The sequence below is a fragment of the Pseudobutyrivibrio sp. genome (genome assembly GCF_017471675.1).
Taxonomy (GTDB): Bacteria; Bacillota; Clostridia; order Lachnospirales; family Lachnospiraceae; genus Pseudobutyrivibrio.
Window position 1 is genome coordinate 1 of sequence record NZ_JAFUSK010000014.1, and the last position, 57,671, is coordinate 57,671.

At 38.3% G+C, this 57,671-nt stretch carries 57 protein-coding genes and 1 riboswitch (1 of these 58 running past the window's edge); of the genes, 52 read left to right on the forward strand and 5 right to left on the reverse strand.

Features of this window, described 5'->3' with window-relative positions:
* Nucleotides 1-170, reverse strand: a 170-nt coding sequence (locus tag IJ535_RS14170) for a transposase (protein WP_294298391.1), incomplete at its 3' end; no start/stop codon positions are given.
* A 472-nt stretch (nucleotides 171-642) separates the two neighbouring features.
* Between IJ535_RS14170 and tnpA the strand changes: the two genes are divergently transcribed.
* From tnpA to IJ535_RS02195, 5 genes are all read left to right on the forward strand, one after another.
* On the forward strand, nucleotides 643-1,026 hold the full coding sequence (tnpA, locus tag IJ535_RS02175; protein ID WP_242942880.1) for an IS66 family insertion sequence element accessory protein TnpA: 384 nt from the start codon (nucleotides 643-645) through the stop codon (nucleotides 1,024-1,026).
* Entirely contained in the window at nucleotides 1,023-1,370 is a 348-nt protein-coding gene (gene tnpB / locus IJ535_RS02180; protein WP_015550389.1) for an IS66 family insertion sequence element accessory protein TnpB, read from the forward strand. Before tnpA ends, tnpB begins: the two co-directional genes overlap by 4 nt.
* Before the next feature lie 77 nt (nucleotides 1,371-1,447).
* Nucleotides 1,448-3,085 (forward strand): IS66 family transposase, encoded by a 1,638-nt coding sequence (gene tnpC, locus IJ535_RS02185; RefSeq protein WP_294298226.1) that lies wholly within the window; start codon nucleotides 1,448-1,450, stop codon nucleotides 3,083-3,085.
* Nucleotides 3,086-3,131: 46 nt separating this feature from the next.
* Complete coding sequence (locus tag IJ535_RS02190) at nucleotides 3,132-4,019, forward strand: hypothetical protein (protein WP_294298228.1); 888 nt, start codon at nucleotides 3,132-3,134, stop codon at nucleotides 4,017-4,019.
* Nucleotides 4,020-4,313: 294 nt separating this feature from the next.
* Nucleotides 4,314-4,976, forward strand: coding sequence for a DUF3800 domain-containing protein (locus IJ535_RS02195; RefSeq protein WP_294298231.1), 663 nt, complete (start codon nucleotides 4,314-4,316; stop codon nucleotides 4,974-4,976).
* 292 nt (nucleotides 4,977-5,268) lie between these two features.
* Here IJ535_RS02195 and IJ535_RS14215 read toward each other — a convergent pair whose 3' ends face one another.
* Entirely contained in the window at nucleotides 5,269-5,529 is a 261-nt protein-coding gene (locus IJ535_RS14215) for a transposase (RefSeq protein ID WP_442961359.1), read from the reverse strand.
* A gap of 128 nt (nucleotides 5,530-5,657) precedes the next feature.
* Here IJ535_RS14215 and IJ535_RS02200 point away from each other — a divergent pair, with 128 nt between their 5' ends.
* The 22 genes from IJ535_RS02200 to IJ535_RS02305 all read left to right on the forward strand — a co-directional run bounded on the left by IJ535_RS02200 (nucleotide 5,658) and on the right by IJ535_RS02305 (nucleotide 28,103).
* The gene (locus IJ535_RS02200; protein WP_294298234.1) at nucleotides 5,658-6,818 is read left to right on the forward strand and encodes a Fic family protein; all 1,161 of its coding nucleotides are present in this window, start codon (nucleotides 5,658-5,660) and stop codon (nucleotides 6,816-6,818) included.
* A 331-nt stretch (nucleotides 6,819-7,149) separates the two neighbouring features.
* A complete protein-coding gene (locus IJ535_RS02205; protein WP_294298236.1) occupies nucleotides 7,150-8,346 on the forward strand; it encodes a hypothetical protein in 1,197 nt (398 codons plus the stop codon).
* 58 nt (nucleotides 8,347-8,404) lie between these two features.
* Nucleotides 8,405-8,989 carry a hypothetical protein gene (locus IJ535_RS02210; protein WP_294298238.1) on the forward strand — a complete coding sequence of 195 codons (585 nt, stop codon included), beginning with the start codon at nucleotides 8,405-8,407 and terminating at the stop codon, nucleotides 8,987-8,989.
* A 54-nt stretch (nucleotides 8,990-9,043) separates the two neighbouring features.
* The gene (locus IJ535_RS02215) at nucleotides 9,044-9,379 is read left to right on the forward strand and encodes a hypothetical protein (RefSeq protein ID WP_330619486.1); all 336 of its coding nucleotides are present in this window, start codon (nucleotides 9,044-9,046) and stop codon (nucleotides 9,377-9,379) included.
* Between the two features lie 286 nt (nucleotides 9,380-9,665).
* Nucleotides 9,666-10,058, forward strand: a complete 393-nt coding sequence (locus IJ535_RS02220) for a hypothetical protein (RefSeq protein WP_294298241.1) — start codon at nucleotides 9,666-9,668, stop codon at nucleotides 10,056-10,058.
* An 86-nt stretch (nucleotides 10,059-10,144) separates the two neighbouring features.
* Nucleotides 10,145-11,155 carry a type II toxin-antitoxin system antitoxin SocA domain-containing protein gene (locus tag IJ535_RS02225; RefSeq protein WP_294298244.1) on the forward strand — a complete coding sequence of 337 codons (1,011 nt, stop codon included), beginning with the start codon at nucleotides 10,145-10,147 and terminating at the stop codon, nucleotides 11,153-11,155.
* Between the two features lie 193 nt (nucleotides 11,156-11,348).
* Complete coding sequence (locus IJ535_RS02230; RefSeq protein WP_294298246.1) at nucleotides 11,349-12,155, forward strand: hypothetical protein; 807 nt, start codon at nucleotides 11,349-11,351, stop codon at nucleotides 12,153-12,155.
* Nucleotides 12,156-12,170: 15 nt separating this feature from the next.
* Entirely contained in the window at nucleotides 12,171-13,145 is a 975-nt protein-coding gene (gene bsh, locus IJ535_RS02235) for a choloylglycine hydrolase (protein WP_294298249.1), read from the forward strand.
* A 138-nt stretch (nucleotides 13,146-13,283) separates the two neighbouring features.
* On the forward strand, nucleotides 13,284-13,616 hold the full coding sequence (locus IJ535_RS02240; protein ID WP_294298252.1) for a helix-turn-helix domain-containing protein: 333 nt from the start codon (nucleotides 13,284-13,286) through the stop codon (nucleotides 13,614-13,616).
* A 1-nt stretch (nucleotide 13,617) separates the two neighbouring features.
* Entirely contained in the window at nucleotides 13,618-14,373 is a 756-nt protein-coding gene (locus tag IJ535_RS02245; RefSeq protein ID WP_294298255.1) for an ImmA/IrrE family metallo-endopeptidase, read from the forward strand.
* Complete coding sequence (locus IJ535_RS02250; RefSeq protein ID WP_294298258.1) at nucleotides 14,366-14,929, forward strand: hypothetical protein; 564 nt, start codon at nucleotides 14,366-14,368, stop codon at nucleotides 14,927-14,929. Before IJ535_RS02245 ends, IJ535_RS02250 begins: the two co-directional genes overlap by 8 nt.
* A 159-nt stretch (nucleotides 14,930-15,088) precedes the next feature.
* The gene (locus IJ535_RS02255; protein ID WP_294298261.1) at nucleotides 15,089-15,217 is read left to right on the forward strand and encodes a hypothetical protein; all 129 of its coding nucleotides are present in this window, start codon (nucleotides 15,089-15,091) and stop codon (nucleotides 15,215-15,217) included.
* 240 nt (nucleotides 15,218-15,457) lie between these two features.
* On the forward strand, nucleotides 15,458-15,952 hold the full coding sequence (locus tag IJ535_RS02260) for a pyridoxamine 5'-phosphate oxidase family protein (RefSeq protein WP_294298263.1): 495 nt from the start codon (nucleotides 15,458-15,460) through the stop codon (nucleotides 15,950-15,952).
* A 198-nt stretch (nucleotides 15,953-16,150) separates the two neighbouring features.
* Entirely contained in the window at nucleotides 16,151-16,279 is a 129-nt protein-coding gene (locus IJ535_RS02265; RefSeq protein ID WP_294298266.1) for a hypothetical protein, read from the forward strand.
* Between the two features lie 31 nt (nucleotides 16,280-16,310).
* A complete protein-coding gene (locus tag IJ535_RS02270; protein WP_294298269.1) occupies nucleotides 16,311-18,464 on the forward strand; it encodes a P-loop NTPase fold protein in 2,154 nt (717 codons plus the stop codon).
* Between the two features lie 135 nt (nucleotides 18,465-18,599).
* The gene (locus IJ535_RS02275; RefSeq protein ID WP_294298272.1) at nucleotides 18,600-19,547 is read left to right on the forward strand and encodes a glycosyltransferase family 2 protein; all 948 of its coding nucleotides are present in this window, start codon (nucleotides 18,600-18,602) and stop codon (nucleotides 19,545-19,547) included.
* 31 nt (nucleotides 19,548-19,578) lie between these two features.
* A complete protein-coding gene (locus IJ535_RS02280; protein WP_294298275.1) occupies nucleotides 19,579-21,513 on the forward strand; it encodes a polysaccharide biosynthesis protein in 1,935 nt (644 codons plus the stop codon).
* A 15-nt stretch (nucleotides 21,514-21,528) separates the two neighbouring features.
* Nucleotides 21,529-22,767, forward strand: coding sequence for a DegT/DnrJ/EryC1/StrS family aminotransferase (locus tag IJ535_RS02285; RefSeq protein ID WP_294298278.1), 1,239 nt, complete (start codon nucleotides 21,529-21,531; stop codon nucleotides 22,765-22,767).
* Between the two features lie 13 nt (nucleotides 22,768-22,780).
* Nucleotides 22,781-23,476 carry a sugar transferase gene (locus IJ535_RS02290; protein WP_294298282.1) on the forward strand — a complete coding sequence of 232 codons (696 nt, stop codon included), beginning with the start codon at nucleotides 22,781-22,783 and terminating at the stop codon, nucleotides 23,474-23,476.
* Between the two features lie 18 nt (nucleotides 23,477-23,494).
* Complete coding sequence (locus IJ535_RS02295) at nucleotides 23,495-25,144, forward strand: hypothetical protein (RefSeq protein WP_294298285.1); 1,650 nt, start codon at nucleotides 23,495-23,497, stop codon at nucleotides 25,142-25,144.
* A 3-nt stretch (nucleotides 25,145-25,147) separates the two neighbouring features.
* Nucleotides 25,148-26,734, forward strand: a complete 1,587-nt coding sequence (locus tag IJ535_RS02300) for a glucosyltransferase domain-containing protein (protein WP_294298287.1) — start codon at nucleotides 25,148-25,150, stop codon at nucleotides 26,732-26,734.
* Between the two features lie 115 nt (nucleotides 26,735-26,849).
* Nucleotides 26,850-28,103 (forward strand): cation:proton antiporter, encoded by a 1,254-nt coding sequence (locus IJ535_RS02305; RefSeq protein ID WP_294298290.1) that lies wholly within the window; start codon nucleotides 26,850-26,852, stop codon nucleotides 28,101-28,103.
* Nucleotides 28,104-28,175: 72 nt separating this feature from the next.
* Here the strand turns inward: IJ535_RS02305 and IJ535_RS02310 are convergent, their stop codons facing one another.
* Both IJ535_RS02310 and murJ read right to left on the reverse strand, forming a co-directional pair.
* Nucleotides 28,176-28,676: a TspO/MBR family protein gene (locus tag IJ535_RS02310; RefSeq protein WP_294298293.1), complete on the reverse strand. Its 501-nt coding sequence runs from the start codon at nucleotides 28,674-28,676 to the stop codon at nucleotides 28,176-28,178.
* Between the two features lie 115 nt (nucleotides 28,677-28,791).
* The gene (gene murJ, locus IJ535_RS02315; RefSeq protein ID WP_294298296.1) at nucleotides 28,792-30,324 is read right to left on the reverse strand and encodes a murein biosynthesis integral membrane protein MurJ; all 1,533 of its coding nucleotides are present in this window, start codon (nucleotides 30,322-30,324) and stop codon (nucleotides 28,792-28,794) included.
* A 120-nt stretch (nucleotides 30,325-30,444) separates the two neighbouring features.
* Here murJ and IJ535_RS02320 point away from each other — a divergent pair, with 120 nt between their 5' ends.
* The 18 genes from IJ535_RS02320 (at nucleotide 30,445) to IJ535_RS02405 (ending at nucleotide 48,261) form a co-directional block, all read left to right on the forward strand.
* Nucleotides 30,445-31,620, forward strand: a complete 1,176-nt coding sequence (locus tag IJ535_RS02320) for a DegT/DnrJ/EryC1/StrS family aminotransferase (RefSeq protein WP_294298298.1) — start codon at nucleotides 30,445-30,447, stop codon at nucleotides 31,618-31,620.
* 24 nt (nucleotides 31,621-31,644) lie between these two features.
* Nucleotides 31,645-32,688, forward strand: coding sequence for a polysaccharide biosynthesis protein (locus tag IJ535_RS02325; protein WP_294298302.1), 1,044 nt, complete (start codon nucleotides 31,645-31,647; stop codon nucleotides 32,686-32,688).
* Between the two features lie 6 nt (nucleotides 32,689-32,694).
* Nucleotides 32,695-33,915: a polysaccharide biosynthesis C-terminal domain-containing protein gene (locus IJ535_RS02330; protein WP_294298304.1), complete on the forward strand. Its 1,221-nt coding sequence runs from the start codon at nucleotides 32,695-32,697 to the stop codon at nucleotides 33,913-33,915.
* A 54-nt stretch (nucleotides 33,916-33,969) separates the two neighbouring features.
* Entirely contained in the window at nucleotides 33,970-35,121 is a 1,152-nt protein-coding gene (gene wecB / locus IJ535_RS02335) for a non-hydrolyzing UDP-N-acetylglucosamine 2-epimerase (protein WP_294289918.1), read from the forward strand.
* 85 nt (nucleotides 35,122-35,206) lie between these two features.
* Complete coding sequence (locus IJ535_RS02340) at nucleotides 35,207-35,605, forward strand: hypothetical protein (protein WP_294298307.1); 399 nt, start codon at nucleotides 35,207-35,209, stop codon at nucleotides 35,603-35,605.
* A gap of 41 nt (nucleotides 35,606-35,646) precedes the next feature.
* Nucleotides 35,647-36,699: a glycosyltransferase gene (locus IJ535_RS02345; protein WP_294298308.1), complete on the forward strand. Its 1,053-nt coding sequence runs from the start codon at nucleotides 35,647-35,649 to the stop codon at nucleotides 36,697-36,699.
* A gap of 13 nt (nucleotides 36,700-36,712) precedes the next feature.
* On the forward strand, nucleotides 36,713-37,105 hold the full coding sequence (locus IJ535_RS02350) for a transporter (RefSeq protein WP_294298313.1): 393 nt from the start codon (nucleotides 36,713-36,715) through the stop codon (nucleotides 37,103-37,105).
* Nucleotides 37,098-37,439 carry an EamA family transporter gene (locus IJ535_RS02355; RefSeq protein WP_294298316.1) on the forward strand — a complete coding sequence of 114 codons (342 nt, stop codon included), beginning with the start codon at nucleotides 37,098-37,100 and terminating at the stop codon, nucleotides 37,437-37,439. Before IJ535_RS02350 ends, IJ535_RS02355 begins: the two co-directional genes overlap by 8 nt.
* Before the next feature lie 108 nt (nucleotides 37,440-37,547).
* A complete protein-coding gene (locus IJ535_RS02360) occupies nucleotides 37,548-39,131 on the forward strand; it encodes a DUF5722 domain-containing protein (RefSeq protein ID WP_294298319.1) in 1,584 nt (527 codons plus the stop codon).
* Nucleotides 39,132-39,294: 163 nt separating this feature from the next.
* Complete coding sequence (locus IJ535_RS02365; RefSeq protein ID WP_294298321.1) at nucleotides 39,295-40,257, forward strand: glycosyltransferase family 2 protein; 963 nt, start codon at nucleotides 39,295-39,297, stop codon at nucleotides 40,255-40,257.
* Nucleotides 40,257-40,874 carry an acetyltransferase gene (locus IJ535_RS02370; RefSeq protein WP_294298324.1) on the forward strand — a complete coding sequence of 206 codons (618 nt, stop codon included), beginning with the start codon at nucleotides 40,257-40,259 and terminating at the stop codon, nucleotides 40,872-40,874. Before IJ535_RS02365 ends, IJ535_RS02370 begins: the two co-directional genes overlap by 1 nt.
* Nucleotides 40,874-42,037 (forward strand): acyltransferase family protein, encoded by a 1,164-nt coding sequence (locus tag IJ535_RS02375; protein ID WP_294298327.1) that lies wholly within the window; start codon nucleotides 40,874-40,876, stop codon nucleotides 42,035-42,037. Before IJ535_RS02370 ends, IJ535_RS02375 begins: the two co-directional genes overlap by 1 nt.
* Nucleotides 42,038-42,160: 123 nt before the next feature.
* Nucleotides 42,161-42,778, forward strand: a complete 618-nt coding sequence (locus IJ535_RS02380) for a superoxide dismutase (protein ID WP_294298332.1) — start codon at nucleotides 42,161-42,163, stop codon at nucleotides 42,776-42,778.
* Between the two features lie 93 nt (nucleotides 42,779-42,871).
* Complete coding sequence (locus tag IJ535_RS02385) at nucleotides 42,872-44,149, forward strand: O-acetylhomoserine aminocarboxypropyltransferase/cysteine synthase family protein (protein WP_294298335.1); 1,278 nt, start codon at nucleotides 42,872-42,874, stop codon at nucleotides 44,147-44,149.
* A gap of 785 nt (nucleotides 44,150-44,934) precedes the next feature.
* Entirely contained in the window at nucleotides 44,935-45,969 is a 1,035-nt protein-coding gene (locus tag IJ535_RS02390) for a DUF4422 domain-containing protein (RefSeq protein WP_294298338.1), read from the forward strand.
* 8 nt (nucleotides 45,970-45,977) lie between these two features.
* Nucleotides 45,978-47,096, forward strand: coding sequence for a DUF4422 domain-containing protein (locus IJ535_RS02395; protein ID WP_294298342.1), 1,119 nt, complete (start codon nucleotides 45,978-45,980; stop codon nucleotides 47,094-47,096).
* An 8-nt stretch (nucleotides 47,097-47,104) separates the two neighbouring features.
* The gene (locus IJ535_RS02400) at nucleotides 47,105-47,770 is read left to right on the forward strand and encodes a ribulose-phosphate 3-epimerase (protein ID WP_294298345.1); all 666 of its coding nucleotides are present in this window, start codon (nucleotides 47,105-47,107) and stop codon (nucleotides 47,768-47,770) included.
* An 80-nt stretch (nucleotides 47,771-47,850) separates the two neighbouring features.
* Nucleotides 47,851-48,261 carry a hypothetical protein gene (locus IJ535_RS02405; protein WP_294298348.1) on the forward strand — a complete coding sequence of 137 codons (411 nt, stop codon included), beginning with the start codon at nucleotides 47,851-47,853 and terminating at the stop codon, nucleotides 48,259-48,261.
* 118 nt (nucleotides 48,262-48,379) lie between these two features.
* Here the strand turns inward: IJ535_RS02405 and IJ535_RS02410 are convergent, their stop codons facing one another.
* On the reverse strand, nucleotides 48,380-50,422 hold the full coding sequence (locus tag IJ535_RS02410; RefSeq protein WP_294298350.1) for a beta-galactosidase: 2,043 nt from the start codon (nucleotides 50,420-50,422) through the stop codon (nucleotides 48,380-48,382).
* 294 nt (nucleotides 50,423-50,716) lie between these two features.
* Here IJ535_RS02410 and IJ535_RS02415 point away from each other — a divergent pair, with 294 nt between their 5' ends.
* The 7 genes from IJ535_RS02415 to dapA all read left to right on the forward strand — a co-directional run.
* Entirely contained in the window at nucleotides 50,717-51,667 is a 951-nt protein-coding gene (locus IJ535_RS02415) for a 3'-5' exoribonuclease YhaM family protein (protein ID WP_294298353.1), read from the forward strand.
* Nucleotides 51,667-53,049 (forward strand): 23S rRNA (uracil(1939)-C(5))-methyltransferase RlmD, encoded by a 1,383-nt coding sequence (gene rlmD, locus IJ535_RS02420; RefSeq protein WP_294298356.1) that lies wholly within the window; start codon nucleotides 51,667-51,669, stop codon nucleotides 53,047-53,049. The genes IJ535_RS02415 and rlmD overlap by 1 nt, the downstream gene beginning before the upstream one ends.
* Before the next feature lie 81 nt (nucleotides 53,050-53,130).
* The gene (locus tag IJ535_RS14220) at nucleotides 53,131-53,469 is read left to right on the forward strand and encodes a hypothetical protein (protein WP_442961358.1); all 339 of its coding nucleotides are present in this window, start codon (nucleotides 53,131-53,133) and stop codon (nucleotides 53,467-53,469) included.
* Nucleotides 53,470-53,665: 196 nt separating this feature from the next.
* A complete protein-coding gene (locus tag IJ535_RS02430) occupies nucleotides 53,666-55,198 on the forward strand; it encodes an NAD(P)H-hydrate dehydratase (RefSeq protein WP_294298358.1) in 1,533 nt (510 codons plus the stop codon).
* Between the two features lie 22 nt (nucleotides 55,199-55,220).
* A complete protein-coding gene (locus tag IJ535_RS02435; RefSeq protein ID WP_294298361.1) occupies nucleotides 55,221-56,021 on the forward strand; it encodes an N-acetylmuramoyl-L-alanine amidase in 801 nt (266 codons plus the stop codon).
* Nucleotides 56,022-56,055: 34 nt separating this feature from the next.
* Nucleotides 56,056-57,018: an ion transporter gene (locus IJ535_RS02440; protein ID WP_294298363.1), complete on the forward strand. Its 963-nt coding sequence runs from the start codon at nucleotides 56,056-56,058 to the stop codon at nucleotides 57,016-57,018.
* A gap of 51 nt (nucleotides 57,019-57,069) precedes the next feature.
* Nucleotides 57,070-57,254: riboswitch (Lysine riboswitch) on the forward strand.
* Nucleotides 57,255-57,502: 248 nt separating this feature from the next.
* Nucleotides 57,503-57,671, forward strand: the 5' portion of a protein-coding gene (gene dapA, locus IJ535_RS02445) for a 4-hydroxy-tetrahydrodipicolinate synthase (protein WP_294298366.1). It continues 716 nt past the right edge of the window; the window shows 169 of its 885 coding nt (coding positions 1-169); its start codon is at nucleotides 57,503-57,505; its stop codon lies off the right edge, out of view.

Below are 57,671 nucleotides of genomic sequence, written 5' to 3' on the forward strand. Positions count from 1 at the left end.
AGGTTTTCCTCACGAGAATCGTCAAAAACTACAGATGCTTTATCTAAGGACTCCTTTTTCCAGTTCCTTAAGAGATTTGGCTGTATATCATTTTCGGTAGCGATGACATTGAGTTCCTTTTCTCCCTTGAGAACCTTAAGGACTAATTTTGCTTTGAATTCTGTGAAAATGTTCTTTTTGTGCGAGACATAATAATGATTCCTTTCTGTGCTAAATTGAGTGTATCAGATTCATTATAAAATGTCTCAAAAAGTGTCTTAAATTACGCTACCATTATAAGAAACAGGATTAACATAAAAAACTAGATTATAAGTACGGATTATTGATGGAATAATTAATTCTTAAATGAAAGGATAGAATCAACTATAAATGGATTATACTGAACAAACTCAACAAGATTTAATAGACAAGCTTTGTGAAAATAATCTTTATATTAATCTTTCTGAAGATGAAAAGTAAGCGCTTAGTATTCCACTGTCGTGACTGACAGCGGCACTTTTGAAATAATAATAACAACTAAATATATGGAGCATTTCACTCCAATTACTATTCGTTATAGTTCGTTCACATATGGAGCGTTTTACTCCATATCGAATAGGATATTCAAAGTGGAGTGCTTCACTACACATGGAGGTTGTTATTATGCGAAGCAAATTTACTAAGCAACAAAAGTTTGACATGGTAATGGAATGTCGCAACAGCGGCTTATCCGATTACATGTGGTGCAAGAAGCACGATATCCAAAGCAGCACCTTTTATAGTTGGGTGAAACAGTTAAAACGAGATGGAGCTAATGTTCCTGAAAGAACATATGCCGAAGATTACCATCTTGATTCAAAACCAGATATCGTGAAACTTGAAATTGTCGATGAACTTCCTGCTGAAAAGCCACCAGTGGTTCAGCAGCTTCCATCAAACAATTGTGCCATCGAAATAACTATAGGACAGGCATCGATAAAAGTTTTCAATGATGTTAATCCAAAGTTATTATCTCAGGTTATGACCTGCCTGGGAGGTTGCGTATGATTGGTGATATCTCCATGGCAGATAACATATATATCATCTGTGGTTACACAGATATGCGCAAGTCCATAGATGGACTGTGTGCCGTAATTAAGGATCTGCTCGAACTCGATGCAGAAAATACCACATCGCTTTACCTCTTCTGCGGTAAGCGTAATGACAGGATAAAAGCACTGTATCATGAAAAAGATGGTTTTGTGCTTTTATATAAAAGGCTCGATTACAAGCTTGGTAAATACAAATGGCCACGTAATAAAAACGAGGTCAAAACCATTACCTGGAGACAGTTTGACTGGCTAATGTCAGGGCTGGATATCGAGCAACCAAAGGCAATAAAAAGTGCCTAAAAGCCTTGATTTTACTGGGTTTTTACCCCTAAATCTGTTATAATAAATGTATCAGAAAAAGGAGTTTTAACAGGTAAATGTCAGGTGCAAATGATATCCAACTCAGGGATCTGAGGGATACAATTTTACAACTGAATAATACAATCAACACTCAGACATCGCTTATTATGTCGCTTCAAAAGTCTATCGATGAGCGTAATGCCAGGATTGATGAAAAGGACCAGGTCATAGCAAATCTTCAGGCACAGCTTGATTATCTTAAGAATAAGCTGTTTGGTTCTACCAGTGAGATTCGTAAAAACGATATCCCTGGTCAGCTTAGTCTCTTTGATGCAGCTGATGAAGATGATAAGCCTGCCATTCCAATCGAGCCTGAGATTATCGAGGTTAAAGCTCACATTCGTGAACGTAAGCCAAAGGCTACCTATGATGAAATCTTTGAAAATATCAAGACCACACAGGTTCCTGTTGATGAACTTCCAGAGGAAGAACGTAAATGCCCTGAATGCGGTAGTGTAATGGTCCCTATTGGAACAAAGGTAGTTCGCACTGAGGTAATCTATCACAAGCCTAGCTTGGAGAGAATTGAGTACGTGGCTAGGACGTATTGTTGTCCTAACGCTGAAAAGGAAGCAGAAACTTACTTTGCCTATGATAAATGTAAAGCTGCATTGATTGAAGGTAGTTATGTTTCTTCAGGCCTTGCAGCACATGTGATGTATTACAAGTATGTCATGGCCTGTCCATTGTATAGGCAGGAACAAGATTTCATGCATCTCGGTGCCAAGATTAGTAGAGCTACCATGGCGAACTGGATTATTACCTGCTCACAGGATTACATGGTTCACATGTATGATTATCTTCATCGAAAGCTATGCGAGAGGATGTTCCTCATGGCTGATGAAACTCCTATCCAGGTTTTAAAAGAACCTGAACGAAGACCACAGTCGAAATCCTATGTATGGGTATTTCGAACTGGCGAAGACCGAAGAGTTCCAATAATCCTTTTCAACTACGCACCAACAAGAAAAGGTGCCAATGCGGCAGACTTCTTGAAGGATGCACCCGAAGGATATTTCCTTATGACTGATGGCTACAAAGGATACAATAAAGTACCTGACGCCAATCGATGTGCCTGCTGGGCACACATCAGAAGGTATTGGCTTAGAGCCATTCCTAAAGGTCATGAAACGGATTACACTCATCCAGCGGTACAAGGACTTCTATACTGCGATAAGCTGTTTAGTTATGAAAGAACCTATAAAGAGAAGGGACTTTCAATTAAACAGATTTATAAGCGTCGTCTCAAGGATCAAGAGCCTGTGATAGATGCTTTCTTGGCGTGGCTTGATGAACTTACACCTAAGACTGGCGATAGTATAATCAAAGCGATTAACTATACCAACGGATGCCGACCATACCTGAAGAACTATCTTAAGGATGGAGCTTGTAGCCTTAGCAATAATCTAAGTGAAAATGCAATCCGTCCTGTTGTAATGGGCAGGAAGAATTGGTTATTTAGTGATAGCCAGGATGGTGCTAATGCCAGCATGGTAATCTACTCACTGATTGAAACCGCAAAGTCTAACGACATAGATCCTGAAAAATATCTTGAGTATCTTCTCGAGTGTCGTCCGAGTGCTGATTGGTCAGACGAGGAACTAGAGCAGTTAGCTCCATGGAGCAAAGCTACTCGAGAAGCATGCGCTATATAAAATGGAGTAAAATGCTCCATATGTTGAATGTCTGGCATCCGAAAGGATGCCTTTATTCATATCCTACGGGGTAATACTAAGCGCTTACGATGAAAAGAGAAACTATGATAAAATTCTTGATGAATATGTACAGCAAGTTAGTGGATATTTTGAGAAGGAAATAAACTCTAGTATTGATGGTGTCGAGTTCCTAATCGTGGATGAGAAGAGTTTTTCGGTAAAAGCATCTCTAGGGGAGGAAAAACATAGAGGAAAAATAGTTTTCAGTCGACTAATAATTGTTGCAATGTATGAGATGTTCTATTCAATGGATTATAAAGGAATTGTGGTTGATGGAAAAAATATAGAAATAATTAAAGAGATGCTTTTTAAATTTGCGTTATTTAGCGTCTTATTACATGAAATGGCACATATTTACAGAGGACATGTTGGCTTATATGGTTATTGGGAAAAACATAATTTAATTGAATCGCATATTCTTGATATACAGACATTAGAATGGGATGCCGATTGTATGTCTGCTACTAATATAGCGAAAGTAATAAATTTGAGGAAAAAAGAAATATTACCGGATGTTACCATAGACTTTATTACAAAGATTATGTGCGGTGCTATATGTGGAGCGATGTATTGGCAAAGGTTTATTACAGATTTTGACGGGATTAGAAGTAAGATGCATCCGATACCAATATATAGAGCGATAATAATGATAGACTGTATAGGAGATTTAGTAGGTAATAAAGAGCAAATTTATGACTATTTTAATGGATATGAGAATGAGTTTAATAAAGTATTTGCTATATCTGAAGAAGCAATCGTCAAAGAGTGGAAATTAGCAGCTAAAGAAGTGGATATCATAGCTGAGTATTATGATAGATGGGATATTCTAAAAGATGAATTAGAAGAGTATTCTGTAATTCCCTTAGATGAATAAGAGGTATTCCTTGCATAATGAGCATGGGAATGTTAGTGGTTCAGTTGAAGCGCTTTTGGTAGCTATATACGTGATGTAAATAGAAAACTCAATACATAACTCAAGTAGATAGTTAGATAAAACCTGTATTGGCCACACTATTATGCTATAATGAATATAACATAAGAGTTTAAACGACAATATGATAAATATATCCACCCGTAATATATGTCTAATATCAAACTCCAAGCAAGATTGTAATTAAATTATTTTTTTGATAATATTTATACAAACGAATGTTTATTGGAGCTATTTATGGGTATGAATAAATACTTTATTTTTGATGAATCAGGAAATCTCGGCTCTACAGGAAGATATTTTGTTATAGCCTGTATTGAAACCAGCAATTACAAATCCTTAAATAATTACATGAAAAACAAACTTGGAAAAGCAAAACGTCTCTTTATTGAACTGGCATGTCTTCATTCACATGAAATAAAAGCCAAGGATGCTTATCCTTGCATAAAGTATCATATTGCAGAGACTTTAGTTACAAAAGATGTTCGTGTGTCTTATATTGTTGCTGATTTGAAGCATATAAAGCCATCGCTTTTGAAAGAAAAAAATATCTTCTACAATTATTTGATGAAATTGTTACTTGATAAACTCATTTCAGCTAATGATGATGGCTCTACAATTAATATAATTTATGATAATCACACAACTAAAGTTGGATCTGTCAATTCTTTATCTGAATACCTACAGTTGTATTTTATTTATGATAAAGGATATGATATTAATTTCAATTTTAAAAGCATGGATTCTGATGCCGCTAACGCATACTCTGTTCAAGTTGCGGATTACTTTGCAAATGCTGTATATTCATATTACGAATTTGGTATAGATATGTATTATCAGCTATATACGCCTATTGTTAATAAAGCCATTCATTTCCCTTCAAAAAAATTTGCCAAATAATTAACTTTTCCTTGCTTTTGAACGATATAAATAGTAGAATAAAGTTCCAATAATGATTATAAAGGCGTGTAAGCCTATATAGATGTGCGTTTATTTTCTGCATAAGTTGCCTATGTGGTAACCATCTTTATAGCTGCGCCTTTTTATTATTGTTATAATAATAAGGATGATCAAAGTTTTTGAGGGTTTGCCAAACTTGTTGAGGTTCTAACTTGAGGGGCTAGTTTGAGGGGCAAACTTGAGGGTACAAGTTGAGGGTCTGGCGAAAGCCAGACCCTTTAATAATACATTTCTAAAAATCATCATCTTCAAAATAGGTTACAGGATTGTAATCAGAAACTCCATTTAATACAGGGGTCTTTCTTGTGGCGTATAGAAAGCGGTTTCTGAAGTGTTCGAAGTTGCGAAAAACTCTTCCAGAACGACGAAGATCCTTTACTTTTCTATTTATTGATTCAATAGGACCATTAGAAAGTCTGCTATCGTATAGACAATTGAAAACAAGAGAGAGTAGGTTTGTAAATTCTGAACTATTATTTTCATTTATACAAATTTAACTAAAGTATATTTTCCTTAGAAGAAGCAACTGGTTTTTAAGCAAAAAAATCGGTTGTTTTTTTTGCTTAAAAGAAATATTATAAATATAAGCAAAAATTGTTTAAGTTAGAGTGAGGTATTGAAATGCAAGTAACGAGCAATCGAACTGGATATATAATAAAACAACCGACTGGTTACGATTCGTTTATTCCAAATGATTTGCCGCCAAATCCGCCGGTAATTATTGATGATGAAATGCAGGATTTACTTTCTCAGGCAGACAGAAAGCTGGGACGGTTGGATGGGATAACCGAAATACTACCAAATCCGGAGTTGTTTGTGGCGATGTATGTGAAAAAAGAGGCCGTATTAAGTTCTCAAATTGAAGGTACACAAGCATCAATGATTGATATCTTGAATACTCAAGATGAGAAGGGACCAGATTATGAGCCTGATAATATAAAGGAAGTAGTAAATTACGTAAATGCAATAACGTATGGTCTTGATCGACTCGAATCATTGCCATTCAGCTTGCGTTTGATAAGAGAAATACATCAGATACTGTTGACAAATGTTAGAGGTTCAACTAAGAATCCAGGTGAATTTCGCAAAAGTCAAAATTGGATAGGGCCTGCTGGATGCACGCTTGAAAACGCATCGTTCATTCCACCTTCACCAACTGAGATGCTTAAGTCCATGAGTGCACTGGAAAACTTTTTTTATGAAGATGATCATATTCCTGCATTGATAAAGATAGCCTTGATTCATGCTCAGTTCGAAACTATTCATCCTTTCTTAGATGGTAATGGTAGAATGGGAAGATTATTAATTACGTTTTGGCTTTGCAAAAAGAGAATACTTACTCAACCATTGCTTTATATAAGTTATTATTTTAAACAAAATCGTAGCGAGTATTATGAATGTTTAAATAAGGTGAGATTCGACGGTGATTGGGAAAGTTGGATTAAGTTTTTTCTTCAAGGGGTAGCAGTGACTTCAGATGAAGCAACAAGTTCAGCAAAGGCTATTTTGTCATTAAAGAAAAAATACTCAGAAGTTTTATATAAGGTAGACAATGGAAATAGTAGTTATCAAAGGTTGTTAGATTTGTTATTTGAATACCCGATTGTTTCTAAAAAGCAAGTTTCTGAGTTATTAAATGTATCTGAACCTACGGGAGCTACCGTTTGTAATGAGTTTGTCAAATTAGGAATATTGGTTGATGATACTCCGGAGAAAAAAAGATATAAAAAATATAGGTTTGCAGAGTATGTTGGAATTCTGCAAAAGGGTACAGAATTGTAGGAGAATTAAAAATCAACAGTAGAAAGGGAAACTTATGCAAGAAAAATATTGGAAATATATGGTCAGATAAAAGCGTGGATTTTCTAATTAGATATTTATGCGGAAAAATCATATAGGTGGGATCGGTTAATTAAGTCATTTTTGGCGATAATTTCCTCTCCGAGTATTGCAGCATGGACAATAAGGAGCATAATGAGTATTGTCTGAGGTTGTTGGAAGAAAATGGGGTGATTTATTAGTTATCATAGAGGTGGTTCATTTAAAAGAGTTAGAGTATAACAAGGCGGGTGCACGATAGGTGAGGCTACACACTAAATAGGAGATAAAGCGTATGGTAGAGATTTTTGGTAAAAAATCGATTGTCAAAGAAATACTACGTAGATTGGGAATTGGACACGCTAAGCAATATGATAGTATAATCTTTGGTAATGGGTTTAATGTACGAGTAGAAGGGATAATTAAAAGGGAGGTAAAAGAAGAGTATAAATTTCTATTTTCATTTAGTGAATTTTTAGATGTATTAATATCTGGAAATAATGATAATACTTATATTGAGATAGCGAATAAAATACTAAGTAAATCGGGACGCGAAAGTCTTTCTCAAGTATATGCTGATATTAATAATATTTATTCGAAGAATCCTAAGGAATTATTTACATATTTTGAAACAGAGTTCAGCTATTTTGTTAATGAAATTGCCAGGAAAAGGACTAATAATCAAGCTCTAGCAGTATGCTTAGTTATGAATTACCTTGCAAACGAAAATTATCATAAATCTTTCAGGAGAATTGTAGATGATAAAAAAGCATTAAAAGATTTTAATAAGCTAAAAAGAAAAATAGATAATATATTTGATAATATATGTTTTTATTATAATCTATATGACTGCTTGCAGAATCAGTTCATTTCTCATAATCAACAGCTACAGGAACTTAGATTAAATGAATACAAGAATTTTAAGATAAACTATTTGACGGATAGTGCCATTACAATGACAACCAATTATGGTTGTGAAATTGAGGAGTATTGGGAAAATACCGAATATTTGCACGGAAAATATGAGAGTCACAGAAGAATACTGAATGAATTAGATGAAGTTATACGAGCATTAACAATTAAAGAAAATAATCAATATAATTTTCTGTTCGCTCCAACTGCAATAAAAAAACATTACTTGACAGACAATAGATATAACGATGCTCTTTTCAAGGATAATACAAGAACGTATGGACATATGTTAGTGTATGGTATGAGTTTTGTCAAAATGGCTATAGCTGAAGAACTGAGTACAGCTATGCCTGATAAAAGACTTTTTGATACATATATAGATAATCATATAATAGTTAGAATAAGCGAATTAATAGATTCAGGACAAATAGAGGATGTTGATATTGTGGCTTATTCAGAATTAGATTTTGAGAATATCAGTAGTTTATTAGAATCTTACAAAAACAATGACCAGGAAAATGTTTATGTTCAATATAAAAATAAAAAGATTAATGTCGTAAAGTATGAGGCATTTGAGTAGTTTAAGTTGAGAACAATATTGCTGCGCAGGCTGGCTCTATGGCTGAATTAGGTGGAAAATGATTGATATAGAAACTGCAATGAATGGATTGTTAGAGTATGAGAAAGATATTGTAAAACGTGACCGTGAGAGGAGTTTGTTGGAGTACAGGTCTACTCTGATAAGTCGACCTGGATATAGAATCGATGAATTTGAACGTTTCATACGAGAAGACTATTTTAGCTGGATGAATACTACTTACTATAAAGAAGAATTTAAGTCATATATTCATTTACATCCACATTGTTTATCTGATATTTATGCATCAGTAAAAGAAAACAAAAAAGATTTTGAGAGTATAATAAGCGATATCATCAAGATTGATGGGATTGGTGCTGTTTTGGCTACGGGGATGGTTGCGTTGATTGATCCTAATAGATATGGAATAATTAATAATAGCGTGCTTCATCAACTTCGAAAGTATGGAATGGTTTCGGTTAAACATACAGTGGCATCAGAGTGTGGGATTGATGAAATAATTAAGATGGAGAATGCTCTTGGGCAAATAGCAATGCATTTTAATAGTGTATTCCCACACCACAAATGGAATCCTCGAATGGTTGATAAAGCATTGTGGGGTCTGGAGAAGCTTGAAACAAAATAACAGACATTACACTAATGTTTTTGTAATGTTTAAGGTAATGCTGTAAATGGTAAATTGGTTACAAATAAAGTTTGGTTATCATCACCTACAATGCATGGTGAGGAGATTAAATATATTCGTGAAGCTTACGACACAAAGTGGATGTCTACAGTGGGTGCTAATCCTAACGAGGTAGAGCGACTTGCGGCTGAAAAGGTGCGCAAGTGGTCTACTCAGGCTAGAGAGGCGGCGAGCTGGTATCAGCACGAAGAACTTGTCTACAATTACCGCATTAGCAATGTTATCGCAGGCGGCACCCTCGGCACAGACGGCAAGCCGTTTGATATAGGAGCGGATATATTTGCTAAGGGATTATGTTTGCCTAGTGATAATAAGATGACACTTGAGTAGCAGGATAGGATTATTGAGGTTGTTAGGGGTTGTTTTGAGTAGGGGTGACTAAATAGCTTCATACATGTATGAAAAGGTCCATTGCTGTAAGGCTAGGTACATTATAGGATAATGTTTATCTGCTAAGTAAGAAGTATAAATGGATTGATGGACTTAAACCTAAAACTGGTGCCAGCATAATCAAAGCGACCACGTTTAATATATTAAATCAACAAGAGTACACTTATTGACAAAAGTGTACTCTTTTATTATTATATTTTTACAAGAATAGTGGAGGCATATCGTTATGGAAGATATGATGAGAGATCCTAATGGATATAGCCCGAGTGATATAGTTAATAGATTGGTTAATTGTATTTCATCGGGCTATGAGGGAATTGATTACACAGTTATTCCTAGAGATAAAAATGAAAAACTGTTTAAAGATTATGTTATTACTTCGGCAAAACGTAGGGAAATTCTTAAGTCATTAACAATTAATGATTACAAAAGATGGGAATTTAGTGACAATCCAGATTATGATTCATTAGTATATTTTTTTGTAAAGACAGTTAAATTGATACCTAGATACTTTGAAGATGCTTCTGAAAAAGATGTAGATTTATACATCAAGGTTTCATGGGATGAAAATAACAATAATTTGTTATTTATTATTTCATTTCATGAAAAAGAATACTAATATAAAAGATGATAATTGGTGAATATTATTCACTTATATAAAGATGTAAAAATAATACAGATTAATTGAACAATGAGGATTTTTATATGAATACGAAAGCACGTGGGGGAGAACCTTATGACAAAATCCTGTGCTCCAAGTGTAGGAGTTTACAGGAGTTTTATGTTAAGACGGAACGTGAACTTCGAAGAGTTAATGGGAAAGATTATGAGTTTAATAAGCGTGTAGCTTATTGTAAGAAATGTGGATGTGAAGTTATGGTACCTGGTATAGAGGATGAAAACGAAGCATCATTTGAATACATATTTAGAAAAGAAAATGACTATATACAAATTGAAGAAATAAAAGAAATAATTGATAAATATAGCATAGAAAAACGACCTCTATCAAAATTGCTTGGATTTGGAGAGCATACTATAGAAAAATATCTCGACGGACAATTGCCAAACAGAGAGTATTCAGATTTATTAAGAAAAGTAAATCGGGATTATAGAGTAATGCTGTATTTTTATGAATTAAATAAAGACAAACTTACCCCAAAGGGTGTTGAAAAAATAAAGGGAAAGCTTGAGTACTATAAATCTATAAATGAATACAGTTCATCAATTGAAAGGTATGCTATTTATATCTTAAATTCAAGTTATGAGATAACAAATCTGTCTTTGCAGAAGCTTTTATATTACATTGAAGCGTTTGGTCAAGTGATTCTTGGAGAACAGCTTTTTAATAATAGATGTGAAGCATGGAAGTTGGGTCCGGTATATAGAGATATTTATGAGAAATATAAGGTTTTTGGAAGTGACCAAATAGTTATAGATAAAAGCGATACATCTAATATTCTTGATGAAAAGCATAGAAAACTAGTTGATTATGTTCTGAAACATTTTGCTATATTTAACGGATTTACATTAAAAGAATTAACACATGCTGAAGCACCATGGATAGATGCGCACAGTGGCTATGCATTAGATGAACGATGCGAAGAACAAATCACTCACGAATCTATAAAAGATTACTTTGAAAAAGTAAATAATAAATATAAGCTAAATACAGATGAGGGCGTAAAAGAATATATTGAGTCTTTGGGGGTAATGTAGTAGATATAAGTTTATAGAACGAAAGACCTTGTATTATGAAAGAAGTTGGATGACTGGGATGACATATTAAGGTTAATAATTGAAAAGAACATGAAAGCCATGGGGTATATGATATACTTATTGAGGAAGGATAAAATGCTAATCCCGAAATATGCAACTTTACATTTCGCATGACTATTGAAAGGACCCTAAGATGAAACTAATAGACTACAAAAATTCCCTAGTAGACAGCTACAAGAAAAATAAGAGAACATTTACCTTTTATCTTATACTTAGAGGCTTGGTAATACTCACTCTTATCAGATGCATTATTACAAGAAACTACGAAAGTGCAGCAATCTGCATCCTATCATTGTTGTTGTTCTTAATGCCAGCATTTTTGCAGGATAAAATGAAGATAGAATTTCCAGCTGTATTCCAGGCCATAATATTCGGATTTATATACGCTGCAGAAATATTAGGTGAAGTAAATCATTATTATGTGATGATTCCTGGATGGGACACGATGCTGCATACCATGAACGGCTTCCTGTGCGCAGCCATCGGGTTTTCACTCATCTATCTGTTAAACAGAAGCAGCAAACATATTAATTTATCACCATTTTATTTGACCCTAGTGGCTTTTTGCTTTTCTATGACAGTTGGGGTTATTTGGGAGTTCTTTGAATTTACCATGGACCAGCTTTTCTATCTAGACATGCAAAAGGATTTCATAGTAAAAGAAATCGGTTCAGTTACACTGGACCCAGCAAATAGTGGAATGCCTTTCGTTATCAACAACATTTCAGAAACTATAATCAAAACAGCAGACGGACAATCATACGTAGTACCGGGCGGCTACCTTGATATTGGTATCATCGATACAATGAAGGATTTGCTGGTAAACTTAGTCGGAGCTGTGGCATTCAGCATCATAGGCTACACTACATTAAGATTTTCAAAGAAATCCGTGATTGCAGATAACCTTATGATTAAGCCAAAGGAGACTGACGAGGAGTAAAAAGGGGGAGAGTTTATGTGTACAGCAGCAACATACTACAGTAAGGACCATTACTTTGGACGAAACTTAGATTTAGAGTTTTCATATAACGAAACAGTGACAATCATGCCAAGAAATTATCAACTGCATATACGACATGCGGCCGATTTAGATAGCCATTACGCATTGCTCGGAATGGCGTATGTGGTTGATAATTATCCACTGTTTTATGATGCTATAAATGAAAAGGGTCTTGGCATGGCTGGCCTGAACTTTCCTGATAATGCCGATTACAAAGATATTGTAGAGGGGAAGGACAATATCACTCCTTTTGAATTTATTCCTTGGATATTAGGGCAGTGTGCTTCTGTGAAAGAGGCCAGATTGTTATTGGATAAAATCAATCTGATTAACGAAAACTTCAGCGACCAATTGCCTTTGTCACCTCTTCACTGGATGATTTCAGATAAGACAGAATCCATAGTTGTGGAGCAGACAAAAACTGGACTTCGCATTTACGATAATCCTGTAGGCGTAATGACCAACAATCCTACCTTTGACATACAGCTGTTTGAACTGAATAAATATATGGCACTTACTGCCGAGCCAGCCCAGAACACATTTGCAGAAGGAATATCATTGAACCAGTATAGCCGTGGAATGGGAGCAATAGGTCTACCGGGAGATTTATCATCCACATCCCGTTTCGTAAAAGCTGCTTTCACCAGGATGAATTCAATTTCAGGAGAATCAGAACTAGAAAGCGTAAGCCAATTCTTCCATATCCTAGGTTCTGTAGACCAACAGCGTGGTTGCGTTCATTTAGGCGGTGAAGCATATGAAATAACTATCTACACCTCGTGTTGTAATTTGGATAAGGGAATTTATTATTACAACACATACGAGAATCATCAGATTACAGCTGTAGATATGCACAAGACCAATCTGGACGGAACAGAGTTATCAACATATCCGCTGAGACATGGTGAGAATATATTTTTTGAGAATTGAATGGATATTGCAAAGACTACGATTGAGACATGTGATGCAGCAGTTAATTTAAATAGCGTGTCATAAAATTTATAATCTAACATATTGAAAATATGACAAAGAGGATATATAATAAGATTATGGAACGGAGGTAACAATATGGAAGAAAGTATTCAATGCAATAGATTAAAGGAATTGCGGAAGAATAGCAAACTAACTCAAGATCAAATGGCTCAATACCTTGGAGTAGACCAAAGTTTAGTTACAAAACTTGAAAATGGGACTAGGGTATTAAATGTATCACTAATTGAAAAAATATGTAGTTTATTCTGTTGTACAGAAAATTACTTATTAGGGATAGATGATGAATTCACTCCAATGACATTTGCATTTAGAGCAAATTGTATTCAGGCAGAAGATTTGGAAAGTATAGCTGCAGTTAATAGAATTGCAAGAAATATTAAATATATGAACAACTTATTGGAGAATTAATATGAAAACAGATCAGGAATTGAATTCACTTGCATTACAGACTCGAAGAGGCTGGAATGAAGATGGATATTCGCCAATTGATATTTTTGGAATAGTCAATGGGTGGAAAGAACGGAATATTACCATTCTTAGATATCCATTATCAGATAGAATTAGCGGTATGTGTACCAAAGTGGATGAGGATATCGTCATTTGTATAAATTCAAAGACTTCCTACGGTAGGCAACGATTTACACTTGCGCACGAGCTTTATCATGTACTTTATGAAAACATAGTTGGCCAAGTAATATGTAATAAAAACATGGGTGATAATCAAACGGATTCTGAAAAAGAAGCAGATAAGTTCGCTAGTTATTTGCTACTACCTTATGATGCTTTGTATCAATACGCTGCTAATATAAATCAAGAATGGACTCTTGAAAGGGTTATAGAAGCTGAACAATTTTTTCAAATAAGTCATATGGCAATGTTATTTAGATTAGCAAGTAATGGTTTTATTGATGAAAATGAAGAAGAAAGTTTTAAAGATATTACAGTATCTAGAGTTGCTGCATTACTAGGGTATGGTAAGGAATTATATCAACCATCGCCTCAAAATAGAGAATATTTTGCAACTGGTGAATATATCCGTAAAATCGAAGAGCTGTCAAGCAAAGACTTGATTTCCGATGGTAAGAGAGAAGAATTATTATTGGATGGCTATAGGGCTGATATTGTATACAATCTTGAAGAGGAGGAAGGTAACTTGAATGACTAATGAGTATTTCTTCGACACAGATTGTTTGTCAGCTTTTCTGTGGATAAATGATATAAATATATTAAGTGAACTCTATGGAGGGCGAATAATTTTTCCAGGACCGGTATATGAGGAATTATCTAATCCAGCTATCCCTCATTTAAAACGCAGAGCTGATATTCTATTGGCTAATAAGAGTGCTCAAATTCAAGAAATAGAGTTTGGCACAGAGGAGTATAGAGTATATCAAGCACTTGTTTACGGGCAGGAAGGAAACAAGCAAATTGGTAAAGGCGAGGCTGTGGGAATTGCTCTCGCTAAAATACATAATGGCGTCCTAGCAAGTAACAATTACAAAGATATAGCTCCATATATTGATAAATATGGATTGAAGCATATTGATACCGGGATGATATTGACTGAGGCTCTAAAAAAGAATTTGATAACCGAAGAAGATGGAAATGATATTTGGGCTAGAATGCTTGCAAAAAACCGCAAATTACCCAGTGACTCTTTTACTGAATATTTGCATATGCGGTCTACTAGTAACGAATGTAAGGGGAAACCTTATATATAAAAAGGAACTAAGTAATAACTTAGTTCCCTGATTAGCAGCGGATAAGATTGAAATGATATACGCCACTTTCATTTAGCACATGAAAAGTATAACAAATCTTATCCTATGCTACAAATCCAAATTGTATTTTGGAAATAATAGTAAAGGAGGATAAGAGAGATGGGAAAAATTCATCATGGTGGTAAAGTTGGTAAAGCTGGCAGAATTTTAGCAAGAAAAACATCTTCTAGCGCTGCTAAAAGTAAAGCTGCTAAAACTCTGAATAGCCACAAACAAAAGTATCATTAGTTATTCGATACAATTACAATGTTATAAGAGGAGGTGTGACACCTCCTCTTATTTCACTTTATATAAGTTTTTATATGGGGGCATAATGGGAAAGAAAAATTGCAATAAAAATAATGAAAAAAAATAATGAGTTAAATATATTAAAATTGGCCATGGCGCAAAAACTAAGAGTAAAAAGAATCAGATGAATGCAAATCCTGCTTATGATATTATTAGAATAATATTATAGGGAGGATTTTTATGAGACGCAGAGAACGAGAAATTACAGATCCAAATCAAATACAAGAAATCTTAGACACCTGCAGTTATCTGCATTTAGGCTTGGTGGATGATGGCATGCCTTACGTGGTCCCACTTAATTATGGGGTTACTAAGGATGAATCCGATGGACATTATGTATTATACCTTCACGGAGCTCACGAAGGCCGGAAGTTGGACATCATCAGAAAGAATCCTAATTGCTGCTTCACAATGGAACGTAATGTGGAACTATTCGAAGGTCGAATGGCCTGCCAATACGGAATGGTTTACGAATGTGTAATGGGTTTTGGAACAGTCACCATAGTAGAGGATGTGGATGAAAAGATTAATTCACTGAAGATTCTTATGAAGACACAAACTGGCCGTGATGATTTCCAGTTTGATGAGCGAATGGTGTCTATTGTTACGGTTATGAGAATTGATGTTAACGAACTTACTGCTAAGAGAAGACCTTTGCCTGGAAGCGAAGGTTAATCTTTGGCGAAACCTACGATGTTATGTATACTGCAAAATATAGGATTAATAAGAAAAGACTTTCGAATAACAAAAACAGGTTGAAAATATCTCCTATTTTAGAATAATAAAGGCATATAGTTTGAGATTGAAACCTAAGAATGGGACATATGAGCCTGGTGTAAAATTTGAGGATATAACGAAATTGTACTTTTTAATATGCTTAAAATATATTTTGCAAGGATCAAAGCAGTGGGGGAGTTTGCAGATAAATTTGAAGAATTAGTTGGTAAATATGATGTAGTTGACGTTTCTACAATGGGGTTTTCGAAAGATTGGGTCGATTAAATGAATTTAGGGAAGGAAAAGTATTAATGTTATGGAGAAAATAATACTTGATAAAGACATAGTGAAAGCGCTTTGCAATAATGATGTTGAAGTTATGGCACATAATAAAATGTTTGGATTACAGCAACAGTCAGCTAAGGTATTTATTCGAAATATGATTGCAAATGATATACCTCTTAGAGTATTAGTATCTGGTTTTAGGGGGACTGGCAAATCGTGTTTTGTAAATTATGTTTTTGACAAAGAATTAAGTAAAAACCGGAAAAAGCGTAAAGCCGAAGAAGACTCTATTGAAAAATTAGTAGTGGTTAGATTTAATACTGCAAAATATACGGAATATAAATACTTTTTAAGAAAGATTATTCGAGAACTTTATCTAGCTACAAAGGATGCGGGGTATTTAGAAAATAACAATGCATCACTTGAAAGATTATATTTATCAACATTTTATGATGTAAAAGAAGTATCAGAAGAAATTCTATCAAACACACGAACAGATGCCTTGGAAAAATATTTAGAAAAATCTAATGAAGGACAGTTCAAACTTGAGGATTTTGTTGATATTGCTTTTATAATAGGATTTGTTAGAGATTTTCACCTTAGACTTGTGGCATTATTCCTTATAATCATTTCTAAATTTACGTTAAAGGTTCAGGCAGGTAGAAATCTTAGGCAATCACTTGAAGCGAAAAAACAAAATAGTTTATCACTAAAAAAAGAAACTTTATATGATGATGAAATAGCAGAGTACCTTTTGTTTGATGAGCTTGAAAAATTAAAAAAACAAAAGGTAAAAGTAGTTTTTTTAATTGATGAGTTGGATAAATTGGATGAAGAAACATCAGCAAAGATTGTTAAGGATATAAAACCATTAATCCTTAATGAAAATAGTAATAGTATCCTTGTGGCTGGGGTGAATTTTGAAAAGCAAATCTTACTTGAAGACTCTCATATGGATGAATATGGTTCTTCGCTTTTTAATTACAGAATATATATGCGTTTTGCACAGCCCCATGAAATGCTTGAAATAACAAAGGCTATGGTCTGTAACAAAGATAATAAGACGGCATTAGAATATATGAAGTCTCAGGTTATAGAGGCTAGAGGAGTTAAGAGAGCACTAATAAATAATATACTTGCAGATGCATCTTTTATTGATGATGAGTTAGCTATTCAAGTAGATGATATTAGCGAGGATAATATCGAGCAATTTGAAATATATGATTCTCAGATGTTAGATTACTTTTATAAAGAATTTCGTAATATTAATGATATTATTATGGACGTTCTTTTCCAATATTGCTTTTGGGTATTTAGATACTATGAGCAAAATGGAGTAAGCAATGTAGAATATGATGAAAGCGCCATAGTTACTCTAATACCTAAATCAGATAAGGATCTTGTAGAAAAATTATTAGATACTGATAAAAGGCTTAAAATAATAAAACGTATAGTACGGAAAAAGATAGAATACCAAAACAGAAAATTATCAAATTATGATAGCGAAGGAGATGAAAAAATTACTGAAGAGTTTAATCGGTTAGGTAAATCTTCTTCATTGTCATTGGATAAATCAGCGGATGATTTTAAGGATTTTGAGGATACATACTGGCTTGTGGCATCTTTTGCAATTGAACTTGGTCTAAGTGTGGATGAATTGACAACACTATTAATACAGAGATTCTATAAAACAGGAGAGTTAAACACATTTGATAAAAATGAGGGATTTTTATATTTTTACAATACTTATCTCAACGATAAAAAAATTTATGCATTAGTTGAGCAATTAGTACGCTTGTGGTACGAGCAAATATTAAATAACAAAGTTTATTGTAATTTCCCAATAGGTGGTGTCGGTAATTGGCGTGCAGATATTTTTGATGCGGACAATCAGATAATAATCGAAATCAAGTATTACAAGTCAATTGGATATATTAGCAATAGTCTTGTAAGAACAAAAGAAAGAATATTAGGAGGTATACAGACAAAGCAAACTACAAATTCTAAAAGAAAGGTTGCAATCATTGTGTTATCGCCAGAAAAGATAGATAATCGTATAAAAGACCATAATCTTGAAGAAGATGAGATTGAAAACTGTATGATAAAAACATTCCTAGTATGCACAAGAAATTACAAAATGTTTCACTCAATGATGCAGGAATTAGAGAATTACTTAAAGGAATAAAGATAAAGAAATATAAAAAATAACCACTACAAACAAATACTATGTTATAATACAGTATTGAGTAATTTGTTTTTTACTCAATACTGTTTTTGGTTTACGCCAAATCTAAAAAATAAATTTTTAGGATGAACATTTATGGATAAAATAGCGGTATTAATACCATGCTTCAACGAAGCGGTAACAATAGAAAAGGTGGTAAAAGACTTCAAGGCAGTTTTACCAGAAGCCACCATTTATGTATACGATAACAATTCCACAGATGGCACAGATGAAATTGCCAAGAGGGCTGGTGCCATTGTTCGTTACGAACGTCAACAAGGCAAAGGAAATGTTATTAGACGCATGTTCTCAGAAATAGATGCCCAGTGTTATTTGATGGTAGATGGAGATGATACATATCCAGCTGATGCAGCTCGTGAAATGGTTGATAAGATTTTTGATGACCATGCAGATATGATTGTTGGCGACAGACTTTCTTCCACATATTTTGAAGAAAATAAAAGACCTTTCCACAACTTTGGCAATTCAATAGTTCGCTGGAGTATCAACAAGCTGTTTAAAAATGATATAAAGGATATAATGACAGGCTACAGAGCCTTCTCATATCGTTTTGTTAAGACATTCCCAATCCTTTCCAAAGGATTTGAAATCGAAACAGAAATGAGCATTCACGCCGTTGATAAAAATATGTTTGTTGAGAATGTTGTTATTGAATACAGGGACAGACCAGAAGGCAGCGAATCAAAGCTTAACACATACGGCGATGGAATGAAGGTTTTAGGTACAATCTTACGCTTGTTCAGATTTTATCGACCTAATATTTTCTTTGGAACCACAGCGGTAGTTTTGGCATTGCTTTCAGTTATTTTCTTTATACCGGTGTTAATCACTTATGCTGAAACAGGTTTGGTACCACAGTTTCCTACACTTATAGTGTGTGGATTTGTTATGATTGCGGCCATCCAGTCCTTTTTCGCAGGTGTTGTTCTTAAGACAATCTACCAGAAGAACAGGCAGGACTTTGAAATGGATTTGTACCGAGTGACAGACGATTTTAAAAGAAAACTTTCTAAAAACGAATAAAGGAATTAGTTAAATGGAACTTATAAACAAAATGAAACACTGGCAAAAGGTAGCTTATGTTCTCGCAGCTTACGACTTTATTACTGTAGCCCTTTCATATTTCTTGGCTTTGTGGCTTAGATTTGACTGTCAGTTTTCTCACATTGAGGAACCATATTTAGATAAATACTATTTAATAATCATCCCATACACAGTTTTTGTGCTACTTGTGTATTATTTCTTGGGATTATACAGAAGTATCTGGCGTTTTGCCAGCTTTTACGAGCTTAAAAAGCTTGTTATAGCAACAGTAATCACATTTTTAGCTAACGGGGTGGTGGTTACAGCACTTGTTTACCGAATGCCTATATCTTACTATGTCTTTGGTATAGCATTTCAGTTTTTCTTTGCAGTTAGCATCAGATTTTCATACCGATTCATCCTGTTGCTTCGTGAGAATCGTGAGAATTCAGGAACTGAAAATAACGTCCTTTTAATTGGCGCTGGCGCAGCTGGTCGTATGATTCTTCGTGATGTTAATTTTGTTAACGGTCGCGGAAACACTGGCACAAAAGTTGTATGTATCATTGATGATAATCCTAACAAATGGGGTCGCTACATCGATGGTGTAGAAGTTATCGGCGGCAGAGATAAGATACTTGCTGCCGTTGAAAAATACGAAATAAAAGAAATCTATATCGCAATTGCAAATATCACGCCTAGCGATAAACGCAACCTCATCAACATCTGCAAGGAAACAGATTGCAAGATTAAGCAGTTGCCTAACATGTATGCGGAAAAGGCAGGAGTTATTAGTGCGGGCAATCTTCAGAATATCACTATTGAGGATGTACTTGGCCGTGACCCAATCAGCCTTCATCAGGAGGATGTTGCTGCGCAGCTCAGAGACAAAGTTGTTCTTGTAACAGGTGGTGGTGGTTCTATCGGTTCGGAGCTTTGCAGACAGATTGCAAAATATGATCCAAAGCAACTTATTATTTTTGATGTATATGAAAATAATGCTTACGATATTCAGCTAGAACTTAAACGTAAATATCCAAATCTTGATTTGGTAACTCTTATTGGTTCGGTGCGTGATGCTAGAAGAATTAACTCTGTGTTTGAAACCTATAGACCAAACATCTGCTATCATGCAGCAGCACACAAGCATGTGCCTCTTATGGAGGACAGCCCATGCGAGGCTATCAAAAACAATGCAGTTGGTACATATAAAACAGCTTATGCTGCTATGAAATACGGCTGTGATCGTTTTGTACTTATCAGTACAGATAAGGCTGTTAACCCTACAAATGTTATGGGCGCTACAAAGCGTATTTGTGAAATGATTATCCAGACATTTGACAACATGGTTCGTAACAATCAGGAGGATAAGCTCCCTGTGCTTATTACACATCAGCTTGATATTGACATGGAAGATGCCGATAAGGTCCCTGCAGGTAGCGGTCACACAGAATACGTTGCTGTACGTTTTGGTAACGTACTTGGTTCTAACGGTTCGGTAGTACCTCTGTTCAAAAAACAGATTGCAGAAGGCGGACCTGTTACACTTACACATAAGGACATTATTCGTTATTTCATGACCATTCCAGAGGCTGTCAGCCTTGTGCTTAAGGCAGGCGCTAATGCCAGTGGCGGTGAGATATTTGTATTAGACATGGGTGAGCCAGTTAAGATTCTTGATTTGGCTCGCAATATGATTGAGCTTGCTGGACTTCGCCCTGACATAGATATTGAAATCGAATATATCGGCCTTCGTCCAGGTGAAAAGCTATACGAAGAAAAGCTTATGAGTGAGGAAGGCTTGAAGGAGACAGAAAACCATCTTATTCATGTAGCCGAGCCTATTAAGTTTGATTCGACAGAGTTTATTAACAATCTTAAGGAGCTCATGTCGTTAGCATATTCAAATGAGGCACCAGAAGTGGTTCAGAAAATCCGGGAAACAGTGCCTACATTTAAAGGTTAGAAAGGGGTATAGGAAATGTCTTTACCTAAGAGAAACATACCATTTAGCCCACCAGATATTAGTGAGTTAGAAATTCAGGAAGTGTGCGATGCACTTCGTTCGGGATGGATTACAACAGGTCCTAGAACAAAAGAATTAGAAAAAAGATTGGCCGAATACTGTGGCACATCAAAGGTGGTTTGCCTTAATTCAGCTACCGCCGCAGAAGAACTTAATTTTAGAATTTGTGGAATTGGCGAAGGCGATGAAGTTATTGTGCCAGCCTACACATACACTGCATCAGCATCAGCAGCTATCCACTGCGGTGCTAAAGTTGTTTTTGTTGATAGCCAGAAGGACTCAACAGAGATGGATTACGATAAAGTTGCAGAAGCTATCACACCTAAAACAAAGGCGGTTGTTGCCGTGGATTTAGGCGGAATTATGGTAGATTATGACAAGCTATTTGCAGCTGTTGAATCTAAAAAGGATTTGTTTGTACCTGGTGGTAACACTGAATTAGGCCAGCGCATTCAAAAGGCCATTGGACGTGTGTTAGTTTTTGCTGATGACGCTCATGCACTTGGTGCTTCTAGAAAGGGTGTTATGGCAGGTGCCATTGCAGACTTTACAGATTTTTCATTCCATGCAGTTAAGAACTTTACTACAGCAGAAGGTGGTGCTTCGACATGGAAGGATATTCCTGGTGTAGATAATGATGAAATCTATCATCGGTATCAGCTCTACAGTTTACATGGACAGAGCAAGGATGCTTTAGCTAAGACTCAGGTAGGTGCTTGGGAATACGATATTATTGGCCCTTGGTACAAGTGCAACATGACAGACATTATGGCTGCCATCGGTTTGCGTCAGCTTGACAGATATCAGGGCATGCTTGATAGAAGAAAAGAAATGATTGCTAGATATGATGCTATGTGTGATGAATTAGGTGTTATGCATCTTCATCATTACACAGATGAATGCACATCATCTGGTCATTTGTATTTAGTTAGAATTCCAGGCATCAGTGATGCTACAAGGCGTGAAATTATAATTAAGCTTGCTGAACAGGGAGTTAACACAAACGTACATTACAAGCCACTTCCAATGATGACAGCCTATAAGGCATTAGGTTGGGATATAAAAGATTTCCCTAATGCATACGCATATTACGAGAATCTTATCACATTGCCACTTCATACACTTCTTTCTGATGAAGATTTGGATTACATTATTCAGATATTCAAAGAAACAGTAAGCCAGTATATCAAATAGAAAGGTGTATTTGATGAGACTTAGAAAATGGGAAGACATTCCTGAATTTATGCGTTGTGACGAGGTAAAGCTTTACTATGAAGCTTTGACTCACAAAAGGGTTCAGCTTTTTTGCAAAAGACTTTTTGATATCGTAATTGCGATAATCCTGCTAGTCATTCTTGCGATTCCGATGCTTATAATCGCTATTATGATTAAGCTTGATAGCAAAGGACCAGTATTTTACAGACAAGAAAGAGTTACCACCTACGGAAGACATTTCAGGATTCACAAGTTCCGTACCATGGTAAAAGATGCTGATAAAATCGGAACAGCAGTTACTGTTGGTGGGGATGCCAGAATTACAAAGGTTGGTAGCAAGCTTCGCAATCTTAGATTAGATGAAATGCCACAGCTGATAGATGTTTTGATTGGTGATATGAGTTTTGTTGGAACACGTCCAGAGGCAGTAAAATATGTGGATGCATATACCAAAGAAATGAATGCAACACTTCTTCTTCCTGCAGGAATCACATCTGAAGCAAGCATTCGTTACAAGGACGAGGCTAAGCTTTTGGATGAAGCAGATGATGTGGATAAGGTTTACATCGAAGAAATCCTGCCAGCAAAAATGAAGTACAATTTAGATAGTATTAAGTTTTTTAGTTTTGGAGGCGATATTGTCACCATGTTCAGAACAGTGGCGGCAGTCCTAGGAAAAGAATATTAATTGAATGAGGAATAGCACATGTCAAACTTGAAAAAAGAATTCCAGGAGAATAAACTTTACGGACTATTTTTAATCATGCTAGGAGCATGTGCTGTTTGTCAGCTTATACTTACTTTTTATTTCACAGCATTTCAAGGTCAGGAGCACATGGGAATAGATGCATCCTGGGAATATCTTAAAGGAATAGTAGCCGCCAAAGAAGGAAGCTTGTATCCTGCATCTGTTATGCATGGTACCACTCATCCTGAATTTGAAAGAATAATTTTGGTGCTACCATTCTATAAGCTATTCGACAATATATTTTTAGCCTATAGCTTATCAAATCTTATATTTACATTGATTTCAATTCTACTGATTTTCAAAATCTCAGAGAATTTTAAATTTAATACATCAGTAAAGCTATTGATGACAAATCTGTTCCTTTGCCCATATCTCGCTAACGGTTACAAAGTGGCTAATGAATTGGGATACCACGAATCGGTCAATGGCTTTGCAGCTTATTATAATGTGTTGATAATAGCATTCTTTTTGATATTGCTATATTTCACGGGAGATGAATACAAGAAAAAAATATCATGTCTTGGTATAACAACATTCCTCGTAATTGTGTATGTGGCTATGTGTAAGGGGATGGGAATTTTCATCTGGGTTGGCTTGCCTATCATACTATTCTTACTTATTCAGATGTTTGTAAAAAATGATATCAAGATATTTACACAAACAAAATCTATTTATCTAATTTTGTTTGTAGCGGCAATGTTTATTGGTAGGCTTATCGGTGGTATTCTTGGATTTGAATATTTAGATTCAGATTCAATGTGGGTAAATGCAGGAGAGTTCATGAAGAATTTGGGCAATCTGCTACTTGGATTTCCTCTTATGTTAGGTGGAATTCCTGACGCTGGAATTACCAGAAATCCTGCTTCTTTATTTGGATTCGTTTATTGCTTTGGAATAGTAATTTCATTTGTTTTGTATTTAGCTGTTATTTACTGGTTGGTTATGACTGTAAAAAAAGCAAAATCATCTGAGGCTATGGATGAAAATATACTATTCCTATTGGTGGTTTTCTTCACAGCAATTTTTATGTTTGCCTTTTTAGCACCATACATTATTGGGGATTCATTCAGTGTTCGTTATTTAATCATAGCAACACTATCAGGCTTTTTTATGATTGGATTGTTTATTCAGTCACTTGATGAAAAGCTTCTGTTTAGGAAGTTTGGAGTAGTGGCACTGTTTATTTCTATAGCATGTATGGATCTATATTCAGATTATTTTTTAGCAATATCTGATAACAGTGCATGGCATGTTAATGAGTTATTATCTACAGTAGAAAAGACAGATGCTGGCTTGGTTTATTTTTGGGATAACGGTAAGACCCTAGTTCAGCCAGAACGTGTAATCAGGGTTATAGATGATAGTAGGGTTTACAAGTGTGTATCAAATGGTGACACTCTAGAAAACTTTGGTGATTATAAATATTATGATGATAGTACACAGTACGAAGGTGCTACTGTGATGGTAGTTCTTCAGGATGATATTGCGGCTCCAAAATCTGTTATGCAGCAATATGAACTTATAAATACCATTGGAGACTATGGCATTTATTATTGCGAATATAACCCAGTTGACTTTAAGAACATGGTTTCAAATTGGAAGGAATAAAACATGAATTTTACAGATGATATAGAAAGATTTATGGGGCAATGTAAGGATAAGCTTTCTGTCCAGCAAATTTATAGTTTATGTGCAGTATTAATTGCTGGCCTGCTTGCTCACGGATACATTATATTTAATCGTATTTCATATCATGATAATGCGGCTTGCTTGTTTAATCTAGGTGGAACCTATGAATCAGGCAGATGGATGCTTGGAATCATTTACGATTTGCAAATGATGACAACTAAGCTTTTTGCAGTGCCTGTTTTCAATGGAATACTATCTATAGTTTTTGTTGGAGCAGCAGCCATGTTATTGGTTGATTTATTTAAGGTACAAAGCAAATTTATTGCATCTGCAATCGGTGCTGTAATGGTGGTATATCCTGTTGTAACCAGCATCTTTTCTTTTATGTTTACATCCTGGGAATACCATTTAGCTCTTCTTTTATCAGTTCTTGCTGCAAAGATTTTTATTGAAAAGAGAACAGCAGGTTCGTTTTTATTGTCAGTGATTGTGTCTACAATTGGGCTTGGATTATACCAGGCTTTCTTTGCGGTTACTATTGTAATGTTTTTGGTGGCGTTGTTGCTTGATGCCATTGATGGTAAGTTTGAAAGTACCCTTGATTATATTAAAACAGGTCTACTTTATCTTGTGAACTTAGGTTGTGGCATGGTCTTGTGGGCTGTCATCCGCAAGCTGACCATGGCATTAAAGCATATTGAGGCAGTTGAATATAAGGGCATGAATGAGGGTTATTCGATTGCAAAATTCCCTGGACTTATTATAGATTCCATCAAAGCTTTCTTTGGCTTTGGGCAGGCAGGAATTAACGCAGTTTTATATCAAAGAGCATTTACAGCGATAATCGTAGTAGTTACAATGCTACAGATTATTTACCTGATTAGCTGTATGAAATCAAACATCGGTTTAAAACTTATTAGTGTAGTTGGTGTTATGCTTTTGCCAATCGGTATGAATCTTGTATATCTGCTTTCTACCAGTAGTGAGTATCATGTGGATACACTGATGGTTTATGGTAACATTTTTGTATATATCTTGCCGCTGCTATTGATTGAAAAGATGCAGTCTAACTGTACAGCTACTACTAAGATGAGTGGTGCTGTATCAGTTGTTACATGGGTTCAGATTATAGGATTGTTTGTCATGACATTTGGTTACATCTACATGGACAATGCAGCTTATATGAAGGCAGAAATTGCTGAAGAACAGGCTACATCATATTTTAATCAACTTGTTACAGCTATTAAAACCTGCGATGGCTTTTCAGAGGACATGGATATCATCTTAGTTGGCTGGGACAAGCTTGATGATGGTACATTTGTAAATGTTGACAATAATGAACAGCTTGATGCGGTTAAGCTTGAAAAGTTTCCGCGTTACACAGATATTGTACGCTATGGTGGCTCAATATATTTCATCCGAGAGCATATCGGCTTTGGTAATACTCATGTAATTGAAGACGATGGAACTGTAGCTGCTGAAACAACAGTGCAGTCTATGCCAACATATCCAAATGATGGTGCAATAAAGGTCATTGATGGCAGAGTTATAGTGAAGTTAGGAGAATAAACATATGCGTCGTAGAGAACGAGAAATCACCGACATATCCGAAATAAAAGAACTTACAGCCAAGCGTAGACCTCTACCTGGCAGTGAGCATAAATAAATTTCAAAGGGGGTTAACATGACTACATTTCTACCATTTTTTGTTGTAATCATGCTACTTGTTGTTGGATTGGGGTATTTCAATGAGAGAGTGACCAAAATCACCGAAGAAATTGCACTGATGCTGTACGCAATCATCATTGGCACAGTGCTTCTTTTGGTTAGCCACTTCATTAAGAATGAAGATGTCCAGCTTATTCTTCATGATATCCAGTTATTCGATTTGGAAGATTACCTGATGGATTGTGTTCTGTGCTTTATGCTTTTTGCAGGCAGCTGTCACATGAAAATCAGAGATTTTAAAAGAATGGCGAGACAGATTAGTGTGCTTTCATTCTTATGTACATTTTTAGGAGCATTAATATATGGCTTTGCGTTCTATGGCTTTGCTATGCTTTTGAGGCTTAATGTATCACTTCCAGTGTGCCTTATGTTTGGAAGTATCGTAGCGCCTACTGATCCAATCGCAGCCACAAGTATCCTCAACAAATTCGGTTTACCAAAGGATATCAGCTTCCTTATTGAAAGTGAGTCACTTCTAAACGATGGTGTAGGTGTTGCACTTTTTGTATGTTTTTCAGGGATTGTTAAGGCATCAAAGGGTGAAAATGCTGTCATGATAATGCTTAGGGAAGTCCTTGGTGCAGCAGCAATAGGTTTTGTAGTCTCATTTATATGCATCTATGTTTTTGCTAGAACATTAGATTACAACAGGCAAATTTTTGCCAGCCTTCTAGCAGTATCAACGGCTTATTTGCTTTGTGAGAAATTTGACTGCTCAGGTGCAATTGCATCTGTTGTTTGCGGCGTTATGTTCTCTTCTATCAAAAGATATGAAAAAGGCAAGGGACATTTTGAGGCCATGCAGCATTTTGATACCTTCTGGGACATATTGGATAACCTACTAAATTCAGTGTTATATGTAATGCTTGGATTGTCATTTGTTCCAATTATTCAGATGCCACATGTAAGAGGATTGGTTCTAATCGCAATTCTTTGCAACTGGATAGGTCGCGCAGGCTCAGTAGCTCTTTCAACCCCAGCAATGGGCGGCATTCCAGATGGATATAATTGGAAGAAATTCACAGCACTTCTTACCTGGGGAGGCCTTAGAGGTGGACTTTGTATAGCACTTGCCATGAGTACGCAGCCTATGCTAGATAGTAACACCTATAGGCTTATCCTTGGTGGAACCTATGCTATAGTGTTCTTCACAACTGTTGTGCAGGGACTTACCATGAAAAAAGTATATTCATGGATTTCAAGGAAATAAATTTATACGTGACATTATAAAAGCTCACCACCGGGTAAATAAGCCTGGTAGTGAGCTTTAATTGTAGGTATGTTAGTTTAATATTGCAATCATTACATTTAAGTACGCAGCAAAGGTGGTCCACAGTAAATATGGAACAAACATCAAAGTTGCTTTTGTACAAACTCTCGAAGACTTAACAACCAAAGCAATTATCATTACCCACATAATCATTAGCCAAACAAATGAGAAAATATAAAACTTGCCAAGGAAGAAGAATAATGACCAGCCAAAATTGAAGCCTAGCTGGATAAAATAAATGATTAGGGCAGTTCTTCTATCATTAAATTGCTGCTCGGTATCTGTGTCTGCAACAAGTAAGAAGTAACTACCAAGACCCATTAGAACATAAAGTACGGTCCATGCTGTTGGAAAAAGCCATGCAGGCGGAGCCAAAGGTGGCTTAACCAAATCACCATATTCTATCATTGCATCTCCAGTAAGAAATGCAGATAATAAGCCAACAATAATAGGCAGCCCTATCATAATCACAAGTTTCGCGATTTTTGGTTTATTAGTCAAACTTTCATCCATAATGAAATTCTCCTATTAATCAAGCTATTTATAACTACAACATTAATTTAATCAGACTGTGTAAATGGCATGTATCAGTTTGATTTAGAAGGATTATAATTGTGGTAAATAAATGTTATCTATTAAATTTTATTCTTGAAAACACTTTGTCTTTGATAATATCTACTTCCTCGATTTTCATAGCCATTAGTATCAGTCCATATCCTCCAATTCCGATAATGGCTGATAATAGAAAGGTTAGAAGATTGCTGGTAACAAAATGTTTTACCACAAAAACAGCGGCAATAACAAAAGCTACGCTAGGAATCTGTTTTAACAAAACTGGTAAATGAACTGAAAACTTATAATCAGGAATATGCTTTTTTAGCATCTGGGAGTTGATTAAAAAGTTTACAGTCAAGCTGATTGAGCTGGCGATTGATATACCAAGTATTCCAATAAAATGGGACAGAATAATACTGAATATTATATTGGCACCAACAGCAAAAAAGCCTGTAATCATAGGACCTTTTGTATTCTTAAACGAATATAGTCCGCGAAGTATGATGTCTCTTACACCTGAACTAGTGAAACCTATGGCGTATCCAATAAGTGCTGCACTTGTCATGGCAACAGAATTTGCATTGAACTCTCCTCTGGCGTACGCAATCGTAACAATTTCTTTAGAGCACATGCAGGTAACTATAGTAATAGGAAGCATAATGCAAATCATTGTGTTGATGGCTTTACGCATGGTATCAATTAGCTTCTCGAAATTACCCTCGGTAGTATAGGTTGAAAAGTTAACGTACAAAACATCTACAACGTTATTGACGAGAATTACACAGACAAAATCCTCTAAAACAACAGCATTATTAAGAGCTGATGCATTTCCAGCACCAAGTCCTGTAGAAAGAGAGTTATCCACAATCTTATTTACCTGTGATACAGAATTTCCTATAAATAAAGGAAGGGCTGTAAGCAGTACTGTACGAATCTCAGGAACATCCTTAAACTTTACAAATCCAAATTTAAAATACTGACGACCTCTAATTAATAGAAGCGAACCGAAAATAATATAACTAATGTATTGAGCAACAACAAGTGAGGATACGGCAAGTACATTGTATAGAATTACACAACATAAAATAGTAGTAATGCTGGTGATTGCAGATTCTGTACGACTTACAACAAAATCCTTGTTGGCATCCATCATAGAAGTCCATACTAAGGTGACTACCGCAAACAGGAAGAATGGATAACATATTTTCAGGTATGATTGCAGAATCAGTGAACGCTCAGGAGAATATGATGGAGCAAGGATTCCAGCAATCTGTGGAGTAAGCATATAAGCTAGCAGCAATACCACAAGTACAATAGGTACTAATAATTCAAGGCAAGCGCTTAGAAGCTTACTGGCTTCATCACGCCCTTTCTGTACAAGACAATGAGTATAGATACTTACAAGTGATATGGTAATAGCTCTAATAAATGCTGATGAAAGAGAGCCTACAAAATTAAAAGCAACATAATATATATCCGTTTCAAAGGTGGTTCCAAAATAGTACGCAACAACGGCCTGCTTTACGAAACCAAGTGCTTTAAAACATAGTGTAAGTATAGTGATGACCAGGGTTGTACCCACGATTCCCTTTGTTTGTTTTGACATAATTTCCTTTCAGCCATAAATGGCACTTCATAATAAACATATCGATTATAAGCTATGTTTTAACAAATGTAAAATAATGTGATATACTGTTAGGGATTGAGTTTAATGGAGGAAACAGATATGATTCCAGTAATGAATGTACAAAGACAATATGCTTCTCTTCAGGAGGAGTTAGATACAGCAGCCCTTGAGGTTTTGCACTCAGGTGGCTACATCTTAGGACCAAAGGTCGCTGATTTCGAGCAGCAGTTTGCTGATTTCTGTGGCGCTAAATATGCAGTTGGTGTAGGTAACGGAACAGACGCTCTTGTTATTTCACTTCTTGCAGCAGGCATTGGCGCAGGTGATGAGGTAATCACTACAGCTATGACATTTGTATCAACAGCAGAGGCTATCGCTCAGGTTGGTGCAACACCAGTATTTGTTGATATTGATTCAGATACATACACAATGGATCCTAGCAAGCTTGAAGCAGCATTTACATCAAAGACAAAAGCAGTCATCCCTGTTCACATCTACGGACAGGCAGCAGATATGGATGAAATTGTTCGCATCGCCCATGCACATAACGCACTTGTTATTGAAGACTGTGCTCAAGCAGCAGGTGCTAAATATAAGGGACGTCGCACATGCTCACTTGGTGACATGGCATGCGTTAGCTTCTTCCCTACTAAGAACCTTGGTGCAGCAGGAGATGCAGGTATCATCGTTACAGATGACGAAGCTCTTTACAAGGGCTGCATGGCTTACCGTGTTCACGGTTCAGGTCTTAATGGTGCATATACATACGCTAGATTAAACGGACAGGACTTTGATGAGTCTAAAGTTGATTTCCATGGAAATTTACCTAAATATTACAATTATCTTGTAGGCTTCAATTCACGCTTGGACGCACTCCAGGCAGCAATGCTTTCAGTTAAGCTTCCACATCTCGATGATTGGAATGAGCGCCGCAGAAAGATTGCAGCTATATATAATGAAAAGATTACAAATCCACTTTTCACAAAACCAGTAGTTGGAGAACACAATGAACACATCTTCTATGTTTATCCAATGAAGGTAACAAATCGCAGTGCTTTCAGAGCATACATGGAAGAGAAGGGAATCGCTACAGGTGTTTACTTCCCAGTTCCAATGCACGAGCAGGAATGCTTTAAGGGGCTTGGTTACAAGCACGGTGATTTCCCGGTTGCAGAAGATTTGGCAGAGCACGGAGTAACAATTCCAATGTTCCCAGAACTTACATCAGAAGAAATTGAAGCAGTTATTAATGCAGTTAATGAATTCAAAGGTTAATATAAAATAAAGAGGAGAAAAGCAATGAATTGTGATTTATTCAAAGATAAAACACTTATGATTACAGGTGGTACAGGCTCATTCGGTAGTACTGTACTTAAGCATTTCTTAGATTCAGATTTAAAGGAAATCCGTATTTTTTCTCGTGATGAGAAGAAGCAGGATGATATGAGACATCAGCTTCAGGCTGAGCACCCAGACCTTGCAGGTAAGGTTAAGTTTTACATTGGCGATGTTCGTAACATGCGCTCAGTACAGGATGCTATGCCAGGTGTTGATTTCATTTTCCATGCAGCAGCACTTAAGCAGGTGCCATCATGCGAGTTCTTCCCTATGGAAGCTGTTCGCACTAATGTAGAGGGCACTGACAATGTGCTTCATGCAGCAGTAGAGGCAGGGGTTCAGCGTGTTGTTTGCCTTTCAACAGATAAGGCAGCTTACCCAATCAATGCTATGGGTATCAGCAAGGCTATGATGGAAAAGGTAATCGGTGCAAACGCACGTGTTGCAGCAGGTAAGACTACAATCTGTACTACACGTTACGGCAATGTAATGTGCTCACGTGGTTCAGTTATTCCTCTTTTCATTGACCAGATTAAGGCAGGTAACCCAATCACAATCACAGACCCAAGCATGACACGTTTTCTTATGAATCTTGACGAGGCAGTTGCTCTTGTTATGTTTGCGTTCGAGCATGGCGAGCCAGGTGACTTATTTGTTCAGAAGTCTGACGCTTCTACAATTGGTGACCTTGCAAAGGCTGTTCAGCAGCTCTTTGGCGACACAGGTACCAAGATTATCGGTACACGTCACGGTGAGAAATTATTCGAAACTCTTATGACTAACGAAGAGTGCGTTCGTTCAGTAGATATGGGTAACTACTACCGCGTTCTTCCTGATGGACGTGACCTTAACTACGATAAGTTCTTCGTAGACGGCCAGGTTCATACTATGGCTGCAGATGCTTACACATCACACAACACAAAGCGCCATGATGTAGCTGGCACTGTTGATAAGATTATGACTACTGATTATGTTAGAGACATGCTTGCTTCAATGGAGAAATAATAGTTAATGAAGATATTAGTTACCGGTGCAGCCGGATTTGTTGGTAAAAATTTAGTAGAGACTCTTAAGTGCGCAGCAGATGGCAGAGATAAGTTCCACGGCCTAGATGAGGATATCGTAATCTATGAATATGACAGAGATTCTTCATTAGAAGAGCTTGATAAATATTGTAGCGATTGCGATTTCGTATTTAACTTAGCAGGCGTTAACCGTCCTAAGGACACATCCGAATTCATGGAAGGCAATTTTGGCTTCGCCAGCACTCTGTTAGATACATTAAAGAAGCATGGCAACACTTGCCCTGTGATGCTTTCATCATCTATTCAGGCTACACTTTTAGGTAGATATGCAGGCAGCGATTATGGTAAGAGTAAGCTTGCAGGGGAGGAGCTTTTCTTCAAGTATGAGCAGGAGACTGGTGCCAAGGTACTTGTTTACCGCTTCCCTAATCTTTTTGGAAAATGGTGCAGACCAAATTACAATTCAGCTGTTGCTACATTTTGTAATAATAAAGCTAACGGCCTTGAAATCACCGTCAACGACCCTAGCACAGAGCTTACTCTGGTATACATAGATGATTTGGTTAACGAAATGGTAGATGCCCTTCGCGGCAATGAACATCGTTGCGATTATGACGATGATGGTCAGGTGGTAGCTGATACTGCAGGCAGATATTGCTACGTACCAGTTTCACACAATGTCACCTTAGGTGAGATAGTAGAGCTACTGGATAGCTTTGTTGCCCAGCCTACTACACTAATGATGCCAGCCATCCCAAATGGCAGCTTTGCCAAGAAGCTTTATAGCACATATCTTAGCTACCTTCCAAAGGATAAGGCATGCTTTGATTTAAAGATGAACGTAGATAACCGTGGCTCTTTTACAGAGCTTCTTAAAACTGCTAACCACGGCCAGTTCTCAGTAAATATCAGCAAGCCAGGCATCACCAAGGGTCAGCACTGGCACCATACTAAATGGGAATTCTTTATCGTTGTATCAGGCCACGGCTTAATCCAGCAACGCCGTGTAGGTGTAGATGAAAATGGCAATCCTTACCCAATGATAGAATTTGAGGTAAGCGGCGAAAAAATCCAGGCCGTCCACATGCTGCCAGGCTACACCCACAACATCATCAATCTATCTGACAACCAGGACCTCGTAACCCTCATGTGGGCCAACGAGTTACTGGAGCAGGACAGACCAGACACATATTTCGAAAAAGTATAAAAGGCTTCCCCTTGAGGGGAAGCTGTCAGCGAAGCTGACTGATGAGGTGTATTTATGTTTAAAAATAACGGAAAACTTAAGCTTTTAATTATCGTAGGCACTCGCCCTGAGATTATTCGTCTAGCCGCAGTCATTAAGAAGTGTCGCAAGTACTTCGACTGCGTCTTAGCACACACAGGTCAGAACTACGACTATAATCTTAATGGCGTATTCTTCAAGGACCTTCAGCTGGACGACCCAGACGTATACATGGATGCTGTTGGCGATAACCTGGGCCAGACAGTAGGAAATATTATAGCTAGATCTTACGAACTTATGGTAGAAATTAATCCAGACGCACTTCTTATACTTGGAGATACTAACTCTTGCCTTTCAGCTATTGCAGCAAAGAGATTGCATATTCCAATCTTCCATATGGAGGCTGGAAATAGATGTAAGGATGAGTGCCTTCCAGAGGAGACAAATCGCCGTATTGTAGATATTATTTCAGATGTAAATATGGCTTATTCAGAGCATGCAAGAAGATATCTTGCAGAGTGCGGTCTTCCAAAGGAGCGTACTTATGTAACAGGCTCTCCTATGGCAGAGGTATTGCATGAGAATCTTGAGGCTATCGAGGCATCAGATGTTCTTGAAAAGCTTGGACTTGAGCCAAAGAAGTATATCCTTCTTTCAGCTCACCGTGAGGAAAATATTGATACAGAAAAGAATTTTACATCTCTTTTCACAGCTATCAATAAGCTGGCTGAAAAGTACGATATGCCAATTCTTTATAGCTGTCATCCACGTAGCCGTAAGCGTTTAGAGGCTACAGGCTTCAAGCTTGACCCACGTGTTAGAATGCATGAGCCACTTGGCTTCCATGATTATAATCATTTGCAGATGAATGCATTTGCAGTAGTTTCAGATTCAGGCACATTGCCAGAGGAATCAAGCTTTTTTACAAGTATTGGACATCCATTCCCTGCAGTATGTATCCGTACATCTACAGAGCGTCCAGAGGCTCTTGATAAGGCTTGCTTCGTGCTTGCAGGTATTGATGAGCATTCACTTCTTCAGGCTGTCACAACAGCTATAGATATGAACGAGGAGGGAGATTATGGCATCCCAGTACCTGATTACATCGAAGAGAATGTTTCTACAAAGGTTGTAAAGATTATCCAGAGCTATACAGGTGTAGTAAATAAGATGGTGTGGAGAAAGTAAAATTGTTTGCCCAGAACTGCCCATTGCCGAAGGCAATTTTTATGGCAGTTATTCATTGTTTTATTACCATATAGGAGGACCCCTTATGCCAAATAACAAAAGAGAAAAATGGCACAACGCAGTTCTTAGAATGCCAGTGTTTTTGGAAAAGATTGCAGCAGTATTGCTTCTAGTTGGAGTAATATATGGTATATTCAATCTAATCCTAACAGTAATTAATTTTGGTGGTAGTAGCTTTGATGTTTACATTGAAAACCTCATGAGCACTGCATTTTCGGTAATCATTGTTATTGAGTTTATCAGAATGCTTATCAGACATTCCATGAATACAGTTGTGGAGGTACTGATTTTTGCTATTGCCAGAGGTCTTGTCGCAGGTCATGAAAAACCACTTAATGCTTTGATTAGCATTATTGCAATTGCTATACTTCTTGCCTGCCGAAAGTTCTTGTTCCACGATTTTGATTTTGAAGAAGAGATTTAGTAAATGATAATTGTAGTCGCATATACGGCTACAATTATTTTATGAAAGGAATAGTTATGAAGGTTCTACACATTTTAAGTTCGCAAATATTTTCAGGAGCTGAGAATGTTGTATGTCAAATTATAAATATGTTCAAGGATGACAGTGATGTTGAGATGGCATATTGCAGTCCTGATGGTACAGTTCGCAAAGCGTTAGAAGAGCGCGACATCAATTTCTATCCAATAGAAAAAATGAACACTTCCGAGCTAAAACGTGTAATTGTCGCATATCAGCCTGACGTAATCCACGCACATGACATGCGTGCAGGATTTCTTGCGGCTAGGGCATGTGGTACAATACCACTTACTTCACACATTCATAATAATGCGTTTAATAGTAGGGGAGTTTCTCTTAAGTCTATTGCGTATTTTTACGCAGCATTGAAGGCAAAAAGTATTATTTGGGTTTCAAATAGTTCATTCAGTGGATATGCTTTCCATGGGCCACTCAAGAAAAAAAGTGTGATTTTATATAATGCTATAGATGTAAATGAATTACAGACGAGAATGGCTTATGATATAAATAGCTATGATTATGACATGGTGTATGTTGGTAGAATGGTTTACCAGAAAAATCTTCATAGATTGTTAAAGATTACTAGAATTATTGCAAATAAATATCCTAACATTAAAGTGGCTATTGCTGGAACAGGTGAGGATGAGCAAGAGCTAAAACAACTTTGTTCGGATTTAGGGTTGGATGCCAACGTTAGCTTTTTAGGCTATCAAAGTAATCCAGTAAAATTATTACATGATTCGAAAATGATGGTTCTTACTTCAAGATGGGAAGGAACGCCTATGGTCGCATTGGAATCCATGGCACTTGGTACACCAATTATCAGTACGCCATCAGACGGTATGATAGATTTAATTACTGATGGATATAATGGATACCTTTCTGATGATGATAATGATTTTGCAGAAAAGATTATAAAGGTATTGTCTGACGATAAATTATATGAGACTCTTAGAGAGAATCAATTAAAGCGCTCAGCAGAGGTTAATGATATAAATAAATATAAAACAGTACTAACCAGAATTTATAAAGAATAGGAGATAATAGTATATGAAAGAAAAAATCAAATGGTTTGTGATTCTTCACATAATTATTTTAGTGTATTCTCTAAATAGCATCTGTTCCAAGACAGCAGCCCAGTACGAATTTTTAAGCCCTAAGTGGATTTTCTTCTACGCAATCGTTGTTTGTATCTTGGGATTCTACGCTATCGCATGGCAGCAGGTACTTAAGCATCTTCCTTTAATCACCACCTATGCTAACAAAGCAGTGACAACGCTTTGGGGGCTTGTTTGGGGATTTGTTATTTTTCATGAAGGCATTACTATTCAAAAGGTTATCGGAGCAGCTGTTGTAATCCTTGGAGTTTACCTAGTTGTTAGTGGTGACGAAGCAGGAAGTGCCGCAAAAGAAGATTCAAAGGAGGACGGAAATAATGCTTAAATATGCTTTAATAATGCTTACGGGTACATTTATTGCATCCGTCTCACAGATTGTTTTAAAGAAGGCAGCGGAGAAGGAATATCCTAACAAACTTGCGGAATATCTTAATCCAATGGTAATGGGAGCTTACGTTGTATTCTTTGCTGCATCACTTTGTTCAGTAATCGGCTACAAGGAGGTTCCACTTTCACTTGGACCTATTCTTGAGGCTACAGGATATATCTGGGTTGCAATCTTAGGTAGAATCTTCTTAAAAGAAAGTATTAGTAAGAAAAAGGCTTTAGGACTGGTTGTAATCATTATAGGTATTATCATTGCAAGTGCAGGTGTGTAGATAGGAAAATATTTTAAAATATTACAATAATTCACACATTTTTCGTAAATACATGATATTATAACTCTCGACTCAACAATTATGATATTTATAAGGAGTTATGAGAGTATGAAAGTTTTCAAAAAAATTGCTAGTATAGTAATAGCTTTTGCCTTCGTGGTGACAGCTTTCGCAGGTGCCCCAGCAATTACTGCTGAGGCGGCTGGAAGTGTTGCTATCGGAGGCGTTCTTATTTCAGATGGAAATGTAGTAGTTTCATCTAAGGGAACAGCTTCATCAGATGATGGTCTCTATCATCTAATTGCATCAGATGTTAATCAAGCAGCGCCAGTTGGAGTAGATGTGGCACAAAGCCCAGTATCAGCTGCAGCTTCTTTTGCCGCACCACTTGGATATAATACAGAAGCATCTTTATTATTCAAAAAATTCACTGTTTGTGTAGTAAGTGGTGGAGCCCTTAAGCCTGTTTCAAACAGCATGTTTATCACAAACCCAGAGGCGCTAGGAAGCACTAAGATTGCCAGAACAGAAAATGGCAAGAAGGGTTTGTTAGCAGATGCCAGCTCATCTAACATGGGTATGCGTACATTAGCACAGCTTGGTGCAAAGCAGGCAACTGTTACAATCGAGCTTAGCCGTATATCCAATGGTCGTGGAACTCCATACGTATACAATGGTAAATCCTATAATTTCAATACAGCATTTATTTCTGCTTATGATAATTTAATAGGTAGATTATCTGCACAGGGCGTTCAGGTTTCTATGATTATCGTATGTGACCAGGCAGCTCCAGGCTTTTTCATGAGCCCTTACGCTGCTGATGGAATTGGACAGCACACATATTATGGCCTTAATGCAACCACTACAGAAGGTGCAGAGACACTTGCAGCAGCAGCTTCTTTCCTTGCTAATCGCTATAGTGGATTCAGCTTGTTTGGAATGACAGCGAAGGTGGATAACTTTATTATTGGAAACGAGGTAAATGCCTGGAGACAGTGGAACTACATGAATTGTGGTAACAACCTTGCAGTATACACTCAGGAATATGCTAACGCATTCCGTCTTTGCTACAATGCGATTAAGTCAGTAAATGCCAATGCAAATGTTTACACATGTATCGACCACAGCTGGAATGCAAGCGCAAGCGGCCTTCACAGCTCACGTTCATTCTTAACACAGTTTAACAATTGCATTGCAAGCCAGGGTAATATTGATTGGAGACTTGCTTTCCATGCATACAATTATCCACTTACAAATAACATGGCATGGGCACCAACAGACAAGATTCAGCGCAATCAGAATACCAAATATATCTCAGTTTATAATATTGATGTGCTTACTGATTTCTTAAGTCAGCCAGCATTCCTATCACCTAGCGGTGCTGTCAGAACAGTTAAGCTTTCTGAGCAGGGTTACACATCATCAGCCGGTCAGGAGGCACAGGCTGTGTCTATCGTATATGCGATAATGGTTGCCAACAATAACAGCCACATCGATGGAATCATCCTTGCCCGTGAAAAGGATGATCCACATATCGAAATGCCACAGGGTCTTGCAAACGGCCTTCTTGATTATAGTAATCATGCAAAGGTTTCTTATGAAATGTATAAGAATGCTGAAAGCCCAGACACAATTGCCAAGGCAAGCGGCATGGCAGGTGTTGATTTGAACACACTTTTAGCACCAAGATAAAATGTGCTAAATTTGCAGCAAATATGGATTTTACATAAGCTAGATGATTAAGAAATTCCTACTTTTAAGATAAGATATGGTATAATACAAGCGTCGAGGTTGATTTAATTCAGCTTCGGCGCTTATTATATAGTTGAGGAGAGACCAATAGGTCTATAGAAAAATGGCAAAAAAGATTTCGATTGTAGTTTCAGTATATAATGAGGAGCTTGGACTTAAGCAGTTTTATGAACACACCAGCCCTATCCTATCAGAGGCATGCGCTAAGAGCGGCTGGGATTATGAGCTGATTTTTGTTAACGATGGCAGTAGGGATTCCAGCTTAGAGATTCTTAAGGAATTTGCAGCAGCAGATGACCATGTGGTAGTGGTTAACTTTGCAGCTAACAGAGGCCATGAGGCAGCGATGATAGCTGGCATTGATGTATCTACAGGCGATGGCGTTGTTTGCATGGATGCAGATTTGCAGCATCCACCAGAAGCAATTCCTGGCATCATTGCTAAATTTGATGAAGGCTATGATGTAATATCTATGGTTCGCACCGCCAGAGAGGATGCAGGCTTATTTAAAAAGATTACATCTGCAGCCTTTTACAGGGTTATGAATAAAATGTCCAAGGCAAATTTTGAAAACAATTCATCAGATTTCTTTGGAATTTCCCGCAGGGTAGCCCTTGTACTTAAGAAGGATTATCGCGAGCGCGTTAGATTTCTCCGTGGCTATGTGCAAAACGTAGGCTTCAAGAAGACTACACTTGAGTTCAAGGCCAGCGCACGTGTGGCAGGAGAAAGCAACTATAATCTTAAGGCGCTTGTTAAGCTTTCACTTAACGCCATCTGTAATTTTTCAGATGCACCTCTTAAGATGGGAATCTATGCAGGTATGACATCCTTGGCATTTGCCTTTATATTGATTGTTTATTCTATCATTCAGTTTTTCCTGGGCAATGCACCATCAGGCTACTCAACAGTGGTAGTTCTTATTTGTTTTATGTTTGGGGTGTTGTTTATCATCCTTGGATTTATATCAGAATATTTGGCGATTATTTTTGCAGAAGTGAAAAATCGCCCAATATATATAGTTGATAGCATTATCACTAAAAATGGGGAAGAGAGGAACGAGTAATGAAAAGTATTGCTATTATGGGGGCTAGCGGCCACTGCAAGGTTGTTGCAGAAATCGCACTTGAAAATGGATATGACAATATCGTATTTGTGGATTTGAATCCTACTATCGATATGTTGGGGGAGTATCCTGTCGCTGATGAGGACACGGATTTAGAGAATTTTATTAATGAAAAGTACGATTTTATTGTTGGAATTGGTGATGCTAAGATTCGCCGTAAGGTTCAGGAAAAGCTTATTAACAAGGGTGCCAATGTGGTAACACTTATCCATCCTAGTGCTGTCATTGCATACGATGCCAAGATTGGCACAGGTACAGTGGTGATGGCTGGCGCTGTTGTTAATCCAGGCACCACAGTAGGTGATGGTGTTATTATAAACACCGGCGCATCTGTGGATCATGATAATATGATTGGCGATTACGCTCACATTTCTGTTGGGGCTCACACCGCAGGCACAGTTGCCATTGGTGACAACACCTGGCTTGGAATTGGAGCGGTAGTCAGCAATAATCTTTCAATCTGCTCTAACTGTGTGATTGGTGCAGGAGCAGTAGTTGTTAAAAATATCATCAAGGAAGGAACTTACGTGGGAGTTCCCGCTAAAAAGATTGACTAATGGATTCTAAGGCTAGAACTAATAACATAGATATCATTAAGGGCATTGCAATAATATTGATGGTTTACGGGCACACTTTTGGTGTAGCCCGTGATTTCATCTATTTATTCCACATGCCCGTTTTTATTTTTGTAAGTGGATATTGCTTTAATAAGGCACATGGGGCTAGCTTGCAGCAGGCAGAAGGATATTTCTTTTCAAGGGTACGCAGGCTGCTGATTCCTTATATGGGATTTAATATCGTATATGCGATACTTAACAATGTGTTTATTAGTCTAAACTTCTACACTGATAACGGAGCCTTTAAGCAGGATGTGGTCTTTATCCAAAAGGCTGCCCAGACACTGATGCATCGAAAGGGTGTTAGGGAGCTTGTGGTAGATGTGTACAATGTGCTTACATTAAAGGAGATTCCGCAGATGGGAAGCGCAAGCTGGTTTTTAATTGTGCTGTTTTTGGTTTGCGTTATTCATTGCTTTGTGGAGTATGGGATTAAGGATTTTGGCTCCAAAGTTAGAGTAGCGGTGCTTTGTGTATTGCTTGCCATTAATTTGCTGGTTGCCTTTGCCATTTCAAATGGATTTGCCAGTGAAGCTCCTATTGCTGATAGACATTTGCAGGTGTTTGGGGTGTATAGCTGTTATTTGATGGGAGTGCTTACAAGGTCATTTGTTGATACTGGAACGATAGGTAAGCTGTTAGCTAAGAAGTGGATAGTGATATGTGCAGGACCTGTATCATTTGTTATATTATTGGCACTTTTGCCATTTGGTACACTGGAGCTTTCCAAATCTCAGATTGTAAATCCTGTGTTTTTAGTAGCTACCACCTTCCTAGGCATGGTCATGCTGGCTTCTGTGGCGGCTGATTTGGAAAATAATTTTCTAGGAAGATGGCTTACATTCATTGGCAAGCACACAATGTCTATACTGTTTTTGCACATCCTGGCTTTCAAGCTGGTTTCTGTAGGCTATTGCCTGGCTGTTGGCAAGCCGATGTATATGGTAGCATCCTGGCCGGTAATATTTGATGCCCCAGAATATGTGTTGATTATTTACACTATTGTTGGTGTGGCATTGCCGTTGCTTGCGGATGCGGTGATTGATTGCTTGAAAGCAATTTATAAAAGACAAATTATTACAGATAGTAATAGTGGAGACTAAGAAGAAATTTGTATAGAATTTACATGAATTCAATTTATATTGTATTTACAATATGGTAAAATGTATACACTAATCCAAAATGACATAAGCATATTAATGGTTCATTTGAAAGGAGAGTATACTATGTACGAACAGATTAAATTACCTTACGCTACAGACGCTCTTGAGCCTTATATCGATAAGGAAACAGTTGAGACACATCATGGTAAACACCACGCTACATATACAAAGAATTTTAATGACTTGGCAGAAAAAGCCGGCATGGCAAATCTATCTGCTGAGGAGTTACTAGCAAGCCTTGATAAGGTTAGCGATGAGACTTTAAGAAAAGGACTTCGCAATCAGGGTGGTGGTTACTATAATCACAATCTTTATTTTGAAATGTTTTCACCTAATGCTGCTAAAGAGCCAACAGGTGCTTTAGCTACAGCAATAGCAGATACTTTTGGTAGCCTTGATGCCCTAAAGGAGCAGATGTCTACAGCTGCCGCAGGCCAGTTTGGCTCAGGCTGGGCATGGCTTTCAACAGACAAGTCAGGCAAGCTTGCCGTATCTACATCACTTAATCAGGACAATCCAATATCAGAGGGCAAGGGCATGATTCCTATTATTGCTCTGGATGTGTGGGAGCATGCATATTATTTAAAATACAAGAATTTAAGACCAGATTATATCAAAGCATTCTGGGAAATCTTGGATTGGAGTAAGGTTTCTGCCAGATATGAGCAAATCTGTTGCTAACAAATGTTTAAATTGATTCTTTAATGTGGTAAAGTGTAAGGAGCGTATGAATGCGCTCCTTATTTTAATGTAAAGTATTCAGGAGGTTGTTTAATGAATAATCAAGGTATTGGAACTAAATGTGTTCAGGCTGGCTATACTCCAGGAAATGGCGAACCACGTCAGATTCCTATAGTACAGTCCACCACTTTCAAATATGACACAAGCGAGGATATGGGCAAGCTTTTTGACCTAGAGGCATCTGGTTATTTCTATACAAGATTGCAGAATCCTACTAACGATTATGTAGCAGCTAAGATTGCTGCCTTAGAGGGAGGTAGCGCAGCAATGCTTACATCCAGCGGACAGGCAGCTAACTTCTTTGCGTTGTTTAATATATGCGAATGCGGCAGCCATATCGTAGCATCATCATCTATCTATGGAGGAACCTTCAACCTTATTGATGTTACTATGCGTAAGATGGGGATAGATGTAACATTCGTATCACCTAAGGCAAGCGAGGAAGAGTTAAGCGCTGCCTTCAAGGAAAACACTAGAGCAGTCTTTGGCGAGACTATTGCAAACCCAGCTCTTACAGTGCTTGATATTGAAAAGTTTGCTAAGGTTGCCCACGCACACGGAGTGCCACTTATCGTAGATAACACATTCCCAACACCTGTTAACTGCCGTCCTATCGAATGGGGCGCAGATATTGTTACTCATTCTACTACCAAATACATGGATGGACACGGTGCAGCAGTTGGCGGATGTATCGTAGATTCAGGCAAGTTTGACTGGATGGCACACGCAGACAAATTCCCTGGTCTTTGTACACCTGACGAAAGCTATCACGGCATCACTTATGCTGAGAAGTTTGGCAAGGAAGGTGCCTTTATCACCAAATGTACATCACAGCTTATGCGTGACTTTGGATGCATTCAGTCACCTCAGAATGCATTTATTCTTAACCTTGGTCTTGAATCCCTTCACGTGCGTATGCCTCGCCACGTAGAAAACGGACTTGCTGTAGCTAAGTTCTTAAAGGAACAGCCACAGGTGAAGAAGGTTACATACCCAGGTCTTGAGGGTGACGAATACTACGAAATCGCTCAGAAGTACCTACCAAAGGGCGGCTGTGGCGTCGTATCCTTCGAGCTTGAAGGTGGCCGTGCAGCAGCGGAAAGTTTCATGAAGAAGCTTAAGCTCATTGCCATCGAAACCCACGTAGCAGATGCTAGAAGCTGTTGTCTCAACCCTGCTACATCCACCCACCGTCAAATGTCTGACGAGCAGCTAGAAGCAGCCGGCATCCCAGCTGGACTTATCCGCGTATCCTGCGGTCTCGAAGATTCCGCTGACCTGGTAGCCGACATCGCCCAGGCACTTCGCTAGGAATGCTTTTGCAGCAGCTTGAGAGCTGAGTAAGATTTCAAGGCGCCTGTCTAGAGCTTGCCCTCCCGCCGCCGGCTACACACCATGCACGGATATCATTTGAGCAGATTTGTAGATTATCTTAATGTGAGTAATCTTGCATCTGTAGGTGTACTTACTAAGCTTTTACAATTCGAAGGTAATGTGTGTAGACAGCGGACATATATATAGTTCTACAAGCATGTGTATTAGCAGGATTAAGCCCTGTTGCGTTTGCTATTACATTCGCTAATAAAAATTAAAAAAGCAGGTTTTGAATATATAGCCACCGTGGCACATTCGACATCGTGTCTCAGGTGACCACTTGCGCCGCCATCCTAGCGGCGCATGCCTATATATACAAAACCTGCTTTTTATTTTTCTAAGCTCACTTCAAAGCGAACGCAACAGGGCTTAATCCTGCTAATACACATGCACTCAAATTTTAATTTATGTCCGCTGTCTGCATACTTTACTGATAGAATTGTAAAACTTTGTAAGAACACCTACTAATAAAGATGCAAGATTTCACATTTAGATAATCTAAAATCTGTGATTGTATCCGTGCATGGTGTGTAGCCGGCGGCGGGAGGGCAAGCTCCAGGCAGGCGCCTTATGCTATAGTGGTAGCTCCCAAGCTGCAGCGAAGAGTACGGCTAGCCATAAGTTTATGAAAATCTTATAGTTCTTTGGGGAAATGCATATTTGTTTTTTACCGGGGAAGCTTATATTAAATCTCACCATAGAAAGGAAATGGTGAGATTTTTATGTTGTATGAGAGAGATATTTTTAAACAAATAGTTGAGAGTAAGACGATACTTGTGTATGGCGCTAGTGTGGTGGCAACCCAGGTGGGCCAGTGTTTGATGGATGATCCTTATAATGTGAGGATAGCAGCATTTGTTGTGACCCATGCAGTGGGGAATCCCAAGGTGGTGCTTAAAAGGCCGGTGATTACATTGGAGGTGGCAGAGCAGGTGTTTCCAAAGGATACGCTGGTGATTGTGGCGTGTGTAGAGAAGAATAGGGAATCAATAAAAAATGAACTGGCTAAGTCTGTATTTACAGAAGTAATTTATCTTACATTTGAAAGTGACCTGTGGACTGGGATAAGGGGCAATTATATGCGAAGTCGTTTGGATAACCTGGGGTATCGTTATAGGCTTTTGCAGGAAGAACTTAGGGAGCTTGAGGAAGAGGTAGAAGCTCAAGAAAAGACCATAGGTGTGTATAGGGCAGTGAGCCAGTACGATAAGGAGCTTACGGAGGATATCAGCAATTATGACTGGGAAGATGAGATATTTGTTGGGGCGGCATTGTCAGATAAGTGCAGCTGTAGATTGCGAGATGATGTGGGAGATAACTTCTCTACTGAGAATCGTAAATATTGTGAGCTGACTGCACTTTACTGGCTGTGGAAGAATGCAACCTCAGATTATGTGGGGCTGTGTCACTATAGACGGCATTTTTGCCTGAGTGAACAGGAGAGGGCTAGATTGTTGAAATCGGATATCGATGTGGTGGTGACAGTTCCGGTGATGAATTACCCATGTGTCCTGGAAATCTACGAAAGGGATCATGACCCTGATGATTGGAAAGTGATGAAAAAGGCGATTATGGTTAAGCAGCCAGATTATCTGTTTGATATTTTGGATTATTGTAATAAGCATTGTATTCCAAAGGAAGATGACTATCAAAATAGGTTTTTGGGCTTTTTAGGAGAGAGGTTGCTTACTGTTTATATGCTGCATCACTATGATGATTTTAAGATAGCAATAGCGGATAAGCATTTTGTAGAGTGAGGTTAGAAATGGGGAATGAAAGAGAGCAAGTGGTGTATATCGCAGGAGCATCATCGCGAGCTAAAACAGCAAAGGGGTATATAGAATATCTGTCACCTAATACAAAAGTAAGGGCATTTTTGGTGTCCTGGGAAATGGATGATAATCCAACTGATATAGAAGGTATACCTGTTGTATCAATATCAAAAGAAGAGATTGAGAAAAATGGAATAGACCAAAGAAATCCTGTTTACATCGCTACCCGTGGAGTTAATCAAGCTAAGCTTGAAGCAGAGCTTAAGGAACTTGGGTTTATAGATGTGAGGCCGATTGACGTACATCTTGATTCGTATATGCGAGATGAATATGTTAAAAGAAATTTTGCGGCAACAGGAAAACCATTTATATTGCTGGAAAATCTAAGTGATGGTGGAGCAAGAAATGCCAGTATTATGGGAAAGATTTATGTGGCAAGCTCAGTGCATGATTCTGCTTTGAGGGATGATTATACCTTGCAGATAAATGAGGAAGCCTTGCAGGTTGGTGTCAGTATGACAAAAGAGCGCCTGCCAGGCATAGAAAACCTTGATAATTCCGGAAAGGGAACAGAGAACATATCATCTTTGAATAGCCAGTTTTGCGAGCTTACAGGGCTGTACTGGATATGGAAAAACACTACAGAAGATTACGTGGGACTAGCCCATTATCGTAGGCATTTCTTACTTCCGGATAACTGGATTAGGTTGTGCGATGCCAATAATATTGATGTTATTTTGCCAGTGCCCCTTTTCGTTTCGCCGAGTGTGGAACAGGACTATCGCATCAGGCATGTATCAGAGGACTGGGACATATTGATGAATTATTTCAGAACAAGCCTGCCTGATGAATATGATAAGGCAAAAGATTTTTTTGCAGGTAATCTTTATAGCCCTTGCAATATGCTGATTGCAAGAAGAGATGTGCTAAATGAATTGTGCCAGTGGTTGTTTAGTATCGTATTTACGGTATATAGAAGAGTAGGAGATAAGCCAGATAGATATCAGAGACGATATCCCGGGTTTATGTCAGAAAGATTAATATCTTATTTTTTCGATAGCAGAAGAGATAGATACAAAGTGGTTTATGCAAACAAGAACTTTTTGAATTGAGGAATTATATGAAGTTGGAATTAAACGCATCTATGATGTGTGCTGATTTTGGAAGTCTTGCTTCCGAAATCAATTTGCTTGAGGAGGCAGGAATTGACTCCTTTCACATAGATATAATGGATGGCAGATTTGTGGACAATTTTGCCATGTCATTATGCGACCTGAGATATATTGCCAGGGTCACAGCAAGACCCTTGGATGTTCATCTCATGATTGAGCATCCAAGGGTGCATATTGAAAAATTCTTAAAGCTAATCAGACCAGGAGATACAGTATACATACATGCCGAATCGGAATACCACCCATCTACAACTCTTAACAGAATAATAGAAGCTGGTATGGTGCCTGGAGTGGCTATTAATCCTTGTACCAGCATAGAGTCTGTTAAGGAAATTGCATGTATAGCAAAGAAGGTAATGGTGATGATGGTGGATCCTGGCGAGGCTGGCAAGCCCTATCTGCCATTTGTAGCGGACAAGATTAAAAGGTTAATTGATTTGAAAGAAAGCCTGGGGATAAAGATATATTTAGATGGAGCGTGCAATGATGCAAGGATTCTTTCCTACGCAAGATTAGGTGTGGACGGTTTTGTGCTGGGAACAAATGCCCTGTTTAACGGGAACAGAGATTATATAAATAAAATGGAAAATCTTCGCAATTTGGCGAGATTATAATGCAGGACTACCCCCCTTTGCATTTTTTGACAAATAGATATATAGTATTCTTGGCAGAAATTTGTAAGGGGAGCAAAACAATGGGAGACAAAGAGAAAAAAGAAAATAGTATTAGTATCAATAAGCTGCTGACACAGGCATTGTTCAAGCAGTATCCGCTGATGATTCTCGGTAATCTGACCAAGAATACATACAGCTTTTTGACCTACAAGGATTTTACATCCACAAAGTGTAAAGTGGCAGGCACTTTTGATGACCTAATTGAATCAGGTGCTTCTACAATGCACGAAATGGATAGAGAGCTTTTCAAAAATACCTTTTCACGTGAAAACCTTCTCCATGAATATGAAAAGGGTAAAGACAAGGTTGAAATCAGAGTGATTCAGGAAGGCGACGACGGAGTCCTCCGCCGTGTGGAAATCACAGATTACTTCGTAACTGATGAAGACAGTGATGATATTATGGTTGTGTCACTGAATAGAAATATGTAAAAGGCTTCCCCCCTCTGGGGGAAGCTGTCACCGCAGGTGACTGATGAGGGGCTCAAAACAGAGGTCCAGTGGACCTCTGTTTTGAGCCGACCGGAGCGGCAGCGGAGAAGAAGCCTAATTAGCTCTTCACCACCGCTACACCATATCCCTTCAATACCAACGTCCCAGAGACATTCTCACCTGTCAACAATTCGACCCCTGCTACATCTTTTACAGTAACATCCTCAGTATTTCCATTAAGATAGAAATCATATTTAGCATCATCTGCAAAACGTGCATGCTTCTCCACTCCAACTGGTAACTTCGTATATGCGATACCAGCATGCTCTAACATTTCCCTATATAGGAATTCAATATCGTTTTGATTAGTGCGGCATGCTACGTAATAAGCAAAGCCATCACCGTATGAATTACGTGTAATTGCAGGCTTTCCTGCTACATAATCACCATCATATCTTGCAAGTACTTCCGCAGTAACATCCCTTAACAATTCCTGATAATCGCATACAGGTGCAGAATATGAAGGCTTACCAGCCTTATCGATAATGCTGATGCTGTTTTTGTCCTCTGGATAAAGGGTATCGATTTCTTCTGAGCGAAGACCAAACACATCTGATAATCCGTCTCCTGGGAATCCACCAAGGTTTGCGAGCAAGTCCTTATTAACATATCCGGTGAAGTAAGTGCTCATAAACTGACCGCCATTTCGCACGAAATCAGCAATCTTTTCACCAACACCATCATGTAGCACATAGAGCATCGGTGCACAGATAATCTTGTAATCGCTCCAATCCATGTCAGATGAAATGATATCTGGCTCCACACCAAGGCTCATAAATTCGTTGTAAATGCTAATACAGGTTTTGTCAAAGTTCTTAGTGTCTTTGGCAAGAGCCCAGGCATCATCAATAGCCCAGCGATTGTCCCAGTCAAACAGGATAGCAACCTTGTTGTCAGATAGTGCGCCGGCAACTTCTGAAATGGTTTTAAGGTCAGTACCAAGCTTAGCAACCTCCTTAAATACCCTGGTATCATTAGTTCCAATGTGGTCGATGACAGCACCATGCCACTGTTCAGAAGAACCACGACTTTTTCTAATCTGGAAGTATTGAACAGTGTCAGAGCCTGTTGCAATAGCCTGCATAGAAATAAGCTCATGCATGCCAGGACGTCTGTATTTGTTGTAAGGTCTCCAGTTTACAAGGCCAGGAGCAGATTCCATCATCATAAATGGCTGATCCTTTTTCATACTTCTAAATAGGGCATGGTTGAAGCTGCGTTCCAACAGATGGTCAGCGTCTGTCTGCCAGCTGTTGTGCATTTCAGGATAGTTGTCCCAGCTGATTACATCTATGAAATCCTTCATATAATGGTAATCGTAATCGTAGAACATCTCCATAAAGTTTGTGGTAGTAGGCTCCTTGGCACCAGCACTGCGAAGTGTATCAATCTCAAATTTCATGAAATCAGTTGCAGACCAGGTAGAAAATCTCTTCCAATCTAGGTTCAGTCCTAACACGCAGTTTTCACCATTTTTGTATGGTGGGTCAATCTGATCAAAGCTGTTAAATTTGTGAGACCAAAATGTAGTCCACCATGCCTTGTTAAGCTTTTCAATATCATGGTCATATCTGTCCGCAAGCCATTGCTGGAACTTTTTGCGGCAGGTGTCGCAGTAGCAATATCCGCCAAGCTCGTTAGAAATGTGCCACATAAGAAGACCAGGATGACCTGCAAATCTCTCTGCCAAGGCTGAATCCATAATGCGAACCTTCTCGCGATATTCTGGGGACTGCATACAATGATTGTGACGCACGCCGTGGTGATTTCTCACACCCATTTCATCGCAGCGCATAGCAGATGGATATTTTTCATCAAGCCATGCTGGACGGGCTCCAGTTGGTGTGGCAAGCACAGTGTAAATGCCATTTTCGTATAGCTCATCCATAATTTCGGCAAGCCAATCAAAGCTAATCTGCCCCTCCACTGGCTCATGCACAGACCATGAGAAAACACCCATGGTGACGGTGTTGATGCCAGCCTCCTTCATATACTCAATATCTTTTTTTAGAATATCAGGTCTATCAAGCCATTGCTCAGGATTGTAATCTCCTCCGTGCAAAAAGCCTTCCACCTGTGGAAATAATTTATTAGTTTTCATATCTTCAATCTCCTTACGTAGGCTCCCCCCCCCCTTGAGGGTTGCTAGGCTCCAGTGGAGCCTGTTTAGCAACGACCGAGCCGGGAGGCGAGAAAAGCTGTCAGCGTAGCTGACTGATGAGGTGTTATAAAAATCCTACCACATAAAAAGTGCGAAAACGACTAAAAAAAGAAGAAATAATTTATATTTTCGACCATCATCATTACATTGATTATCTCCCCCGCATACCTTATAATTAAGTAAGATTTTTGCAGCTAAGCTGCGCTGCTCTTTGGAGCTTAGATTGGAGAATAAATGAAATACATTAACACACTTAATGAGGGAGACAGAGGAACAGAAACATATCTTTGCAAAAAGAAGACTGCAGGTGTTTCCAAGACAGGAAAGGCATTTGAGTCACTTACATTATGTGATAAGACAGGTACAATCGATGCCAAGATTTGGGATGTTGATTCAGAGGGAATCAGCGATTATGATGAGCTTGATTTCATCACTGTCACAGGTGATATCACCAGCTGGAATGGCGCATTGCAGTTTAATATAAAAAGGCTTCGCAAGGCCAACCCAGGGGAATTTGAAATCACAGATTACATCCCAGCCAGCAAAAAGGATGTAAATGTTATGTGGAGCGATTTGATGGCGCTTATTAATTCCATCAAGGCCCCATACATGAAGGCTTTGCTTAAGAAATATTTCGTAGATGACAAGGATTTTATCGAGGCATTCAAGGCACATTCTGCTGCTAAGTCAGTTCATCATGGATTTACTGGCGGCTTGCTTGAACACACACTTTCAGTTGCTACTAACTGCGATTATTTCAGCAAGCAGTACCCATTTTTAGATAGAGATTTGCTTATCACAGCAGCTATTTTCCATGACATCGGAAAGGTTAGGGAGCTTTCAGACTTCCCTCGCAACGATTACACAGATGAGGGGCAGCTTTTAGGTCACATCTATGTAGGTGCTAACATGGTAGACCGTGCCATCGATGATATCCCAGGCTTCCCTGAGGTAAAGCGCAAGGAGCTTATCCACTGCATCTTATCTCACCACGGCGAGCTTGAATTTGGTTCACCTAAGAAGCCAGCTATTGCCGAAGCTATCGCACTTTCTTTTGCAGATAACATCGATGCAAAGCTTGAGACTATCTACGAGGCACTTGAAAATGTTGATGAAAACAATCTTGCATGGCAGGGCTTCAACCGCCTGCTTGATTCAAACATCCGTAGAACAGGAAAGAATTAATGAATAAGAATGATATTGTAAGACTTACAATTGAAGATATGTCCCTAGAGGGCGCAGGAATTGGTCACACAGATGGTGTGACCATTTTTGTCAAAGATGCGGTAGTAGGAGATGAGTGCGACGTCATTATTACCAAGGTGAAAAAGACCTACTGCTTCGCAGCTTTGAAGGAGGTAGTGGAGCCTAGCCCATATCGTGTTCAGCCAGCCTGCCCTAATGCTAAGCAATGCGGCGGCTGCCAGATTATGCAGGTGGCTTATGATAAGCAGCTTCAGATTAAGGACAACATCGTTGCTAATAACCTCGTAAAGATTGGTGGATACGACCGGGCTTTTGTAGATAGCATCCGTGAGCCTATCCTTGGAATGGCTGACCCTCTTCGTTACCGCAACAAGGCCCAGGTGCCTATCGGCGTGGACAAAGAGGGCAATATTATTGCCGGTTTTTACGGAGCTAGAAGCCACAGAATTGTTCCATCTAATGATTGTAAGATTTGCTCTAAGAAGAGTATGGATATCGTATATGCGATAATTGATTATATGAATGAATGTGGTATTTCACCTTATGATGAGGTGAGTGGTAAGGGGTTAATCCGACATGTCCTTGTTCGTGAGGGTAAGGCTACAGGTGAGACTATGGTTTGCGTGGTAGTAAATGGAGATTCACTGCCGAAAGTGGATTCACTTGTTTCTCACGTGAAAACCGTTGAGCCTTCTCTTGCATCACTGGTGCTTAACATCAACACTCGCCGTGACAATGTCATAATGGGCTTTGAGACTAAGGTGCTCTACGGCAAAGAAGCCATCCGCGACAGCATCACTCTTACAAACGGTGATACCATTTCCTTTGACATCAGCGCTAATTCCTTCTATCAGGTTAACCATGACCAGATGGAACGCTTATATAGTAAGGCTTTAGAGTATGCTGATTTGCATGGAAGTGAGGATGTGTGGGATTTATACTGCGGAATCGGAACCATTTCCCTTTCAATGGCAAAGCACGCAGGCCGCGTCATCGGTATTGAGGTAGTGCCACAGGCCATCGAAAACGCCAAGGCTAACGCCAAACTTAACGGATTAGATAATGCAGAATTCTACTGCGGCGAAGCAGAAGTAGTCCTTCAGGAAATCTACGAAAAGATGTCCCACCCAGATGTAATCATGGTAGACCCACCTAGAAAAGGCTGCGACGTAGTTGCCCTAGATACCATGATTGCCATGGCACCTAAGCGTATCGTCTACGTCAGCTGCGACAGCGCCACTTTGGCCCGCGACCTGAAGCATTTGGAAGAAAACGGCTACCATTTGCAGAAGTACACCGTCTGTGATCAGTTTGGTCATACTATGCATACAGAAACTGTGGCATTACTTTCTAAGAATTAGTTACAAATTATATACTTCATAGATGTAAAAGTTGATTTTGCCTAGATGGGCACCTTCTAGTGTGAAGGTGCTCATTTTATTATGACTGATGAGGAAGTGGAAGAACTTTCAAGGTGCAAAACTTTCACCTTGAAAGATGATGAAAGAGGGGAACTCGCGATTAAGCAAAGTAGAGCGTTAGTAAGAACATTTAAAAAGATGAAAGATTACATTGTTTCTAATGAAATCTTTGATAATTTTATTAGTACGAAGACCTTACAACTACTTGCACATGCAAAAGATGGAGTCAAATTTGTTCAACAGGCTAGCAGCAATCAAATCGACAAAATGAGTATAAAAAAGCCCCTTTTTGAGAAAGTCAAACTTTTATCTATGCCATATCACCTCATAGACAAGCAAATGTGGTATAGTAAAGTATGACTTTGGAAATATTCACATATAAGATACTCATTTTTGATTTTAGAAAGAATATTGAGTATCTTTTTTGCAAAATTCACTCTAGAGATACTAATTTTGAAATAGGGCTTCAGGCGGGAGGCGTCACAAAAAAAAAATAGACATTTTATCAAGGGCGTGAACCTTAGATAACAACAATTCAACATAAAGGAAGCAAGCGATGGCACAGTACATTTTATCTGCAAATGAAATGCAGGATTGTGACAACAGAACAATGACAGAGCATGGTATTCCTAGCTTAGTGCTAATGGAGCGGGCTGCCATGAAGGTGATGGAGGCTATAGGTGAGGAGTATCCAGAAGCTTACAAGTTTGCAGTGGTGTGCGGACCAGGCAATAATGGTGGTGATGGTGTAGCTGTGGCAAGAATGCTTTATCAGAAGGGCTGCAGGGTGAGATGTTTCACACTTGGCGATTCTGACAAATACACAGACCAGCTAAAGCAGGAAATAGCTATAGCAGAAAGTTATGGTCTTACTATAGAAAGCACCTTTGATGAAACCGCCATAGCACAGGCAAACATTACCATAGATGCCATGTTTGGAATAGGCCTTACCAGAGGCTTGGCAGGTGACTACGAAAAAGCAGCAGTTATTATCAATGAAAATGCAAATAAGGTGGTTGCTGTGGATATCCCATCAGGATATGATGCAAATTGTGGAAAGCTCCTTGGCAATACTGGTATAAAGGCTGATTTGACGGTTACATTTGCCTACATGAAAAAGGGGCTTTTGCTTGCTGATTGTAAGGCGGCTGCTGGAAAGATAATTACAGCAGATGTTGGCATATATTTAGATGAGCCAAAGGACAAATACGATATCATCATAGACGATACAATTTTGTCCCAAATCAGACCTCGCCCTATAGATGCCAACAAGGGCAGCTGCGGAAAGCTTCTTGTTATTGCAGGAAGTGAAAACATTTACGGTGCATGTTACCTGTCAGCCAAGGCTGCCTTATCATCAGGCGCAGGCCTTGTAAAAATTTATACTCACAAAAATAACACAGAATCCATCAGGCAAAATCTACCTGAAGCTATGTTTTTAGGATATAATGAATACAACGAGGATGAGCTTTTAGCTCAGCTAAAGTGGGCTGATACTATACTTATAGGACCAGGTCTTGGCACGGACGAAGTATCCATTGATATTTTCAAAAAGACTATAGAAACCGTTACAAAGCCTATAATAATAGATGCTGATGGAATTAATCTTGCAGCAGCAAACTTGACACTTCTTAAGCAGGCGGCAGCAAGAACCACAGTGATTCTTACACCACATCTTAAGGAAATGGAAAGGCTAACTGGAACAAAAGTAGCCGATATAAATATCAATCAAGAGCAGGTGGCTAAGGATTTCGCCCTGGAATATGGATTGGTGGTAGTGCTTAAAAATCACACAACCATTGTTACAGATGGAAAGCATGTAAGCTATATAGTTAGCGGAAATCAGGCACTGGCTACACCAGGGTCTGGAGATGTGTTAGCAGGTCTTGTGGCATCCTTGCTAGGACAAGACGCTTTAGAAATAGAAAAGCCCCTGGCAGAAACAAGAGAGTGTACCATAAAAAAAGCTCTTCTTACTGCAAGTGCAGCAGCGTATATTCATGGTAAAGCTGGACAAAAGGCATCCACCATTTATGGTATCAGAGGTGTTTTAGCAAGTCACATCATAGATAGTTTTGAAAAAATATAATAACAAATGTATGGGAGGAAACATGAAGAAATCATTAAAAAGGGGAATTAGCTTAATACTTGGCTTGTCAATGGCATTAGCTCTATTTACAGCTACAACATTTGAATCGGAAGCAAAGACCAAGAAAATTCAAGCTAAAAATAACATAGTGGTGGTATTAGATGCAGGTCACGATACCACACATTTGGGCTGCCATTATGAGAACTTCGAAGAGGGATTAGCAAATCTTTATATTGCATATTACTGCAAGCAGGAGCTGGAAAGATACAGTGGTGTTACGGTTCAGATGACAAGATACACCTTAGAGTGTCCTTATGGGGCAGACCCGGATTCGGCTAACACCTGCTTGAAGTCTCGCGTAGACTATGCCAAAAATGCTAAGGCAGATGTGCTCATTAGCCTACATAACGATTATGATCCTGATTTAGACAAATCCCAAAGCGGTTCTAAGGTAATTATTCCAAATCCAAATTACAAGCCTCAGATGTATCTACAGGGAACACAGCTTGGTCAGTCTATTCTTTCACAGCTTACTGCCACTGGTCTTACTGTTAACAACTGGAAGCTCTGCCCAAATGGAACAGGAATCGTCACAAGAGATTCTGGCTCAGGCAAGTATCCAGATGGCAGCGCCAAGGACTACTATGCACTTATTAATCAGTCTAAGTCTGCAGGCATTCCATGTATTATTGTAGAACACGCTTTTTGCACAAACGATTCAGACAGGCTAAATCATTTAAGCACACCAGAACAGTACCAGCAGCTTGGCATTGCAGATGCCACAGGTATTGCCAACTATTATGGCTTGAAGCTCAAGAAATAGTCTAAACAACCTAAACAAAACGGGGGAAGATGCATTGACTAAACAGCGGATTTTTAACATTATCCAAATCGGAAATAAGAATGATTTCACAAGCAGATTGTTTGATGTTTTTATAACAATAACAATCCTATTAAACATAGCTGTAATGGTGCTTGAAACCTTTAGTCAGTTATCAGCATTTTTCCCTGTAATGGATGTGATTGCACTTGTTACAATCATCATATTTTGCATTGAATACGCCCTAAGGATCTGGACTGCAGACTTGCTGTATCCTAATTTAAGCAAGCCTAGGGCAATCCTTAAATTTTTAATATCCTACGATGGCATTGTAGATTTATTTACAATCTTGCCATTCTTCTTTTTATCAGGATTTATCGCATTTAGAATCCTACGTGTAGTACGTATTTTTCACCTGTTTAGAATCAACGGACAGTATGATTCCTTCGCAGTTATATTTTCGGTCCTAAGAGAAAAGAAAAATCAGATTTTATCCTCAATGATAATAGTGCTAATACTTATGTTAGCAAGCTCCATAGGTGTTTACTACGCAGAGCATAATGTTCAACCACAGGTTTTTGAAAACGCATTTTCTGGAATATGGTGGTCTGTCTCCACCCTGCTTACAGTAGGCTACGGAGATATTTATCCAATCACCGTAATGGGCAGAGTGATGGCAATATTCACAGCATTCCTAGGTGTAGGTGTGGTTGCCATCCCTACTGGTATCATTAGCGCCGGCTTCGTGGAGCAGTACAGCAGGGTAAAGCAGCAGGAAAACTTTGCCAAGGACGAGCATGTTGACTTGCTTACCGTCAAAGTAAATGACGCCCACTGCTGGAATGGCCTAAAGATTGAAGCCGTTGGTACTCCTGAACATTTTATCCCAGCTATGGTTCTTCGTGACACTGAGGCCATCCTTCCAACTCCCGAACTAACCCTGCAAGCTGGAGACACAGTAGTACTTGCCACAGATATGTACTTTACAACCCCTCTCTAAAAAAAACGGGTTGACAGATAATGATTGAAGTTGTACTATGAGGTCAACTTAATAAAAGATAGAGGTTGCGAGAAACATTAGTAATCTCATTGATGGGACAGGCCCAAGTGATATGAGATAAAAGGGGATTTCGCCGAAGGAGAGCATCGACTGCAGTTGCTTGTCCTGGGCATACGGATAACATCCGTATGACTGTCATCTGTAAACATTTTGAAATACGAAGTGTTTTAAAATGTTTACCTAGAACTGCTCATCGCCGTAGGCGATTATCAAATAGCAGTTCTTCCGAATAAAGATGGGGAGCTATCATACGTATCGTAAACGCTAAGCTACTCATTTTATTGTGAGTAGCTTTTTTATTATTAAGTGAGCCAGTAATAGACAAGCTCTTGGTGTTACTTAAGTGAAGCATTCTAAGCTGAACGAAGTAATACCAAGGCTTGTATATGTAACTGGCGGATTATAGTTAATTAGGAGGAGAAAAATGAGTATATTTACTGGCGCAGCCGTAGCAATCGTTACACCATTCAATGAAGACACAACAGTTAACTATGAGAAGTTAGATAAGCTTATTGAGTACCAGATTGAAAATGGCACAGATGCTATTGTTATCTGTGGTACTACTGGTGAAGCATCTACACTTTCCCATGAAG

Coding starts and splice junctions, on each gene's coding strand:
- tnpA (WP_242942880.1), top strand. CDS start 643: ATGCGAAGCAAATTTACTAAGCAACAAAAGTTTGACATGGTAATGGAA.
- tnpB (WP_015550389.1), top strand. CDS start 1,023: ATGATTGGTGATATCTCCATGGCAGATAACATATATATCATCTGTGGT.
- tnpC (WP_294298226.1), top strand. CDS start 1,448: ATGTCAGGTGCAAATGATATCCAACTCAGGGATCTGAGGGATACAATT.
- IJ535_RS02190 (WP_294298228.1), top strand. CDS start 3,132: ATGCCTTTATTCATATCCTACGGGGTAATACTAAGCGCTTACGATGAA.
- IJ535_RS02195 (WP_294298231.1), top strand. CDS start 4,314: ATGGGTATGAATAAATACTTTATTTTTGATGAATCAGGAAATCTCGGC.
- IJ535_RS02200 (WP_294298234.1), top strand. CDS start 5,658: ATGCAAGTAACGAGCAATCGAACTGGATATATAATAAAACAACCGACT.
- IJ535_RS02205 (WP_294298236.1), top strand. CDS start 7,150: ATGGTAGAGATTTTTGGTAAAAAATCGATTGTCAAAGAAATACTACGT.
- IJ535_RS02210 (WP_294298238.1), top strand. CDS start 8,405: ATGATTGATATAGAAACTGCAATGAATGGATTGTTAGAGTATGAGAAA.
- IJ535_RS02220 (WP_294298241.1), top strand. CDS start 9,666: ATGGAAGATATGATGAGAGATCCTAATGGATATAGCCCGAGTGATATA.
- IJ535_RS02225 (WP_294298244.1), top strand. CDS start 10,145: ATGAATACGAAAGCACGTGGGGGAGAACCTTATGACAAAATCCTGTGC.
- IJ535_RS02230 (WP_294298246.1), top strand. CDS start 11,349: ATGAAACTAATAGACTACAAAAATTCCCTAGTAGACAGCTACAAGAAA.
- bsh (WP_294298249.1), top strand. CDS start 12,171: ATGTGTACAGCAGCAACATACTACAGTAAGGACCATTACTTTGGACGA.
- IJ535_RS02240 (WP_294298252.1), top strand. CDS start 13,284: ATGGAAGAAAGTATTCAATGCAATAGATTAAAGGAATTGCGGAAGAAT.
- IJ535_RS02245 (WP_294298255.1), top strand. CDS start 13,618: ATGAAAACAGATCAGGAATTGAATTCACTTGCATTACAGACTCGAAGA.
- IJ535_RS02250 (WP_294298258.1), top strand. CDS start 14,366: ATGACTAATGAGTATTTCTTCGACACAGATTGTTTGTCAGCTTTTCTG.
- IJ535_RS02255 (WP_294298261.1), top strand. CDS start 15,089: ATGGGAAAAATTCATCATGGTGGTAAAGTTGGTAAAGCTGGCAGAATT.
- IJ535_RS02260 (WP_294298263.1), top strand. CDS start 15,458: ATGAGACGCAGAGAACGAGAAATTACAGATCCAAATCAAATACAAGAA.
- IJ535_RS02265 (WP_294298266.1), top strand. CDS start 16,151: ATGCTTAAAATATATTTTGCAAGGATCAAAGCAGTGGGGGAGTTTGCA.
- IJ535_RS02270 (WP_294298269.1), top strand. CDS start 16,311: ATGGAGAAAATAATACTTGATAAAGACATAGTGAAAGCGCTTTGCAAT.
- IJ535_RS02275 (WP_294298272.1), top strand. CDS start 18,600: ATGGATAAAATAGCGGTATTAATACCATGCTTCAACGAAGCGGTAACA.
- IJ535_RS02280 (WP_294298275.1), top strand. CDS start 19,579: ATGAAACACTGGCAAAAGGTAGCTTATGTTCTCGCAGCTTACGACTTT.
- IJ535_RS02285 (WP_294298278.1), top strand. CDS start 21,529: ATGTCTTTACCTAAGAGAAACATACCATTTAGCCCACCAGATATTAGT.
- IJ535_RS02290 (WP_294298282.1), top strand. CDS start 22,781: ATGAGACTTAGAAAATGGGAAGACATTCCTGAATTTATGCGTTGTGAC.
- IJ535_RS02295 (WP_294298285.1), top strand. CDS start 23,495: ATGTCAAACTTGAAAAAAGAATTCCAGGAGAATAAACTTTACGGACTA.
- IJ535_RS02300 (WP_294298287.1), top strand. CDS start 25,148: ATGAATTTTACAGATGATATAGAAAGATTTATGGGGCAATGTAAGGAT.
- IJ535_RS02305 (WP_294298290.1), top strand. CDS start 26,850: ATGACTACATTTCTACCATTTTTTGTTGTAATCATGCTACTTGTTGTT.
- IJ535_RS02310 (WP_294298293.1), bottom strand. CDS start 28,676: ATGGATGAAAGTTTGACTAATAAACCAAAAATCGCGAAACTTGTGATT.
- murJ (WP_294298296.1), bottom strand. CDS start 30,324: ATGTCAAAACAAACAAAGGGAATCGTGGGTACAACCCTGGTCATCACT.
- IJ535_RS02320 (WP_294298298.1), top strand. CDS start 30,445: ATGATTCCAGTAATGAATGTACAAAGACAATATGCTTCTCTTCAGGAG.
- IJ535_RS02325 (WP_294298302.1), top strand. CDS start 31,645: ATGAATTGTGATTTATTCAAAGATAAAACACTTATGATTACAGGTGGT.
- IJ535_RS02330 (WP_294298304.1), top strand. CDS start 32,695: ATGAAGATATTAGTTACCGGTGCAGCCGGATTTGTTGGTAAAAATTTA.
- wecB (WP_294289918.1), top strand. CDS start 33,970: ATGTTTAAAAATAACGGAAAACTTAAGCTTTTAATTATCGTAGGCACT.
- IJ535_RS02340 (WP_294298307.1), top strand. CDS start 35,207: ATGCCAAATAACAAAAGAGAAAAATGGCACAACGCAGTTCTTAGAATG.
- IJ535_RS02345 (WP_294298308.1), top strand. CDS start 35,647: ATGAAAGGAATAGTTATGAAGGTTCTACACATTTTAAGTTCGCAAATA.
- IJ535_RS02350 (WP_294298313.1), top strand. CDS start 36,713: ATGAAAGAAAAAATCAAATGGTTTGTGATTCTTCACATAATTATTTTA.
- IJ535_RS02355 (WP_294298316.1), top strand. CDS start 37,098: ATGCTTAAATATGCTTTAATAATGCTTACGGGTACATTTATTGCATCC.
- IJ535_RS02360 (WP_294298319.1), top strand. CDS start 37,548: ATGAAAGTTTTCAAAAAAATTGCTAGTATAGTAATAGCTTTTGCCTTC.
- IJ535_RS02365 (WP_294298321.1), top strand. CDS start 39,295: ATGGCAAAAAAGATTTCGATTGTAGTTTCAGTATATAATGAGGAGCTT.
- IJ535_RS02370 (WP_294298324.1), top strand. CDS start 40,257: ATGAAAAGTATTGCTATTATGGGGGCTAGCGGCCACTGCAAGGTTGTT.
- IJ535_RS02375 (WP_294298327.1), top strand. CDS start 40,874: ATGGATTCTAAGGCTAGAACTAATAACATAGATATCATTAAGGGCATT.
- IJ535_RS02380 (WP_294298332.1), top strand. CDS start 42,161: ATGTACGAACAGATTAAATTACCTTACGCTACAGACGCTCTTGAGCCT.
- IJ535_RS02385 (WP_294298335.1), top strand. CDS start 42,872: ATGAATAATCAAGGTATTGGAACTAAATGTGTTCAGGCTGGCTATACT.
- IJ535_RS02390 (WP_294298338.1), top strand. CDS start 44,935: ATGTTGTATGAGAGAGATATTTTTAAACAAATAGTTGAGAGTAAGACG.
- IJ535_RS02395 (WP_294298342.1), top strand. CDS start 45,978: ATGGGGAATGAAAGAGAGCAAGTGGTGTATATCGCAGGAGCATCATCG.
- IJ535_RS02400 (WP_294298345.1), top strand. CDS start 47,105: ATGAAGTTGGAATTAAACGCATCTATGATGTGTGCTGATTTTGGAAGT.
- IJ535_RS02405 (WP_294298348.1), top strand. CDS start 47,851: ATGGGAGACAAAGAGAAAAAAGAAAATAGTATTAGTATCAATAAGCTG.
- IJ535_RS02410 (WP_294298350.1), bottom strand. CDS start 50,422: ATGAAAACTAATAAATTATTTCCACAGGTGGAAGGCTTTTTGCACGGA.
- IJ535_RS02415 (WP_294298353.1), top strand. CDS start 50,717: ATGAAATACATTAACACACTTAATGAGGGAGACAGAGGAACAGAAACA.
- rlmD (WP_294298356.1), top strand. CDS start 51,667: ATGAATAAGAATGATATTGTAAGACTTACAATTGAAGATATGTCCCTA.
- IJ535_RS14220 (WP_442961358.1), top strand. CDS start 53,131: ATGACTGATGAGGAAGTGGAAGAACTTTCAAGGTGCAAAACTTTCACC.
- IJ535_RS02430 (WP_294298358.1), top strand. CDS start 53,666: ATGGCACAGTACATTTTATCTGCAAATGAAATGCAGGATTGTGACAAC.
- IJ535_RS02435 (WP_294298361.1), top strand. CDS start 55,221: ATGAAGAAATCATTAAAAAGGGGAATTAGCTTAATACTTGGCTTGTCA.